73 protein-coding genes (2 of these 73 only partly in view) are annotated in these 54041 nt (G+C 51.3%); 14 read left to right on the forward strand and 59 right to left on the reverse strand.

Going from position 1 to position 54041, the window contains the following annotated elements:
* The 26 genes from rpsD to rpsJ all read right to left on the reverse strand — a co-directional run.
* Positions 1-386, reverse strand: partial view of a 30S ribosomal protein S4 gene (rpsD, locus tag FEM44_RS07520; RefSeq protein ID WP_000135224.1) — the 5' portion only. Its footprint begins 235 nt before the window's first position; only the first 386 of its 621 coding nucleotides appear in the window; it begins with the start codon at positions 384-386; its stop codon lies beyond the left edge, outside the window.
* Between the two features lie 33 nt (positions 387-419).
* A complete protein-coding gene (rpsK, locus tag FEM44_RS07525) occupies positions 420-809 on the reverse strand; it encodes a 30S ribosomal protein S11 (RefSeq protein ID WP_001029684.1) in 390 nt (129 codons plus the stop codon).
* A gap of 16 nt (positions 810-825) precedes the next feature.
* Positions 826-1182 (reverse strand): 30S ribosomal protein S13, encoded by a 357-nt coding sequence (rpsM, locus tag FEM44_RS07530; protein WP_000090775.1) that lies wholly within the window; start codon positions 1180-1182, stop codon positions 826-828.
* Between the two features lie 146 nt (positions 1183-1328).
* Positions 1329-1445, reverse strand: a complete 117-nt coding sequence (gene rpmJ, locus FEM44_RS07535) for a 50S ribosomal protein L36 (protein ID WP_000868187.1) — start codon at positions 1443-1445, stop codon at positions 1329-1331.
* 31 nt (positions 1446-1476) lie between these two features.
* Entirely contained in the window at positions 1477-2808 is a 1332-nt protein-coding gene (gene secY / locus FEM44_RS07540) for a preprotein translocase subunit SecY (protein WP_001118861.1), read from the reverse strand.
* A 7-nt stretch (positions 2809-2815) separates the two neighbouring features.
* Positions 2816-3250, reverse strand: a complete 435-nt coding sequence (rplO, locus tag FEM44_RS07545) for a 50S ribosomal protein L15 (RefSeq protein ID WP_001238917.1) — start codon at positions 3248-3250, stop codon at positions 2816-2818.
* 3 nt (positions 3251-3253) lie between these two features.
* A complete protein-coding gene (rpmD, locus tag FEM44_RS07550) occupies positions 3254-3433 on the reverse strand; it encodes a 50S ribosomal protein L30 (RefSeq protein WP_001140433.1) in 180 nt (59 codons plus the stop codon).
* A 3-nt stretch (positions 3434-3436) separates the two neighbouring features.
* A complete protein-coding gene (gene rpsE / locus FEM44_RS07555) occupies positions 3437-3940 on the reverse strand; it encodes a 30S ribosomal protein S5 (RefSeq protein ID WP_000940121.1) in 504 nt (167 codons plus the stop codon).
* A 14-nt stretch (positions 3941-3954) separates the two neighbouring features.
* Positions 3955-4308 carry a 50S ribosomal protein L18 gene (gene rplR / locus FEM44_RS07560; protein ID WP_000358960.1) on the reverse strand — a complete coding sequence of 118 codons (354 nt, stop codon included), beginning with the start codon at positions 4306-4308 and terminating at the stop codon, positions 3955-3957.
* A gap of 9 nt (positions 4309-4317) precedes the next feature.
* The gene (rplF, locus tag FEM44_RS07565; protein WP_064524927.1) at positions 4318-4851 is read right to left on the reverse strand and encodes a 50S ribosomal protein L6; all 534 of its coding nucleotides are present in this window, start codon (positions 4849-4851) and stop codon (positions 4318-4320) included.
* Positions 4852-4863: 12 nt separating this feature from the next.
* Positions 4864-5256: a 30S ribosomal protein S8 gene (rpsH, locus tag FEM44_RS07570; protein WP_000062611.1), complete on the reverse strand. Its 393-nt coding sequence runs from the start codon at positions 5254-5256 to the stop codon at positions 4864-4866.
* 33 nt (positions 5257-5289) lie between these two features.
* Positions 5290-5595, reverse strand: coding sequence for a 30S ribosomal protein S14 (gene rpsN / locus FEM44_RS07575; RefSeq protein WP_001118930.1), 306 nt, complete (start codon positions 5593-5595; stop codon positions 5290-5292).
* 14 nt (positions 5596-5609) lie between these two features.
* Positions 5610-6149, reverse strand: coding sequence for a 50S ribosomal protein L5 (gene rplE / locus FEM44_RS07580; protein ID WP_001096200.1), 540 nt, complete (start codon positions 6147-6149; stop codon positions 5610-5612).
* Between the two features lie 14 nt (positions 6150-6163).
* On the reverse strand, positions 6164-6478 hold the full coding sequence (rplX, locus tag FEM44_RS07585) for a 50S ribosomal protein L24 (RefSeq protein WP_000729185.1): 315 nt from the start codon (positions 6476-6478) through the stop codon (positions 6164-6166).
* 10 nt (positions 6479-6488) lie between these two features.
* Positions 6489-6860, reverse strand: coding sequence for a 50S ribosomal protein L14 (gene rplN, locus FEM44_RS07590; RefSeq protein ID WP_000613955.1), 372 nt, complete (start codon positions 6858-6860; stop codon positions 6489-6491).
* Positions 6861-7024: 164 nt separating this feature from the next.
* Entirely contained in the window at positions 7025-7279 is a 255-nt protein-coding gene (rpsQ, locus tag FEM44_RS07595; RefSeq protein WP_000130100.1) for a 30S ribosomal protein S17, read from the reverse strand.
* A complete protein-coding gene (rpmC, locus tag FEM44_RS07600) occupies positions 7279-7470 on the reverse strand; it encodes a 50S ribosomal protein L29 (RefSeq protein WP_000644741.1) in 192 nt (63 codons plus the stop codon). Before rpmC ends, rpsQ begins: the two co-directional genes overlap by 1 nt.
* Positions 7470-7880, reverse strand: coding sequence for a 50S ribosomal protein L16 (rplP, locus tag FEM44_RS07605; RefSeq protein ID WP_000941212.1), 411 nt, complete (start codon positions 7878-7880; stop codon positions 7470-7472). Before rplP ends, rpmC begins: the two co-directional genes overlap by 1 nt.
* A 12-nt stretch (positions 7881-7892) precedes the next feature.
* The gene (rpsC, locus tag FEM44_RS07610) at positions 7893-8594 is read right to left on the reverse strand and encodes a 30S ribosomal protein S3 (RefSeq protein WP_000529945.1); all 702 of its coding nucleotides are present in this window, start codon (positions 8592-8594) and stop codon (positions 7893-7895) included.
* A 17-nt stretch (positions 8595-8611) separates the two neighbouring features.
* Entirely contained in the window at positions 8612-8944 is a 333-nt protein-coding gene (gene rplV, locus FEM44_RS07615; protein WP_000447529.1) for a 50S ribosomal protein L22, read from the reverse strand.
* Between the two features lie 14 nt (positions 8945-8958).
* Positions 8959-9237, reverse strand: coding sequence for a 30S ribosomal protein S19 (rpsS, locus tag FEM44_RS07620; protein ID WP_001138117.1), 279 nt, complete (start codon positions 9235-9237; stop codon positions 8959-8961).
* Between the two features lie 16 nt (positions 9238-9253).
* The gene (gene rplB, locus FEM44_RS07625; protein ID WP_000301864.1) at positions 9254-10075 is read right to left on the reverse strand and encodes a 50S ribosomal protein L2; all 822 of its coding nucleotides are present in this window, start codon (positions 10073-10075) and stop codon (positions 9254-9256) included.
* 17 nt (positions 10076-10092) lie between these two features.
* Positions 10093-10395, reverse strand: coding sequence for a 50S ribosomal protein L23 (gene rplW, locus FEM44_RS07630; protein ID WP_000617544.1), 303 nt, complete (start codon positions 10393-10395; stop codon positions 10093-10095).
* On the reverse strand, positions 10392-10997 hold the full coding sequence (gene rplD / locus FEM44_RS07635; RefSeq protein ID WP_000424395.1) for a 50S ribosomal protein L4: 606 nt from the start codon (positions 10995-10997) through the stop codon (positions 10392-10394). The genes rplW and rplD overlap by 4 nt, the downstream gene beginning before the upstream one ends.
* 10 nt (positions 10998-11007) lie before the next feature.
* On the reverse strand, positions 11008-11637 hold the full coding sequence (gene rplC / locus FEM44_RS07640) for a 50S ribosomal protein L3 (RefSeq protein WP_000579833.1): 630 nt from the start codon (positions 11635-11637) through the stop codon (positions 11008-11010).
* A gap of 32 nt (positions 11638-11669) precedes the next feature.
* A complete protein-coding gene (rpsJ, locus tag FEM44_RS07645; protein WP_001181004.1) occupies positions 11670-11981 on the reverse strand; it encodes a 30S ribosomal protein S10 in 312 nt (103 codons plus the stop codon).
* 378 nt (positions 11982-12359) lie between these two features.
* Between rpsJ and FEM44_RS07650 the strand changes: the two genes are divergently transcribed.
* On the forward strand, positions 12360-12827 hold the full coding sequence (locus FEM44_RS07650) for a prepilin peptidase (protein ID WP_130222942.1): 468 nt from the start codon (positions 12360-12362) through the stop codon (positions 12825-12827).
* Here the strand turns inward: FEM44_RS07650 and bfr are convergent.
* The 11 genes from bfr to fkpA all read right to left on the reverse strand — a co-directional run bounded on the left by bfr (position 12824) and on the right by fkpA (position 21023).
* Positions 12824-13300: a bacterioferritin gene (gene bfr / locus FEM44_RS07655; protein WP_000675515.1), complete on the reverse strand. Its 477-nt coding sequence runs from the start codon at positions 13298-13300 to the stop codon at positions 12824-12826. The genes FEM44_RS07650 and bfr overlap by 4 nt on opposite strands.
* A gap of 72 nt (positions 13301-13372) precedes the next feature.
* Positions 13373-13567: a bacterioferritin-associated ferredoxin gene (gene bfd / locus FEM44_RS07660; RefSeq protein ID WP_000289090.1), complete on the reverse strand. Its 195-nt coding sequence runs from the start codon at positions 13565-13567 to the stop codon at positions 13373-13375.
* Positions 13568-13749: 182 nt separating this feature from the next.
* On the reverse strand, positions 13750-14934 hold the full coding sequence (gene tuf, locus FEM44_RS07665) for an elongation factor Tu (RefSeq protein WP_000031784.1): 1185 nt from the start codon (positions 14932-14934) through the stop codon (positions 13750-13752).
* A gap of 70 nt (positions 14935-15004) precedes the next feature.
* Positions 15005-17119: an elongation factor G gene (gene fusA, locus FEM44_RS07670; RefSeq protein WP_130208915.1), complete on the reverse strand. Its 2115-nt coding sequence runs from the start codon at positions 17117-17119 to the stop codon at positions 15005-15007.
* 96 nt (positions 17120-17215) lie between these two features.
* Positions 17216-17686, reverse strand: coding sequence for a 30S ribosomal protein S7 (gene rpsG / locus FEM44_RS07675; protein ID WP_001138043.1), 471 nt, complete (start codon positions 17684-17686; stop codon positions 17216-17218).
* Between the two features lie 95 nt (positions 17687-17781).
* Positions 17782-18156, reverse strand: a complete 375-nt coding sequence (gene rpsL, locus FEM44_RS07680; protein WP_000246815.1) for a 30S ribosomal protein S12 — start codon at positions 18154-18156, stop codon at positions 17782-17784.
* A 125-nt stretch (positions 18157-18281) separates the two neighbouring features.
* Positions 18282-18569 carry a sulfurtransferase complex subunit TusB gene (gene tusB, locus FEM44_RS07685; RefSeq protein WP_135522528.1) on the reverse strand — a complete coding sequence of 96 codons (288 nt, stop codon included), beginning with the start codon at positions 18567-18569 and terminating at the stop codon, positions 18282-18284.
* Positions 18570-18576: 7 nt separating this feature from the next.
* The gene (tusC, locus tag FEM44_RS07690; RefSeq protein WP_135522527.1) at positions 18577-18936 is read right to left on the reverse strand and encodes a sulfurtransferase complex subunit TusC; all 360 of its coding nucleotides are present in this window, start codon (positions 18934-18936) and stop codon (positions 18577-18579) included.
* On the reverse strand, positions 18936-19322 hold the full coding sequence (gene tusD / locus FEM44_RS07695) for a sulfurtransferase complex subunit TusD (RefSeq protein ID WP_001209689.1): 387 nt from the start codon (positions 19320-19322) through the stop codon (positions 18936-18938). The genes tusC and tusD overlap by 1 nt, the downstream gene beginning before the upstream one ends.
* Positions 19322-20044, reverse strand: coding sequence for a helix-turn-helix transcriptional regulator (locus FEM44_RS07700; RefSeq protein ID WP_000091466.1), 723 nt, complete (start codon positions 20042-20044; stop codon positions 19322-19324). Before FEM44_RS07700 ends, tusD begins: the two co-directional genes overlap by 1 nt.
* 166 nt (positions 20045-20210) lie before the next feature.
* Positions 20211-21023, reverse strand: a complete 813-nt coding sequence (gene fkpA, locus FEM44_RS07705; RefSeq protein ID WP_130208921.1) for an FKBP-type peptidyl-prolyl cis-trans isomerase — start codon at positions 21021-21023, stop codon at positions 20211-20213.
* 220 nt (positions 21024-21243) lie between these two features.
* On the opposite strand from fkpA, the gene FEM44_RS07710 reads away from it, so the two are divergent.
* Complete coding sequence (locus FEM44_RS07710; protein ID WP_064527535.1) at positions 21244-21462, forward strand: protein SlyX; 219 nt, start codon at positions 21244-21246, stop codon at positions 21460-21462.
* A gap of 48 nt (positions 21463-21510) precedes the next feature.
* On the opposite strand, the gene slyD is transcribed toward FEM44_RS07710, so the two are convergent.
* The 4 genes from slyD to kefG all read right to left on the reverse strand — a co-directional run bounded on the left by slyD (position 21511) and on the right by kefG (position 24762).
* Complete coding sequence (gene slyD / locus FEM44_RS07715; RefSeq protein ID WP_000861334.1) at positions 21511-22101, reverse strand: peptidylprolyl isomerase; 591 nt, start codon at positions 22099-22101, stop codon at positions 21511-21513.
* A gap of 94 nt (positions 22102-22195) precedes the next feature.
* The gene (locus FEM44_RS07720; protein WP_001007734.1) at positions 22196-22396 is read right to left on the reverse strand and encodes a YheV family putative zinc ribbon protein; all 201 of its coding nucleotides are present in this window, start codon (positions 22394-22396) and stop codon (positions 22196-22198) included.
* 9 nt (positions 22397-22405) lie between these two features.
* Entirely contained in the window at positions 22406-24211 is a 1806-nt protein-coding gene (gene kefB, locus FEM44_RS07725; RefSeq protein WP_135522526.1) for a glutathione-regulated potassium-efflux system protein KefB, read from the reverse strand.
* The gene (gene kefG / locus FEM44_RS07730) at positions 24211-24762 is read right to left on the reverse strand and encodes a glutathione-regulated potassium-efflux system ancillary protein KefG (RefSeq protein ID WP_001297514.1); all 552 of its coding nucleotides are present in this window, start codon (positions 24760-24762) and stop codon (positions 24211-24213) included. The genes kefB and kefG overlap by 1 nt, the downstream gene beginning before the upstream one ends.
* A gap of 130 nt (positions 24763-24892) precedes the next feature.
* On the opposite strand from kefG, the gene FEM44_RS07735 reads away from it, so the two are divergent.
* Genes FEM44_RS07735 through FEM44_RS07750 form a run of 4 tightly spaced genes read left to right on the forward strand, consistent with a single transcriptional unit; the run spans position 24893 to position 28963 of the window.
* On the forward strand, positions 24893-26806 hold the full coding sequence (locus FEM44_RS07735) for an ABC transporter ATP-binding protein (RefSeq protein WP_000634789.1): 1914 nt from the start codon (positions 24893-24895) through the stop codon (positions 26804-26806).
* Complete coding sequence (locus FEM44_RS07740) at positions 26806-27828, forward strand: hydrolase (protein ID WP_135522525.1); 1023 nt, start codon at positions 26806-26808, stop codon at positions 27826-27828. Before FEM44_RS07735 ends, FEM44_RS07740 begins: the two co-directional genes overlap by 1 nt.
* A complete protein-coding gene (locus FEM44_RS07745; protein WP_064527543.1) occupies positions 27822-28040 on the forward strand; it encodes a YheU family protein in 219 nt (72 codons plus the stop codon). The genes FEM44_RS07740 and FEM44_RS07745 overlap by 7 nt, the downstream gene beginning before the upstream one ends.
* Before the next feature lie 53 nt (positions 28041-28093).
* Positions 28094-28963, forward strand: coding sequence for a phosphoribulokinase (locus FEM44_RS07750; protein WP_135522524.1), 870 nt, complete (start codon positions 28094-28096; stop codon positions 28961-28963).
* Between the two features lie 54 nt (positions 28964-29017).
* Here the strand turns inward: FEM44_RS07750 and FEM44_RS07755 are convergent, their stop codons facing one another.
* Positions 29018-29422, reverse strand: coding sequence for an OsmC family protein (locus tag FEM44_RS07755; protein ID WP_001148908.1), 405 nt, complete (start codon positions 29420-29422; stop codon positions 29018-29020).
* Between the two features lie 301 nt (positions 29423-29723).
* Here FEM44_RS07755 and crp point away from each other — a divergent pair, with 301 nt between their 5' ends.
* Together crp and FEM44_RS07765 are read left to right on the forward strand one after the other, a co-directional pair.
* Positions 29724-30356: a cAMP-activated global transcriptional regulator CRP gene (gene crp, locus FEM44_RS07760; protein WP_000242755.1), complete on the forward strand. Its 633-nt coding sequence runs from the start codon at positions 29724-29726 to the stop codon at positions 30354-30356.
* Positions 30357-30406: 50 nt separating this feature from the next.
* The gene (locus FEM44_RS07765; RefSeq protein WP_000269295.1) at positions 30407-32497 is read left to right on the forward strand and encodes a YccS/YhfK family putative transporter; all 2091 of its coding nucleotides are present in this window, start codon (positions 30407-30409) and stop codon (positions 32495-32497) included.
* A gap of 91 nt (positions 32498-32588) precedes the next feature.
* Here the strand turns inward: FEM44_RS07765 and argD are convergent, their stop codons facing one another.
* The 5 genes from argD to ppiA form a co-directional block, all read right to left on the reverse strand.
* A complete protein-coding gene (gene argD / locus FEM44_RS07770; RefSeq protein WP_135522523.1) occupies positions 32589-33809 on the reverse strand; it encodes a bifunctional acetylornithine/succinyldiaminopimelate transaminase in 1221 nt (406 codons plus the stop codon).
* A gap of 85 nt (positions 33810-33894) precedes the next feature.
* The gene (gene pabA, locus FEM44_RS07775; RefSeq protein WP_135405527.1) at positions 33895-34458 is read right to left on the reverse strand and encodes an aminodeoxychorismate synthase component 2; all 564 of its coding nucleotides are present in this window, start codon (positions 34456-34458) and stop codon (positions 33895-33897) included.
* Between the two features lie 31 nt (positions 34459-34489).
* Positions 34490-35092, reverse strand: coding sequence for a putative adenosine monophosphate-protein transferase Fic (locus tag FEM44_RS07780; protein WP_130217624.1), 603 nt, complete (start codon positions 35090-35092; stop codon positions 34490-34492).
* Complete coding sequence (locus FEM44_RS07785; protein WP_130221404.1) at positions 35082-35249, reverse strand: YhfG family protein; 168 nt, start codon at positions 35247-35249, stop codon at positions 35082-35084. The genes FEM44_RS07780 and FEM44_RS07785 overlap by 11 nt, the downstream gene beginning before the upstream one ends.
* A 104-nt stretch (positions 35250-35353) precedes the next feature.
* Positions 35354-35926, reverse strand: coding sequence for a peptidylprolyl isomerase A (gene ppiA, locus FEM44_RS07790; protein ID WP_000477213.1), 573 nt, complete (start codon positions 35924-35926; stop codon positions 35354-35356).
* 264 nt (positions 35927-36190) lie between these two features.
* Here ppiA and tsgA point away from each other — a divergent pair, with 264 nt between their 5' ends.
* The 6 genes from tsgA to FEM44_RS07825 all read left to right on the forward strand — a co-directional run bounded on the left by tsgA (position 36191) and on the right by FEM44_RS07825 (position 43268).
* Positions 36191-37372 carry an MFS transporter TsgA gene (gene tsgA / locus FEM44_RS07795; protein WP_135522522.1) on the forward strand — a complete coding sequence of 394 codons (1182 nt, stop codon included), beginning with the start codon at positions 36191-36193 and terminating at the stop codon, positions 37370-37372.
* A gap of 261 nt (positions 37373-37633) precedes the next feature.
* Positions 37634-40177, forward strand: a complete 2544-nt coding sequence (gene nirB, locus FEM44_RS07805; RefSeq protein ID WP_135522520.1) for an NADPH-nitrite reductase large subunit — start codon at positions 37634-37636, stop codon at positions 40175-40177.
* Entirely contained in the window at positions 40174-40500 is a 327-nt protein-coding gene (gene nirD, locus FEM44_RS07810) for a nitrite reductase small subunit NirD (protein WP_000084764.1), read from the forward strand. The genes nirB and nirD overlap by 4 nt, the downstream gene beginning before the upstream one ends.
* 125 nt (positions 40501-40625) lie before the next feature.
* A complete protein-coding gene (gene nirC / locus FEM44_RS07815) occupies positions 40626-41432 on the forward strand; it encodes a nitrite transporter NirC (RefSeq protein ID WP_135522519.1) in 807 nt (268 codons plus the stop codon).
* Between the two features lie 18 nt (positions 41433-41450).
* Positions 41451-42824: a siroheme synthase CysG gene (gene cysG, locus FEM44_RS07820; protein ID WP_130217628.1), complete on the forward strand. Its 1374-nt coding sequence runs from the start codon at positions 41451-41453 to the stop codon at positions 42822-42824.
* Between the two features lie 276 nt (positions 42825-43100).
* Entirely contained in the window at positions 43101-43268 is a 168-nt protein-coding gene (locus tag FEM44_RS07825) for a YhfL family protein (protein WP_064527562.1), read from the forward strand.
* A 107-nt stretch (positions 43269-43375) separates the two neighbouring features.
* Here the strand turns inward: FEM44_RS07825 and FEM44_RS07830 are convergent, their stop codons facing one another.
* The 12 genes from FEM44_RS07830 to dam form a co-directional block, all read right to left on the reverse strand.
* Positions 43376-44461, reverse strand: coding sequence for an aminotransferase class I/II-fold pyridoxal phosphate-dependent enzyme (locus tag FEM44_RS07830; protein ID WP_135522518.1), 1086 nt, complete (start codon positions 44459-44461; stop codon positions 43376-43378).
* An 11-nt stretch (positions 44462-44472) separates the two neighbouring features.
* Complete coding sequence (locus FEM44_RS07835; RefSeq protein WP_000366844.1) at positions 44473-45777, reverse strand: YhfT family protein; 1305 nt, start codon at positions 45775-45777, stop codon at positions 44473-44475.
* Between the two features lie 11 nt (positions 45778-45788).
* The gene (locus FEM44_RS07840; protein ID WP_135522517.1) at positions 45789-46142 is read right to left on the reverse strand and encodes a DUF2620 domain-containing protein; all 354 of its coding nucleotides are present in this window, start codon (positions 46140-46142) and stop codon (positions 45789-45791) included.
* Positions 46143-46152: 10 nt separating this feature from the next.
* Entirely contained in the window at positions 46153-47031 is an 879-nt protein-coding gene (locus FEM44_RS07845) for a phosphotriesterase-related protein (RefSeq protein WP_135522516.1), read from the reverse strand.
* Entirely contained in the window at positions 47028-48254 is a 1227-nt protein-coding gene (locus FEM44_RS07850) for a phosphopentomutase (RefSeq protein WP_135522515.1), read from the reverse strand. Before FEM44_RS07850 ends, FEM44_RS07845 begins: the two co-directional genes overlap by 4 nt.
* Positions 48254-49417 carry a YhfX family PLP-dependent enzyme gene (locus tag FEM44_RS07855; RefSeq protein WP_135522514.1) on the reverse strand — a complete coding sequence of 388 codons (1164 nt, stop codon included), beginning with the start codon at positions 49415-49417 and terminating at the stop codon, positions 48254-48256. The genes FEM44_RS07850 and FEM44_RS07855 overlap by 1 nt, the downstream gene beginning before the upstream one ends.
* Before the next feature lie 83 nt (positions 49418-49500).
* Entirely contained in the window at positions 49501-49863 is a 363-nt protein-coding gene (locus FEM44_RS07860; protein ID WP_130208951.1) for a PRD domain-containing protein, read from the reverse strand.
* A gap of 16 nt (positions 49864-49879) precedes the next feature.
* Positions 49880-50785, reverse strand: a complete 906-nt coding sequence (gene yhfZ, locus FEM44_RS07865) for a GntR family transcriptional regulator YhfZ (RefSeq protein WP_135522513.1) — start codon at positions 50783-50785, stop codon at positions 49880-49882.
* A 290-nt stretch (positions 50786-51075) separates the two neighbouring features.
* Entirely contained in the window at positions 51076-52080 is a 1005-nt protein-coding gene (gene trpS / locus FEM44_RS07870) for a tryptophan--tRNA ligase (RefSeq protein WP_000165543.1), read from the reverse strand.
* Positions 52073-52831 carry a phosphoglycolate phosphatase gene (gene gph, locus FEM44_RS07875; protein WP_135522512.1) on the reverse strand — a complete coding sequence of 253 codons (759 nt, stop codon included), beginning with the start codon at positions 52829-52831 and terminating at the stop codon, positions 52073-52075. Before gph ends, trpS begins: the two co-directional genes overlap by 8 nt.
* Positions 52824-53501, reverse strand: a complete 678-nt coding sequence (gene rpe / locus FEM44_RS07880) for a ribulose-phosphate 3-epimerase (protein WP_000816280.1) — start codon at positions 53499-53501, stop codon at positions 52824-52826. Before rpe ends, gph begins: the two co-directional genes overlap by 8 nt.
* 17 nt (positions 53502-53518) lie before the next feature.
* A protein-coding gene (gene dam / locus FEM44_RS07885; RefSeq protein WP_130217642.1) for an adenine-specific DNA-methyltransferase crosses the window boundary here: on the reverse strand, positions 53519-54041 show its 3' portion. 314 nt of this gene lie beyond the right edge of the window; the window shows 523 of its 837 coding nt (coding positions 315-837); its start codon lies off the right edge, out of view; its stop codon occupies positions 53519-53521.

Consider the following 54041-nt stretch of genomic DNA (forward strand, 5'->3'; position numbering starts at 1 on the left):
ACACGACCGTTTACCATAATTGCTTTATGGCTAACCAGCTGACGTGCTTCTGCACGAGTGGCACCGAAGCCCATACGGTATACAACGTTGTCCAGACGACCTTCCAGCAGAGCCAACAGGTTTTCACCGGTGTTGCCTTTCAGACGTGCTGCTTCTTTGTAGTAGTTACGGAACTGACGCTCCAGCACACCATAGATACGGCGAACTTTTTGCTTTTCACGCAACTGCACACCATAGTCAGACAGACGCGGTTTACGCGCACCGTGCTGGCCAGGAGCTTGTTCAATTTTACACTTGGTATCGATCGCGCGAACGCCAGACTTAAGGAATAAGTCGGTGCCCTCACGACGGCTCAGCTTGAGCTTAGGACCCAAATATCTTGCCATTTTCTTTCTCCAACAAACCTGGAAAACGAAGCGTTATACGCGACGTTTTTTCGGCGGACGACAACCGTTATGAGGGATCGGAGTCACATCAGTAATGTTAGTGATGCGGAAACCTGCGGCGTTCAGAGCACGAATAGTAGATTCGCGGCCTGGACCCGGACCTTTAACCATAACTTCCAGATTCTTGATGCCGTATTCTTTCACGGCGTCAGCGCAACGCTCTGCTGCAACCTGAGCTGCAAACGGAGTGGATTTGCGAGAACCACGGAAACCGGAACCACCGGCTGTTGCCCAACCCAACGCGTTACCCTGACGATCAGTGATAGTCACGATGGTGTTGTTGAAAGAAGCATGGATATGAGCCACGCCGTCAGAGACTTGTTTTCTTACACGTTTACGTGCACGAATTGGTGCCTTTGCCATTATTCAATCACCCCGATTATTTCTTGATCGGTTTGCGCGGACCCTTACGGGTACGTGCGTTGGTCTTGGTACGCTGACCGCGAACCGGTAGACCACGACGATGACGCAAACCGCGATAGCAACCAAGATCCATCAGGCGCTTGATGCTCATGCTGATTTCACGGCGCAGATCACCTTCAACGACAAATTTGGCAACTTCGTCACGCAGCGTGTCGATTTGTCCTTCAGACAGCTCACTGATCTTAACATCTTCAGCGATACCCGCTGCAGCCAGGATGGCTTTAGAACGGGTCTTGCCGACGCCATAAATCGAAGTTAATGCGATTACGGCATGCTTATGATCAGGAATGTTAATGCCTGCTATACGGGCCACTATGCACTCCTACTATTTAATATGTACGTTCCATGCTGAAAAGCCCGTTTTCAGGATACTCAAATGGAAACGCACAGACATACAAAAGATTGGCTGGCTAATCTAGCCAGCTCAACCCAACTTTGCAAGAAAAATATGCGAATAAATCAGCCTTGGCGCTGTTTATGCTTCGGCTCGGCACTGCAAATCACACGGATGACACCATCACGCTTAACGATTTTGCAGTTACGGCATAATTTCTTGACGGAAGCACGAACTTTCATTTTTACTCTCCGTAACTTCTCGGGCGACCAATTATCGGCCGTAGCCTTTCAGGTTCGCCTTCTTCAATGCAGACTCATACTGACTGGACATCATCAGAGTTTGCACTTGAGCCATAAAGTCCATAATCACGACAACAACGATAAGCAGTGAGGTCCCACCGAAGTAGAACGGTACTTTCATTGCATCACGCATGAACTCCGGGATCAGGCAGATAAAGGTAATGTACAGCGCACCAACCAAGGTCAGGCGGGTCATTACTTTATCAATATACTTCGCCGTTTGCTCTCCCGGACGAATTCCTGGTACAAATGCACCGGACTTCTTCAGGTTATCTGCTGTTTCACGCGGGTTGAAAACCAACGCCGTGTAGAAGAAACAGAAGAAGATGATTGCAGACGCATAGAGTAACACATAAAGCGGTTGCCCAGGCTGCAAATACAGCGAAATTGTTGTCAGCCAGTTCCAACCAGTACCGCCCCCGAACCATGACGCGATGGTAGCCGGGAACAGAATAATACTGGAAGCGAAGATTGCCGGGATTACCCCCGCCATATTCACTTTCAGCGGTAAATGTGTGCTCTGTGCAGCATAGACACGACGACCTTGCTGACGTTTTGCGTAGTTTACCACAATGCGGCGTTGACCACGCTCAACAAATACAACAAAGAACGTCACTGCAAATACTAATACTGCAACCAACAGCAACACGAGGAAGTGCAGGTCGCCTTGACGCGCTTGCTCGATAGTATGGGCAATGGCTGGCGGGAGTCCCGCGACAATACCGGCGAAGATAATGATTGAAATACCGTTACCGATACCTCGTTCAGTGATCTGTTCGCCCAACCACATCAGGAACATCGTTCCTGTGACCAGACTTACAACAGCGGTGAAGTAGAATGCAAAGCCCGGGTTAATAACCAGGCCTTGCATACCAGGCATATTCGGCAGACCGGTAGCAATACCGATCGACTGGAATATTGCCAGCACCAGAGTACCGTAACGGGTGTACTGGCTGATCTTACGACGACCAGACTCCCCTTCTTTCTTAATTTCTGCCAACGTTGGGTGAACCACCGTCAGCAGCTGGATAATGATCGACGCCGAAATATACGGCATGATCCCCAGAGCAAAGATAGAAGCACGGCTGAGAGCACCACCAGAGAACATGTTAAACATCTCAATGATGGTGCCTCGCTGTTGCTCAAGCAGTTTGGCAAGTACAGCGGCATCAATACCAGGGATCGGAATAAAAGAGCCAATACGGAACACAATCAGCGCACCGATAACAAACAGCAGTCTGCGTTTCAGCTCGCCTAAGCCACCTTTGGCACTTTGAAAATCTAATCCCGGTTGTTTAGCCATCTGCTACTTATTCCTCGATTTTACCGCCAGCAGCTTCGATAGCAGCACGAGCGCCTTTAGTAACACGCAGGCCACGAACAGTTACCGGAGTAGTTACTTCGCCAGCCAGGATCACTTTCGCGAACTCGATCTGGATACCGATAATGTTAGCCGCTTTCAGCGTGTTCAGGTCTACAACACCGCCTTCTACTTTAGCCAGGTCAGACAGACGAACTTCGGCTGTAATCGCTGCTTTACGAGAAGTGAAGCCGAATTTCGGCAGACGACGGTACAGAGGCATCTGACCACCCTCGAAACCGCGACGTACGCCACCGCCAGAACGAGATTTCTGACCTTTGTGACCACGACCACCGGTTTTACCGAGGCCAGAACCGATACCACGACCCAGGCGTTTACCCGCCTTTTTGGAGCCTTCGGCCGGAGACAGAGTATTTAAACGCATCTCTTACTCCTCAACTTTAACCATGAAGGAAACCGCGTTGATCATACCGCGAATAGCAGGAGTATCCTCGCGCTCTACGGTGTGACCAATACGACGCAGACCCAGGCCAAGCAGCGTTGCCTTGTGTTTCGGCAGACGACCGATTGCACTGCGGGTTTGAGTAATTTTAATAGTCTTTGCCATGGTTTATTTCCCCAGAATTTCTTCAACGGATTTACCACGCTTGGCAGCGACCATTTCTGGAGAATTCATATTTTCCAGGCCATCGATAGTTGCACGAACCACGTTAATCGGGTTGGTGGAACCATACGCTTTAGCCAGAACGTTATGAACCCCAGCGACTTCCAGAACGGCGCGCATTGCACCACCGGCGATGATACCGGTACCTTCGGAAGCCGGCTGCATGAATACGCGAGAACCCGTATGAACACCTTTAACAGGGTGTTGCAGAGTGCCGTTATTCAGCGCGACGTTAATCATATTGCGACGGGCTTTTTCCATCGCTTTCTGGATCGCTGCTGGAACTTCACGCGCTTTACCGTAACCAAAACCAACGCGACCGTTACCATCGCCAACTACAGTCAGAGCTGTGAAGGAGAAAATACGACCACCTTTAACGGTTTTAGATACGCGGTTTACCGCGATCAGCTTTTCCTGCAGTTCGCCAGCTTGTTTTTCGATGTGAGCCATCTTACACCTCTACCTTAGAACTGAAGGCCAGCTTCACGGGCAGCATCTGCCAGTGCCTGGACACGACCATGATATTGGAACCCGGAACGGTCAAAGGATACATCTTTGATGCCTTTTTCCAGAGCGCGTTCAGCGACAGCTTTACCCACAGCTGCAGCCGCGTCTTTGTTACCGGTGTACTTCAGTTGTTCAGCGATAGCTTTTTCTACAGTAGAAGCAGCTACCAGAACTTCAGAACCGTTCGGTGCAATTACCTGTGCGTAAATGTGACGCGGGGTACGATGTACCACCAGGCGAGTTGCGCCCAGCTCCTGGAGCTTGCGGCGTGCGCGGGTCGCACGACGGATACGAGCAGATTTCTTATCCATAGTGTTACCTTACTTCTTCTTAGCCTCTTTGGTACGCACGACTTCGTCGGCGTAACGAACACCCTTGCCTTTGTAAGGCTCAGGACGACGGTAGGCGCGCAGATCCGCTGCAACCTGGCCGATCATCTGCTTATCAGCGCCTTTCAGCACGATTTCAGTCTGAGTCGGACATTCAGCAGTGATACCCGCAGGCAGCTGATGGTCAACAGGATGAGAGAAACCCAGAGACAGGTTAATCACATTGCCTTTAACCGCTGCACGGTAACCTACACCAACCAGCTGCAGCTTCTTAGTGAAGCCTTCGGTAACACCGATAACCATTGAGTTCAGCAGGGCACGCGCGGTACCAGCCTGAGCCCAACCGTCTGCGTAACCATCACGCGGACCGAAGGTCAGGGTATTATCTGCATGTTTAACTTCAACAGCATCGTTGAGAGTACGAGTCAGCTCGCCGTTTTTACCTTTGATCGTAATAACCTGACCGTTGATTTTTACATCAACGCCGGCAGGAACAACGACCGGTGCTTTAGCAACACGAGACATTTTTTCCTCCGATTAGGCTACGTAGCAGATAATTTCGCCACCAAGACCAGCCTGGCGCGCTGCACGATCAGTCATAACACCTTTAGAGGTAGAAACAACTGCGATACCCAGACCCGCCATAACTTTCGGCAGCTCATCTTTACGTTTATAGATGCGCAGACCTGGGCGGCTGACACGCTGAATGCTTTCTACAACAGCTTTGCCCTGGAAATACTTAAGAGTCAGTTCCAGTTCAGGCTTGGTGTCGCCTTCAACTTTAAAATCTTCAATAAAACCTTCTTCCTTCAGCACGTTGGCGATTGCCACTTTCAGCTTGGAGGAAGGCATGGTGACCGCAGCTTTGTTCGCGGCCTGACCGTTACGGATACGGGTCAGCATATCCGCGATCGGATCTTGCATGCTCATCTGTCTTTACTCCCGTGATTCAATTGGTGACAATTACCAGCTAGCCTTTTTCAGACCCGGGATTTCACCGCGCATAGCGGCTTCACGGACCTTAATACGGCTCAACCCGAACTTCCGCAGGAAACCATGCGGACGACCTGTTTGACGGCAGCGGTTACGCTGACGAGACGGGCTGGAATCACGCGGCAGAGTCTGCAGCTTGAGAACAGCGTTCCAACGATCTTCGTCGGAAGCGTTCACATCAGAGATGATCGCTTTCAGTTCAGCGCGTTTCGCGAAGTATTTATCAGCTAAAGCTACGCGTTTTACTTCGCGTGCTTTCATTGATTGCTTAGCCATTTAGTAACCCTACCTTACTTGCGGAACGGGAAGTCAAAGGCAGCCAGCAGAGCACGGCCTTCTTCGTCAGATTTCGCAGTAGTGGTAATGGTAATATCCAAACCACGAACGCGGTCGACTTTATCGTAGTCGATTTCTGGGAAGATGATCTGCTCACGGACACCCATGCTGTAGTTACCACGACCGTCGAAAGACTTAGCGGACAAGCCACGGAAGTCACGGATACGCGGTACAGCAATAGTGATCAGGCGCTCAAAGAACTCCCACATGCGTTCGCCACGCAGAGTTACTTTACAGCCGATCGGATAGCCCTGACGGATTTTGAAGCCTGCAACAGATTTGCGTGCTTTGGTGATCAGCGGTTTTTGACCGGAGATTGCTGCCAGGTCTGCTGCTGCGTTATCCAGCAGTTTTTTGTCAGCGATCGCTTCACCAACACCCATGTTCAGGGTGATCTTCTCGACCCGAGGGACTTGCATGACAGAATTGTAGTTAAACTCAGTCATGAGTTTTTTAACTACTTCGTCTTTGTAGTAATCATGCAGTTTCGCCATCGTACTACTCCAAATTACTTGATAGTTTCGCTGTTAGACTTGAAGAAACGGACTTTTTTGCCGTCTTCGAATCTAAAGCCTACACGGTCAGCCTTGCCGGTTGCCGCATTGAAGATTGCTACGTTGGAAACCTGAATAGCGGCTTCTTTTTCAACGATGCCACCCGGTTGGTTCAGGGCCGGAACCGGCTTCTGATGTTTCTTAACCAGGTTGATACCTTCAACAATGACCTTGCCGGAAGACAGGACATTCTTAACTTTACCGCGTTTACCTTTATCTTTACCGGTTAACACGATAACTTCGTCATCACGACGGATTTTCGCTGCCATGATTCGCTCCTTAGAGTACTTCTGGTGCCAGAGAGATAATTTTCATGAACTTCTCACTACGAAGCTCACGAGTTACCGGCCCAAAAATACGCGTACCGATAGGCTGCTCGCTGTTGTTGTTCAGAAGAACACAAGCATTACCATCGAAGCGAATGACAGAACCGTCCGGGCGACGAACACCCTTCTTGGTGCGCACCACTACCGCCTTCAGCACATCACCTTTTTTGACCTTACCACGCGGAATTGCTTCTTTGATGGTGATCTTGATGATGTCGCCTACGCCTGCGTAGCGACGGTGCGAGCCACCCAGAACCTTGATACACATTACGCGACGTGCACCGGAGTTGTCGGCGACGTTCAGCATAGTCTGTTCTTGGATCATTTTAGTGCTCCGCTAATGTCAACTACTACTGAGACCCGAAAATCAGGTCGTTAAAAATCCCCATATCGAGGGCGCGGCATTATAACACCGCTTCAAGGATATGGGTAGAAAAAATAAACGGCTCATTTCTGAGCCGTTTATTCGTATCGAGAGAGTGTACTGTATTACAGAACCGCTTTCTCTACAACGCGAACCAGCGTCCAGGATTTAGTCTTGGACAGCGGACGGCATTCGCGGATTTCAACCACGTCACCGATACCGCATTCGTTGTTCTCGTCATGTACGTGCAGTTTGGTCGTACGCTTGATGAATTTACCGTAGATCGGGTGTTTCACAAAACGTTCGATAGCAACAACAATGGATTTCTCCATTTTGTCGCTAACAACGCGACCTTGCAGAGTACGGATTTTATCGGTCATTACGCACCCGCCTTCTCGTTCAGTAAAGTCTTAACGCGTGCGACATCGCGACGCACTTGCTTCAACAGGTGAGACTGTTGCAGCTGGCCACTTGCAGCCTGCATACGCAGGTTGAACTGCTCACGCAGCAGGTTCAGCAGCTCGGTGTTCAGCTCTTCAACGCTCTTCTCACGCAGCTCTTTTGCTTTCATTACATCACCGTCTTAGTTACAAAGGTGGTTTTAATCGGCAGTTTCGCTGCTGCCAGCTTGAATGCTTCACGGGCCAGCTCTTCCGGAACACCGTCCATTTCATACAGGACTTTACCCGGCTGAATCAAGGCAACCCAATACTCCACGTTACCTTTACCTTTACCCATACGCACTGCCAGCGGCTTTTCAGTGATCGGTTTGTCCGGGAACACACGGATCCAGATCTTACCTTGACGCTTAACTGCACGGGTCATAGCACGACGTGCTGCTTCGATCTGACGTGCAGTCAGACGACCACGGCCAACAGCTTTCAGACCGAAGCTGCCGAAGCTAACATCCGTACCCTGCGCCAGACCGCGGTTACGGCCTTTGTGCATTTTACGGAATTTTGTACGCTTTGGTTGTAACATCAGCGACGCTCCTTATTTACGGCCTTTACGCTGCTGCTTTTTAGGCTGAGCAGCCGGTTTTTCCGGTTGTTCAACAGCAGCCATACCACCCAGGATCTCGCCTTTGAAGATCCACACTTTAACGCCGATTACACCGTAAGTGGTGTGCGCTTCAGAGGTGTTGTAGTCGATGTCAGCACGCAGAGTGTGCAGCGGTACGCGACCTTCGCGGTACCATTCGGTACGTGCGATTTCCGCGCCGCCCAGACGGCCGCTAACTTCAACTTTAATACCTTTAGCGCCCAGACGCATTGCGTTCTGTACAGCACGCTTCATAGCACGACGGAACATAACACGACGTTCCAGCTGAGAAGTGATGCTGTCAGCAACCAGTTTTGCGTCCAGTTCAGGCTTACGAACTTCGGCGATGTTGATCTGTGCAGGAACGCCAGCGATGTCCGCTACGACCTTACGCAGTTTTTCTACGTCTTCACCTTTTTTACCGATAACGATACCCGGGCGAGCAGTGTGAATGGTTACACGAATGCTCTTAGCCGGACGCTCGATAACGATACGAGATACGGACGCTTTAGCCAGTTCCTTTGTCAGGTACTGACGTACTTTAAAATCGCTGTCCAGGTTGTCAGCGAATTCTTTGGTGTTCGCAAACCAGGTAGAGTTCCATGGTTTTACAATACCCAGGCGAATACCATTAGGATGTACTTTCTGACCCATTGCTAGTCTCCAGAGTCTCAGCGATCGGACACAACCACAGTGATGTGGCTGGTGCGCTTCAGGATGCGATCTGCACGACCTTTTGCACGCGGCATAATGCGCTTCATGCTCGGGCCTTCGTCTACGAAAATTTTCGTAACTTTCAGATCGTCAATGTCAGCGCCATCGTTGTGTTCAGCGTTAGCAATGGCAGATTCCAGAACTTTCTTGACCAGTACAGCCGCTTTCTTGTTGGTGTAGGTCAAAATATCCAGAGCCTGCGACACTTTCTTACCGCGAATCAGGTCAGCAACAAGGCGAACCTTCTGAGCAGAAGAACGAGCATGGCGATGTTTAGCGATAGTTTCCATCTCTTCCTCCTACCTTATTTCTTTTTCGCTTTTTTATCAGCAGCGTGGCCGCGATAAGTACGAGTCGGTGCGAATTCACCCAGTTTGTGGCCGACCATTTCGTCGGTTACAAATACCGGAACGTGCTGACGACCATTATGGACAGCGATGGTCAAACCGATCATGTTAGGAAAGATCGTTGAACGACGGGACCAAGTGCGCAGGGGCTTCTTGTCTCCGCTTTCCACCGCTTTCTCTACCTTCTTCAGCAAGTGCAGGTCAATAAAAGGACCTTTCTTGAGAGAACGTGGCATGGCTTATCCTCTAAAATTATTTGCTACGGCGACGTACGATGAATTTATCAGTACGCTTGTTGCTGCGGGTCTTCTTACCTTTGGTCTGAACGCCCCACGGAGTTACCGGGTGCTTACCAAAGTTACGACCTTCACCACCACCATGTGGGTGGTCTACCGGGTTCATCGCGGTACCGCGAACGGTCGGACGAACACCACGCCAGCGTGCAGCACCTGCTTTACCCAGAACGCGCAGCATATGCTCAGCATTGCCAACTTCGCCCAGAGTTGCACGGCAGTCTGCTTCTACTTTACGCATTTCACCAGAACGCAGACGCAGGGTGACATAAGCACCATCACGAGCAACGATCTGAACGTAAGTACCAGCGGAACGTGCCAGCTGACCGCCTTTACCTGGTTTCATTTCTACGTTGTGAACAGTAGAACCAACCGGGATGTTGCGCATCGGCAGGGTGTTACCTGGTTTGATTGCAGCATCAACGCCAGACTGAATCTGGTCGCCAGCTTTCAGGCCTTTAGGGGCCAGGATGTAACGGCGTTCACCGTCTTTGTACAGAACCAGCGCGATGTTCGCGGAACGGTTCGGATCGTACTCAAGACGTTCAACAACTGCCGGGATACCGTCTTTGTTGCGTTTGAAGTCAACAATACGGTAAGCCTGCTTGTGGCCACCACCGATATGACGAGTGGTGATACGGCCATTGTTGTTACGACCACCGGATTTGCTGTTTTTTTCCAGCAACGGAGCAAAAGGTTTGCCCTTGTGCAGCTCAGGGTTAACCACTTTAACAACGTGGCGACGACCCGGAGATGTCGGTTTACATTTAACAACTGCCATTGTATTACTCCTCCGACTTACTCAGCGCCGCCAACGAAGTCCAGATTCTGGCCTTCTTTCAGGGTGACGTAAGCTTTTTTCCAGTCGCTACGACGACCGATACGCTGTCCGTGACGTTTAACTTTCCCTTTAACTACCAGGGTGTTAACGACTTCGACTTCGACTTCAAACAGTTTCTGCACAGCAGCTTTGATTTCTGCTTTGGTCGCGTCTTTAGCAACTTTGAGTACGATGGTGTTGGATTTTTCCATCGCAGTAGACGCTTTTTCAGAAACGTGCGGTGCACGCAGCACCTTCAGCAGACGTTCTTCACGAATCATGCCAGCATCTCCTCAACTTGCTTAACAGCATCAGCAGTCATTACGACTTTGTCGAAGGCGATCAGGCTAACCGGGTCGATACCAGTTGCATCGCGTACGTCAACCTTGTGCAGGTTGCGCGCAGCCAGGAACAGGTTCTCGTCCAGCTCACCGGTGATGATCAGCACATCTTCCAGAGCCATGTCTTTCAGTTTCTGTGCCAGCAGCTTGGTTTTCGGTGCTTCTACAGAGAACTTCTCGACAACGATCAGACGATCCTGACGTACCAGTTCGGACAGGATGCTTTTCAGCGCGCCGCGGTACATCTTCTTGTTAACTTTTTGACTGTGGTCCTGCGGACGAGCAGCGAAGGTCACGCCACCAGAACGCCAAATCGGGCTCTTGATAGAACCAGAACGCGCACGGCCGGTGCCTTTCTGGCGCCACGGTTTTTTACCGGAACCAGTTACTTCAGCACGAGTCTTCTGAGCACGAGTACCCTGACGAGCACCGGCTGCATAAGCAACAACAACCTGGTGAACCAGCGCTTCGTTGAAATCACGACCGAAGGTAGTTTCGGAAACAGTCAGCGCGCTCTGCGCGTCTTTCAATACTAATTCCATTGCTATCTCCTTACGCCTTCACAGCTGGTTTAACGATCAGGTCGCTACCGGTTGCACCCGGGACAGCACCTTTAACCAGCAGCAGGTTGCGCTCAGCGTCAACGCGTACTACGTCAAGGCTCTGAACGGTTACACGTTCGTTACCCATCTGACCTGCCATTTTCTTGCCTTTGAACACTTTGCCCGGAGTCTGGTTCTGACCGATAGAACCCGGAACGCGGTGAGACAAGGAGTTACCGTGGGTTGCGTCCTGGGTACGGAAGTTCCAGCGCTTAACGGTACCTGCGAAACCTTTACCTTTAGAGGTGCCAGTTACGTCAACTTTTTTAACGTCAGCAAACAGTTCAACGCTAATGCTCTGACCTACAGTGAACTCTTCGCCTTCAGCCAGGCGGAATTCCCACAGACCACGGCCAGCTTCTACGCCAGCTTTAGCGAAGTGGCCAGCTTCAGGCTTGGTCACACGGTTAGCTTTTTTAGCACCGGTGGTTACCTGAATAGCACGGTAGCCATCGTTAGCCAGGTCTTTAACCTGAGTAACGCGGTTTGCTTCAACTTCGATTACGGTTACTGGGATAGAAACGCCGTCTTCTGTGAAGATACGGGTCATACCCACTTTTTTACCGACTAAACCAATCATTGTTTCAACCTCTCAATCGCTCAATGACCTGATTAACCCAGGCTGATCTGCACGTCTACACCGGCAGCCAGATCCAGACGCATCAGAGCATCAACGGTTTTCTCGGTTGGCTCAACGATGTCAACCAGACGCAAGTGAGTACGGATTTCGTACTGATCGCGCGCGTCTTTGTTGACGTGCGGAGAGATCAGAACAGTGAAGCGCTCTTTGCGTGTCGGCAGCGGGATCGGACCACGGACCTGCGCACCAGTGCGCTTGGCAGTCTCGACGATTTCCGCGGTTGCTTGATCGATCAGACGATGATCAAACGCTTTCAGGCGGATACGGATTCTTTGGTTCTGCATGAGACCAGAGCTCCAATTATTTTATAAACGAAAATGATTACTCCTCAGACCCATTACGATTGATGGGAGAGTGTAACCGTTCTTACGTAGCTCCCCGATTGGGAGCATTGTTAGGTAGCCAAATTCGGCTAACTGAGGTTCAGATTGAACCTGCTGTCAACTACGACAAGCCCGCGCATTATACGCAAATCTGAGATTGACGCAAGCATCGGGTAGAAATTAATCGCAACGCACAGATTGCGAGCTGCATTCCACGAAATTTGTAAGGTCGTGAAGATAGCGTTTTTCACCGGAACCTGGTTAACAAATCAGCGATTTCTCTGTTGCTGAGTATCCGGAGTTATTCGATGGTAATACTCCAATTACAGAGGATGTTTTATGGTCGCTACCCTTCCCTTTCTGATTTTGTACGTTTGCTTATCAGTCCTACTTTTTTTCTGGGATGCAAAGCATGGTTTGTTACCTGACAGGTTTACCTGCCCGTTACTCTGGTCAGGTCTTTTGTTCTATCAGGTTTGTCATCCTGACGGTTTAGCCGATGCGTTATGGGGGGCAATTATTGGTTACGGCACATTCGCTGTCATTTACTGGGGATATCGCATACTGCGTCATAAAGAAGGATTAGGCTATGGTGATGTGAAGTTTCTCGCCGCACTTGGCGCCTGGCATACATGGGCCTTCTTGCCACGGCTGGTTTTCCTTGCCGCCTCATTCGCTTGCGGAGCCGTAGTTATTGGTCTGCTCATGAGAGGAAAAGAATCATTAAAAAACCCGCTGCCTTTTGGGCCATTTCTGGCAGCTGCGGGTTTCATTGTAGGCTGGGATAGTCTGCTGTCAGGCTATTAATCTTTAACTTTAATTTGTGATTGCAGATAATTTTGCAGGCCGATTTTACCGATGAGATCCAGTTCAGTTTCGAGCCAGTCGATATGACCTTCTTCATCAGCAAGGATTTCGATCATCATATCGCGGCTAACATAGTCATGAACGCTGTCGGCATAAGCGATAGCCTCACGAAGATCCTTCGCACCTTCCAGCTCTAATCGCAGGTCGGATTGCAGCATCTCTTCGACATCTTCACCGATCCCTAGCTTGCCTAAATCCTGTAAGTTAGGGATCCCTTCTAAGAACAAAATACGCTCGATATATTTATCGGCGTGCTTCATCTCATCGATAGATTCATGGTATTCGACATCATTAAGGCGCATCAGGCCCCAGTTTTTAAACATACGGGCATGAAGAAAATACTGATTGATCGCGACAAGCTCATTTCCCAATAGTTTATTGAGATAATTTATGATTTTAACATCACCTTTCATTTTATAGTCCCTCCGCTTCCACTATTAGAGCGTAGATGGGGCTAGCGGGATGTCAAAAAATAAGCGTGAGCTTCAGGCAATCTCTTTAAATTCGGGCATCTGCATCAACTCGTCCTGCATCACTTCGCGTGCGGCGCGAATACACTTACCACATTGATTTCCCACAGGAATAAACTTGCGTAATTGTTGGAAAGACTGAGGATGAAACTGACGGACTGCCTGGCGAATTTTTTTGTCACTTACACCATTACACAAACAAACGTACATGATTACTCCCGTTCAAATTCCGCGCAAAGTGTAAATGAGAATAGTTATGATTACAATAGCACAGTTTTATTTGCGCCACAGTTCAGCCAGCGAAATTACGACGAAATATTTCGAGCTCAAATTACGGGCAGCAAAAAGGGCGCCTAAGCGCCCTTTTTAATTCAAAACTAATTAACGCGTAATTAGCTCAGAACTTTAGCAACAACGCCCGCACCAACGGTACGGCCGCCTTCACGGATTGCGAAACGCAGACCGTCGTCCATCGCGATCGGGTGGATCAGGGTAACAACCATTTTGATGTTGTCGCCCGGCATTACCATCTCTACGCCTTCCGGCAGTTCGATGGTACCAGTCACGTCAGTAGTACGGAAGTAGAACTGCGGACGGTAGCCTTTGAAGAACGGAGTATGACGGCCGCCTTCATCTTTGGACAGAATGTACACTTCAGATTCGAACTTGGTGTGCGGCTTGATGGTGCCCGGCTTAGCCAGTACCTGACCACGTTCGATTTCTTCACGTTTGATACCACGCAGCAGAACACCTACGTTCTCACCAGCACGGCCTTCGTCCAGCAGTTTGCGGAACATTTCAACGCCAGTACAGGTAGACTTCTGAGTCTCTTTGATACCAACGATTTCAACTTCTTCACCAACTTTGATGATACCGCGTTCTACACGACCGGTAACAACGGTACCACGACCGGAGATGGAGAATACGTCTTCGATCGGCAGCAGGAACGGCTTGTCAATCGCACGCTCTGGTTCCGGAATGTAAGAATCCAGGAAGCCAGCCAGTTCCAGGATTTTCGCTTCCCACTCTGCGTCGCCTTCCAGCGCTTTCAGAGCAGAACCACGAACGATCGGAGTGTCGTCGCCCGGGAAGTCGTACTGAGACAGAAGTTCACGAACTTCCATTTCAACCAGTTCCAGCAGCTCTTCGTCATCAACCATGTCGCATTTGTTCAGGAACACGATGATGTACGGAACGCCTACCTGACGACCCAGCAGGATGTGCTCACGAGTCTGCGGCATCGGGCCGTCAGTCGCAGCAACTACCAGGATCGCGCCGTCCATCTGAGCAGCACCAGTGATCATGTTTTTAACATAGTCGGCGTGCCCCGGGCAGTCTACGTGTGCGTAGTGACGGGTCGGGGTGTCATATTCAACGTGAGAAGTGTTGATGGTGATACCACGAGCTTTTTCTTCCGGCGCGTTATCGATCTGGTCGAATGCACGAGCAGCACCGCCGTAGGTTTTAGCCAGTACGGTGGTGATTGCTGCGGTCAGAGTAGTTTTACCGTGGTCAACGTGGCCGATAGTACCAACGTTAACGTGCGGTTTTGTACGTTCAAATTTTTCTTTAGACACGGCTATATTCCTTACTATAGTGCTCTCCCCTTCAGGAGAGAGCACGGGACTTTGGTATTAACCCTTAGGCTTATTTACCACGGGCTTCAATTACGGCCTGAGCAACGTTACTCGGCGCTTCATCATACTTCAGGAATTCCATGGTGTATGATGCACGACCTTTGGTCAGAGAACGCAGCTGAGTTGCGTATCCGAACATTTCAGACAGCGGTACTTCAGCGTGGATCTTAACGCCAGTAACTTCAGATTCCTGACCTTTGAGCATACCACGACGACGGCTCAAGTCACCGATAACGTCACCGGTGTTCTCTTCTGGAGTTTCTACTTCAACCTTCATGATCGGCTCAAGCAGAACTGGTTTCGCTTTCTTAAAGCCTTCTTTAAAGGCGATAGAAGCAGCCAGTTTAAACGCCAGTTCAGAGGAGTCAACGTCATGGTAAGAACCGAAGTGCAGACGAACACCCATGTCTACTACCGGGTAGCCTGCCAGCGGACCTGCTTTCAGCTGTTCCTGGATACCTTTATCAACGGCCGGGATGTATTCGCCAGGGATTACACCACCTTTAATGTCGTTGATGAACTCGTAGCCTTTCGGGTTTGAACCCGGCTCCAGCGGGTACATGTCGATAACAACATGACCATACTGACCACGACCACCAGACTGTTTCGCGTGTTTACCTTCAACATCGGTAACTTTCTGGCGGATAGTTTCACGGTAAGCAACCTGCGGTTTACCTACGTTCGCTTCAACGTTGAATTCACGCTTCATACGGTCAACGATGATGTCGAGGTGCAGTTCGCCCATACCCGCGATGATGGTCTGGTTAGATTCTTCGTCAGTCCATACACGGAAAGACGGGTCTTCTTTAGCCAGACGGCCCAGAGCCAGACCCATTTTTTCCTGGTCAGCTTTGGTTTTCGGTTCAACTGCGATGGAGATTACCGGCTCAGGGAATTCCATACGTTCCAGAATGATCGGCGCATCCGGGTCACACAGGGTGTCACCAGTGGTTACGTCTTTCAGACCGATTGCAGCAGCGATGTCGCCCGCGCGAACTTCTTTGATCTCTTCACGTTTGTTAGCGTGCATCTGAACGATACGACCGAAACGCTCACGTGCAGCTTTCACGGAGTTCAGTACGGTATCACCAGAGTTAACCACACCGGAGTAAACACGGAAGAAGGTCAGGTTACCAACAAACGGGTCGGTAGCGATTTTGAACGCCAGTGCAGAGAACGGCTCGTCATCACTTGCGTGACGTTCAGCCGGAGTGTCTTTACCGTCGTCCAGGATACCGTTGATCGCAGGTACATCAACCGGGGATGGCAGGTAATCAATTACCGCATCCAGCATCGCCTGAACACCTTTGTTCTTGAACGCAGAACCACAGGTTACCAGGATGATTTCGTTGTTCAGAACGCGCTGACGCAGAGCACCTTTGATTTCTGCTTCAGTCAGTTCTTCACCACCCAGGTATTTTTCCATCAGCTCTTCAGAAGCTTCAGCTGCGGATTCAATCAGGTACTGGTGCCATTCGTTAGCCAGCTCAACCATGTCTGCCGGGATATCTTCGTATTCGAAGGTCACGCCCTGGTCAGCGTCGTTCCAGTTGATAGCTTTCATTTTCACCAGGTCAACAACACCGGTGAAATGTTCTTCAGCACCAATCGCCAGCTGCAGCGGAACCGGGTTCGCGCCCAGACGGGTTTTGATCTGGTTAACAACTTTCAGGAAGTTCGCACCCATGCGGTCCATTTTGTTAACGAACGCAATGCGCGGAACTTTATATTTGTTTGCCTGACGCCATACGGTTTCAGACTGCGGCTGAACACCACCAACTGCGCAGTAAACCATTACCGCACCATCGAGAACACGCATGGAACGTTCTACTTCGATTGTGAAGTCAACGTGCCCCGGGGTGTCGATGATGTTGATGCGATGCGGCTCATACTGCTTAGCCATACCAGACCAGAATGCAGTAGTTGCAGCGGAAGTGATGGTAATACCACGTTCCTGCTCCTGCTCCATCCAGTCCATGGTTGCAGCGCCGTCATGAACTTCACCGATTTTATGGTTTACACCGGTGTAGAACAGAATACGTTCGGTAGTAGTGGTTTTACCGGCGTCGATGTGCGCACTGATACCGATGTTACGGTAGCGTGCGATGGGTGTTGTACGAGCCATTTGTTTCCTCGTTTATCTTTTAGGCGTTCAATTTAAGTAGCCCAAAGCGGGCTGCTTACTGGAAGCGCCCGCCTGGTGACTAAAACTCCGAAGGGATTACCAACGGTAGTGTGCGAACGCCTTGTTGGCTTCGGCCATACGGTGAACGTCTTCACGTTTCTTAACTGCAGTACCTTTGTTTTCTGCAGCATCGGAAAGTTCGTTCGCCAGGCGCAGAGCCATGGATTTATCACCGCGTTTACGAGCAGCTTCAACGATCCAACGCATTGCCAGAGCATTACGACGAACCGGACGGACTTCAACTGGTACCTGATAAGTAGAACCACCAACGCGGCGAGACTTAACTTCTACAGTCGGGCGCACGTTTTCGAGAGCTACTTCGAATGCTTCCAGTTCAGATTTACCAGAGCGCTGAGCCAGGGTCTCCAGCGCGCTGTATACGATAGATTCGGCAGTAGATTTTTTACCATCTACCATCAGGATATTTACAAATTTAGCCAGCAGTTCTGATCCGAACTTCGGATCTGGCAGAATTTTACGCTGACCAATGACGCGACGACGTGGCATGGAAATACTCCGTTGTTAATTCAGGATTGTCCAAAACTCTACGAGTTTAGTTTGACATTAATATAAAACGTTTGGCCTTACTTAACGGAGAACCATTAAGCCTTAGGACGCTTCACGCCATACTTGGAACGAGCCTGCTTACGGTCTTTAACGCCGGAGCAGTCAAGCGCACCACGTACGGTGTGGTAACGAACACCCGGGAGGTCTTTAACACGACCGCCACGGATCAGGATCACGGAGTGCTCCTGCAGGTTGTGACCTTCACCACCGATGTAGGAAGTCACTTCGAAACCGTTAGTCAGACGAACACGGCATACTTTACGCAGCGCGGAGTTCGGTTTTTTAGGGGTGGTAGTATATACACGGGTACATACGCCACGTTTTTGCGGGCATGCTTCCAGCGCAGGCACGTTGCTTTTCGCAACTTTGCGAGCACGTGGTTTGCGTACCAGCTGGTTAACTGTTGCCATTAAATAGCTCCTGGTTTTAGCTTTTGCTTCGTAAACACGTAATAAAACGTCCTCACACAATATGAGGACGCCGAATTTTAGGGCGGTGTCGAAAAGGTGTCAAGAAATATACAACGATCCCGCCGTCACCAGGCCATCTGGCTGGTGTGCTTAACCGTAAGTCTGACGAAATCAGTATAGTCAATCGGGATGACATCGTTCGAAATTTGAGCAGTCAAACCGCGGGCAATGAGGTCTTCGTTCAGGGCATAAACCTTAATGGGGGCATTACGCAGACTTTCAAGGTAGCGGTTGCCGTCAACTGCGGCAGTTACGCCATCCTGTAATAACAGCAGTTCGTCGCCCTCACTGAGCAGACGCAGCAGCGCAGGAAAATCTGTCAGCCAGGGAGAGCGATGTAATGTGTGCAACATGTACGCCTCAAAATTTCAAAATAACATCGTAGTTGGCGAGTTCGCGGCGTAAGGCATCTGCTTCGAGCGGCGTGGCTTCGACAACAAAGGGTGTCTGCGGATCTAACCCTCGTTCGCGCAGAGAAGCCGCACAAACCCAGCACTGTTCAATGTCATACAGATCCAGCAATTTAAAAGTGGCAATGTAATCACGCGCCAGCACCGCATCGGGCTTTTGTCCTGGCAGAAGCTGAAAAACGCCATCGGCGATAAAGAAGACGGCGAGATCGTCAGTTAAAGCGGAAGTTGCCAGTAAAGCATCTAATCCCTCGCGACCAGCCGCGGTGCCATGAGGCGCAGTAGAAAAGACAAACGCTATTCGTTTCATCAGAACTGTACCACCCTGTCACAGGTTAGTGAGGCTTCTGCCAGAGCGCCAAGTCCGCTTAAGGTAAATCCCGGCTGAAGGTTTGACGAGGCCAGCCCCAGTCTTCCAGCTTCAGTTTCATCGACGATACCGCGGCGTAACGCTGCCGCTACGCAGATATTCAGCGCCACACCATGTTGAGCGTTCAACTGTTGCCAGCCGCGCACAAGGTCAAATTCGTCACTCGCCGGAGAAGTTAACTGGTTAGCGTTATAGACCCCTTCCCGGTAGAAAAAGACGCTACTCAACTCATGGCCTTCTGCTATCAGCGCCTGTGCAAACTGAAAAGCACTACTCGCCTGTTGCGTTCCGTATGCTGGCCCGGTCACCACGATGGCAAAACGCATTACTTATCTTGCCCCTGGAAATCACCGCTCTTGAACTGACGGATATAGAGATAAACAGTATGTTTGGAGATGTTGAGACGATCGGCAACCTGGTTAATCGCATCTTTGATATCGAAAATGCCTTTCTCGTAAAGATTCAACACGATTTGACGATTTTTGGCGTTATTAGAAACATTACGATCGGCGTTCACTTCTTCAATGGTGAACTCCAGTGTTTGGGTAACCAGATCTTCAACCGAAGACGCAAAGTTGACACTTGAACCGACGTCCGGGGTTTCTGGCGGCACAAAGGTGCTCATAATCTGCGAGAAGGGAACATCAAGATTCATATTGATGCACAGTAGACCAATTACACGCTGTTCGCGGTTACGAATCGCGATGGTCAGGGACTTCATTAATACGCCGCTTTTGGCGCGAGTAAAGTAGCATTTAGAAACGCTGCTATCCGCTCCCGTCATGTCGTGCAGCATACGCAGTGCCAGATCGGTAATTGGCGAGCCAATCTTCCGGCCTGTATGTTCGCCGTTGGCAATACGAATGGCTGAACATTTTAAATCCTGCAAAGAGTGCAAAACGATTTCACAGTGGGAACCAATGAGCATCGCTAACCCGTCCACCACCGCTTCGTAGGATTTCAGAATATCAAAATCGGTCTGGTCGAAAGGACGTTGATCCAGTAAATCCAACTCACTGGTTTCGTTGGTTAAAAGCGACCTGGACATGAAAAAAAACACTCCTTTTCAGGAGCCTGTCGTTAACTTTTCAGGGCAGGCTCATTAATGATGCGGGTAATTAAATTAATACAGCGGAGGTTCCGCTTTCCAGCACTAATTATATCCGGCCTGCAATAAAAAAACCGCCGCCTGGTCAGGCGGCGGTTTTTAATGCTTATTTTTTAGCAGAATCTGCTGCTTTAGCATCTGCTTCTGGCTTCGTATCAGCCTTCGGTGCTGGTTTCACATCCAGCAGTTCTACGTCAAATACCAGAGTAGAGTTCGGTGGGATCCCCGGAACGCCCGCTTTGCCGTAAGCCAGCTCTGGTGGAATAACCAGTTTGATCTTACCGCCTTTCTTGATGTTCTTCAGACCTTCAGTCCAGCCAGGGATCACGCCGTCCAGACGGAACGAAAGCGGTTCACCACGGGTGTATGAGTTATCGAACTCTTTACCGTCGATCAGCGTACCTTTGTAGTTCACTACTACAGTATCGCTGTCTTTCGGTGCTTCGCCTTTACCGGCCTCCACTACCTGATAAACCAAGCCAGTTGAAGAGGTTTTTACACCTTTCTCTTTGGCAAATTTCTCGCGGTACTCTTTACCTTTCGCTTCGTTATCAGCAGCATCTTTTTCCATCTTCGCCTGAGCGGAGGACTTCACGCGTGCTTCAAACGCTTGCAGAGTCTGTTCGATCTCTTGATCGGAGAGTTTGCTTTTATCAGCAAATGCATCCTGAACACCCGCGATTAGCTGATCTTTATCCAGTTTGATGCCCAGCTTTTCTTGTTCTTTCAGAGAATTGTCCATGTAACGACCGAGCGAAGCACCCAGCGCGTAAGCTGATTTCTGATCGTCATTTTTGAACGCTGCTTTGCTGTCAGCAGTTGCAGTTGGTTTCGCTGCTTCGGCAGCAAAAGTGATTGGTGCATGCAGGGCAACGGCCATTGTGGTCGCCAGCAGCGTTACTTTAAACAGTGATTTCATCCATATCTCCAGGATCGGGGCATCTCACCCCTGGGTTAACTATTATCAGAGAGGTACTATAAAACGTTGTCGAACAAATCTACATACAGATACGCCCTATTATCATCTATTTTCAGACTCTTTTTGTTTAAATTAGTTTCGATGACTGCGAAATGAGTGCTGTCTCGGGCAGCAAAGTTAAGTAGAATCCGCGGCGACCATTCGACAAAAGAGGTGAATCATGCAGGATTTAACATTGGAAGCACGCCTGGCAGAACTGGAGAGCCGGCTGGCTTTTCAGGAAATCACCATTGAAGAACTGAACGTCACGGTGACCGCTCATGAAATGGAGATGGCGAAACTGCGCGATCATCTGCGTCTGCTGACCGAGAAGTTAAAAGCCAGCCAGCCGTCGAACATCGCGTCGCAGGCTGAGGAAACGCCACCGCCACATTATTGAGGCGTAAAAAAAGCGGGGATTCCCCGCTTTTTTGTCACTTTTTCGGTATTAGTGGCAACCGCAACCGCCGTTACCTTTACCGCCACAGCAGCCTTCGCCACCGTGTTCATGACCGTGATCGTGGCCATGACCGCCGCAGCAACCGTCGTGGTCGTGATCGTGGTGATGATCGTGCGCACCGTGAACGTGACCATGAGCCAGTTCTTCTTCAGTCGCTTCGCGAATCGCCACAACTTCAACGTTGAATTTCAGATTCTGACCAGCCAGCATGTGGTTACCGTCAACCACAACGTGATCGTCTTCAACCGCAGTGATTTCAACCGGTACTGGACCCTGGTCGGTTTCAGCCAGGAAACGCATACCTACCTGCAGTTCATCAACGCCCATAAATACGTCTTTAGGAACGCGCTGCACCAGGTTTTCGTCGTACTGACCGTAAGCGTCGTTCGCGCCAACAGCGACATCAAATTTGTCGCCAACTTCATGACCTTCCAGCGCTGTTTCCAGGCCAGAGATCAGGGAACCGTGACCATGCAGATAGTCCAGCGGCGCACTCACCGGAGACTCATCAACCAACACACCGTCTTCTGTACGTACCTGATAGGCCAGGCTGACCACCAGGTCTTTTGCTACTTTCATGATATCTCCTGAGCATGGGAAGAATAGTGGCGCAGATTGTAGCGGAATTCTGCAGCCGTGTACTCACTAGCTTAAAAAAACTCGGCGCATATCGCTAGTCCGGATGAAAAATCCCGATCACTTGCTCATCTTTGCGAACGTGATCGCGGGCTTCTTTATCGACTTCACGCATTTGGTGTCCGCACTTAACACATTCAACAATATCAATATTATTTTCGCGCCACATCGCCATGGAATCTTGCGCCTGACAGGCCGGGCATTTTGCGCCCGCGATAAAACGTTTTCGGATTGCCATCTTTACCCTCTACTCAAATTCATCCCAGCCGTCCAGCTGGCGTCGTTCTTGTTGCATCTCACGCTGGAAAATCTCTTCCAGTTCGCGTCGGGCTTCCCTGGCGCGAGAAATTTGTACGGTATCAGCATGCATCGGGATTAACTCCCGCAGCATTCGCATATCCAGGCGACGAAAATGCAGCTGCGCCCGCTGCGCCTGATGCGGATGCATGCCAAGCGTGACCAGCGTCTTGCGCCCCAACTCTAACGCACTGGAGAATGTCTCACGAGAAAACTGCGTCACCCCTGCCTGTAATAACTCATGTGCTTCGACACGTCCGCGCGCTCGCGCAAGAATATGCAAATGCGGGAAGTGCTGCTGGCATATTTCCACCAGCTTCATGGTGTCTTCCGGCTCGTTACAGGTGATGACGATAGACTCTGCGGCCTCTGCACCCGCAGAACGTAAAAGATCTACCTGCGTGGCGTCGCCGTAATAAACTTTGTAGCCATATTTGCGCATCAGGTTAACGGCGCTGATATCCCGCTCCAGCACGGTAATGCGCATTTTATTTGCCATCAGCAAACGACCAATCACCTGACCAAAGCGCCCGAAGCCCACGACTATAACCTGCGGTTTATCATCGTTGACCCACGGTTTTTCATCCTCTTCTTCCGGTCCGTTAAACTGGCGGGATAGCCATTTATCCACCAGCTTCATCAGCAACGGCGTGGTCATCATGGAAAGCGTCACCGTCACCAGCAACAGCGCCATCTGGTCGCCCTGGAATAAGCGTTGTGAAGAAGCGGTAGAAAAGAGGACAAAGGCAAACTCACCGCCCTGACTCAACACGCCAGCAAACTGCATCCGCTCTGAGCTACGCACGCCATACAATCGCGCCAGCAGATACAGCACGAGAATTTTCACCGCCACCAGCACAACCACGCTTATTACTACCCACAACAGATGGGTATAAAGCACCCCTAGGTTGAGCGACATGCCGACAGAGATAAAGAACAAACCGAGCAGCAAGCCTTTGAAGGGATCGATAGCCGTTTCCAGTTCATGGCGATATTCACTTTCCGCCAGCAGCACGCCCGCAATAAACGTACCGAGCGCCATCGACAGCCCCAGCGCATCCATAAACAATGCGGAACCCAACACCAGCAGCAGCGTCGCGGCGGTGAACACTTCCCGCACGCCAGAAGCTGCAATAAAACGGAATACCGGACGCAGTAAATAGCGCCCGCCAATCAGCATGCCGACAAACGCCAGCACCTTCATGCCGATCTTCATCCAGTCGAAATGTTCGTCTGCCGACCCCGCCAACAACGGCACTAACGCCAGTGCCGGGATCACCGCCAGATCCTGAAACAGCAGTACCGAGAAACCTAACTGGCCGGATTCGCTGCGATTCATCCCTTTCTCACGCATCAGTTGCAACGCCATTGCGGTCGAAGACATCGCAAGGCCAATGCCACCGACCACCGCCGCCTGCCAGGCGAAATCCGCCAGCATCAATAATCCCGCCAGCAACGCCGCGCTTAACAGCACCTGTGCCGCGCCTACGCCAAAAATCGAGCGTCGCAATTGCCAAAGTTTGGAAGGATTCAACTCCAGGCCGATGATAAACATCAGGAACACCACGCCGAGTTCCGAAAAGTGGAGGATCTCATCGACGTCGCTAATAAACCCCAGCCCCCACGGACCAATCGCTATTCCTGCCAGCAAATATCCCAGCACAGCACCAATACCCAGCCGCGATGCCAACGGCACCGCAGCCACCGCCGCGAAGAGAAACAGCACTCCTGCGAGTAAAAAATCGGAACCTTCCATCAGCGGCCTCCTGGAGACAGCGGATTTGCCAGCCAGTCACCGTAGGCTCTGGCGTGGCTCGCCAGCTCCTGTGCGCTTTGCCGTCTCGCCCAGTAAATAATGATGGGACTTAACCAATGCATCCGGCACATGCCCGCCGCCAGTTCAAAGGGGCGCAGAACATCGCTCATCGGGTAGCGATTCAACGCGTCATAACGGTAAGCACTTTCCGGCTCGCCGGTGGTAATCACGCTACGCCAGTACTTTCCCGCCAGTTGGTTTCCCCCCGGCCCGCTGGCAAAACCACGACTTAATACCCGGTCCAGCCACTCTTTCAGTAACGCCGGGCAGCTATAGGTATAAAGAGGATGCTGAAAGACAATCACCTCGTGCTCGCGCAGTAATGCCTGCTCACGGGGGATATCAATAAAAAAATCGGGATAGTGCGCGTAAAGGTCGTGCACGGTAACATTGCTGAGCTGCGTGGCCGGTTTAAGCAGGACCCGGTTTGCCACCGAGTCCTGAGATTCCGGATGGGCATACAGCAGCAAAACTTTCGCTGGCTGAGACATCATCCCCCTCCCGGTATGGTTTTTGTGTATAGTCGCTGTTTTGGGCTACCATTGCGCCCGGAGCGGCAGCTCGCCCATACATTACATTATCATAATGATAAGTTAACATAGTCTGAACATACGGCGCCTTATGATTGTTTTCTCCTCGTTACAAATTCGTCGCGGCGTGCGCGTCCTGCTGGATAATGCCACCGCCACCATCAACCCCGGGCAGAAAGTCGGCCTGGTGGGTAAAAACGGCTGTGGTAAATCTACCCTGCTGGCATTGCTGAAAAATGAAATCAGCGCCGACGGCGGCAGCTACACCTTTCCGGGAAGCTGGCAATTGGCGTGGGTGAATCAGGAAACGCCGGCGCTACCGCAAGCGGCGCTGGAATACGTCATTGACGGCGACCGTGAATATCGCCAACTGGAAGCGCAACTCCACGACGCCAACGAACGTAACGATGGGCACGCCATTGCGACCATTCATGGCAAGCTGGATGCTATCGACGCATGGAGTATTCGCTCCCGCGCCGCCAGCCTGCTGCACGGCCTCGGTTTCAGCAATGAACAACTGGAGCGCCCGGTGAGTGATTTCTCCGGTGGCTGGCGTATGCGTCTTAACCTCGCCCAGGCGCTGATTTGCCGTTCAGACTTGCTGCTGCTCGACGAACCGACTAACCACCTCGATCTCGATGCCGTTATCTGGCTGGAAAAATGGCTGAAGAGCTATCAGGGCACGCTGATCCTGATCTCTCATGACCGCGACTTCCTCGATCCGATAGTGGATAAAATTATTCATATCGAACAACAAAGCATGTTCGAGTACACCGGCAACTACAGTTCGTTTGAAGTACAGCGCGCCACCCGTCTGGCGCAGCAACAAGCGATGTATGAAAGCCAGCAGGAACGCGTAGCGCATCTGCAAAGTTATATCGACCGTTTCCGTGCCAAAGCCACCAAAGCGAAGCAGGCCCAGAGCCGCATTAAGATGCTCGAGCGTATGGAGCTGATTGCCCCCGCGCACGTCGACAACCCGTTCCGCTTTAGTTTCCGCGCGCCGGAAAGCCTGCCAAATCCGTTACTGAAGATGGAAAAAGTCAGTGCGGGCTATGGCGATCGCATTATTCTCGACTCGATTAAACTGAATCTGGTCCCCGGCTCGCGCATTGGTCTGCTAGGCCGCAACGGCGCGGGTAAATCGACATTAATCAAACTGTTGGCCGGTGAACTTGCGCCAGTCAGCGGTGAAATTGGTCTGGCGAAAGGGATCAAGCTCGGCTACTTCGCCCAGCATCAACTGGAATACCTGCGCGCCGACGAATCGCCTATTCAACATCTGGCACGTTTAGCGCCGCAGGAACTGGAGCAAAAACTGCGTGACTATCTCGGCGGCTTTGGTTTCCAGGGCGATAAAGTGACGGAAGAAACGCGCCGCTTCTCCGGTGGAGAAAAAGCCCGCCTGGTGCTGGCATTAATTGTCTGGCAGCGTCCGAATCTGCTGCTGCTCGACGAACCGACTAACCACCTTGATCTCGACATGCGTCAGGCACTGACTGAAGCGTTGATCGAGTTTGAAGGCGCGCTGGTTGTCGTTTCGCACGACCGTCATTTGCTGCGTTCCACCACTGACGATCTCTATCTGGTTCACGATCGTAAAGTCGAACCGTTCGACGGCGATCTGGAAGATTATCAACAGTGGTTGAGCGACGTACAAAAGCAGGAAAACCAGGCCGACGAAGCGCCAAAAGAGAACGCGAACAGCGCCCAGGCACGTAAAGATCAGAAGCGTCGGGAAGCGGAGCTGCGTGCGCAAACCCAGCCGCTACGTAAAGAGATCGCCCGTCTGGAAAAAGAGATGGAGAAGCTGAATGCGCAACTGGCGCAGGCGGAAGAGAAACTCGGCGACAGCGAACTGTACGATCAGAGCCGTAAAGCGGAACTGACCGCCTGCCTGCAACAACAAGCGAGCGCTAAATCCGGGCTGGAAGAGTGCGAAATGGCATGGCTGGAAGCCCAGGAGCAGCTTGAGCAGATGCTGCTGGAAGGCCAAAGCAACTGATGGCGCAGATAACGACGACCGATGCCAATGAATTCAGCAGCAGTGCTGAATTCATCCCTATGCGCGGTTTCAGCAATTGCCATCTACAAACCATGCTGCCGCGTCTGTTTCGTCGTCAGGTGAAATTCACTCCGCACTGGCAGCGGCTGGAGTTGCCCGACGGCGATTTTGTCGATCTCGCGTGGAGTGAAGATCCTGCACAGGCGAAACATAAACCGCGTTTAGTGGTGTTTCACGGGCTCGAAGGCAGCCTCAATAGCCCTTACGCCCATGGACTGGTTGATGCGGCGAAAAAGCGCGGCTGGCTGGGTGTGGTGATGCATTTTCGCGGATGCAGCGGTGAACCTAACCGCATGCACCGCATTTACCATTCGGGCGAAACCGAAGACGCCAGTTGGTTTTTACGCTGGCTGCAACGCGAGTTTGGTCATGCGTCAACGGCTGCCGTCGGCTATTCGCTCGGCGGTAATATGCTGGCCTGTTTGCTGGCAAAAGAAGGTAATAATCTCCCGATTGATGCGGCGGTGGTTGTCTCCGCGCCGTTTGTGCTGGAAGCCTGTAGTTACCATATGGAAAAGGGCTTTTCCCGCGTTTATCAGCGTTATTTGCTGAACCTGCTAAAAGCCAATGCTGCACGCAAGCTGGCGGCCTACCCCGGTACGCTACCGATTAATCTCGCGCAGTTAAAATCGGTACGTCGCATCCGTGAATTTGACGATCTGATCACCGCCAGAATTCACGGCTACGCCGACGCTATCGACTATTATCGTCAGTGTAGCGCCATGCCTATGCTGAACCGGATCGCTAAACCGACGCTGATTATTCACGCCAAAGACGATCCGTTTATGGATCATCAGGTGATCCCGAAACCGGAAAATCTTCCTCCGCAAGTAGAGTATCAACTGACCGAACATGGGGGTCATGTTGGTTTTATTGGCGGTACATTACTTCACCCGCAAATGTGGCTGGAGTCACGCATTCCTGACTGGTTAACAACGTATCTGGAGGCGAAATCATGTTGATTCCCTGGCAAGACATCTCCCCTGAAACGCTGGAAAATTTAATTGAAAGCTTTGTGTTACGTGAAGGCACCGATTATGGTGAACAAGAGCGTACGCTTGAACAGAAAGTCGCCGACGTCAAACGCCAGCTACAGTGCGGAGAAGCGGTACTGGTCTGGTCGGAACTGCACGAGACGGTCAATATCATGCCGCGCAGTCAGTTTCGCGAATAACCTGCAACCGTCGGCGGACGAAATAATAATGATTGCCAAGTCATGGAGTTACTATGTCTGCCAAACATCCGGTCATTGCGGTAACAGGATCCAGCGGCGCGGGGACTACCACCACCAGCCTCGCGTTTCGTAAAATATTCGCCCAGTTAAATCTGCAAGCCGCCGAGGTGGAAGGCGACAGTTTTCACCGCTACACCCGCCCGGAAATGGACATGGCGATCCGCAAAGCGCGCGACGCCGGGCGGCATATCAGCTACTTCGGTCCCGAAGCTAACGACTTCGGCCTGCTGGAACAGACCTTTATTGAATATGGCCAGAGCGGCAAAGGGAAATCTCGCAAATATCTACATACCTACGACGAAGCCGTACCGTGGAATCAGGTACCGGGGACATTCACCCCATGGCAACCTTTACCGGAACCGACCGATGTACTGTTTTATGAAGGTTTACACGGCGGCGTAGTCACCCCGCAACATAACGTTGCGCAGCATGTAGACTTACTGGTTGGCGTAGTGCCTATCGTTAACCTTGAGTGGATTCAAAAACTCATTCGCGATACCGGCGAGCGCGGGCACTCGCGAGAAGCGGTGATGGACTCGGTAGTTCGCTCAATGGAAGATTATATCAACTACATCACACCGCAATTTTCCCGCACCCATCTTAACTTCCAGCGCGTTCCCACCGTCGACACTTCAAACCCGTTCGCGGCAAAAGGCATTCCATCGCTAGATGAAAGCTTTGTGGTGATCCATTTTCGTAATCTGGAAGAGATCGATTTCCCCTGGCTACTGGCGATGTTGCAGGGCTCATTCATTTCCCACATCAATACATTAGTGGTGCCGGGCGGCAAAATGGGTCTGGCAATGGAGTTAATTATGCTGCCGCTGGTGCAGCGATTGATGGAAGGAAAGAAAATCGAGTAACTCTGCTATTACGCCGGATAAAATACTATCCGGCTTCACAACGGGATAGTTAAATCACGCAGCAACCACTTCATACGAGTGGGTAATATTCACCGCTTTTTCCAGCATCAACGCGACTGAGCAATACTTCTCGGCTGATAGATCGACCGCACGCGCAACCGCTGCGTCCTTCAGGTCGCGACCGGTGACGATAAAATGCAAATTGATATGGGTAAACAGGCGGGGAGCCTCTTCGCGGCGTTCAGAGGTTAATTTTACTTCACAATCGACCACATCCTGACGCCCTTTTTGCAGGATAGAAACCACATCAATGGCGCTACAGCCACCCGCCGCCATCAGCACCATTTCCATCGGGCTGGGCGCTTTATCGCCAGAGTTGCCATCCATTAAAATCTGGTGACCAGAGGCAGATTCGCCCAAAAAAGTTAACCCTTCAACCCACTTCACACGCGCTTGCATAATCGGAACTCCATTGCGTCAATTTTCCTGACAGAGTACGCGTACTGACCAAATCGCGCAACGGAAGGCGACCTGGGTCATGCTGAAGCGAGACACCAGGAGACACAACGCGAAAGCTATGCTAAAACAGTCAGGATGCTACAGTAATACATTGATGTACTGCATGTATGTAAAGGACGCCACATTACCGTGCAGTTCAGTTGATAGCCCCTTCCCAGGTAGCGGGAAGCACATTTCGGCAATCCAGAGACAGCGGCGTTTTCTGGCTCTGGAGAAAGCTTATAACAGAGGATAACCGCGCATGGTGCTTGGCAAACCGCAAACAGACCCGACTCTCGAATGGTTCTTGTCTCATTGCCACATTCATAAGTACCCATCCAAGAGCACGCTTATTCACCAGGGTGAAAAAGCGGAAACGCTGTACTACATCGTTAAAGGCTCTGTGGCAGTGCTGATCAAAGACGAGGAGGGTAAAGAAATGATCCTCTCTTATCTGAATCAGGGTGATTTTATTGGCGAATTGGGCCTGTTTGAAGAAGGCCAGGAACGTAGCGCATGGGTACGTGCGAAAACTGCCTGTGAAGTGGCTGAAATTTCCTACAAAAAATTCCGCCAATTAATTCAGGTAAACCCGGATATTCTGATGCGTCTCTCCGCACAGATGGCACGTCGTCTGCAAGTCACTTCAGAGAAAGTGGGCAACCTCGCTTTCCTCGATGTAACGGGTCGCATTGCACAGACTCTGCTGAATCTGGCGAAACAACCGGATGCTATGACTCACCCGGACGGTATGCAAATTAAAATTACCCGTCAGGAAATTGGTCAAATTGTCGGCTGTTCTCGTGAAACCGTGGGACGCATTCTGAAGATGCTGGAAGATCAGAACCTGATCTCCGCACACGGAAAAACCATCGTCGTTTACGGCACCCGTTGATCCCATCGGAGTGGCGCGTTACCTGGTAGCGCGCCATTTTGTTTAAACCGATGTGGCGCAGACTGATTTATCATCCCGATATTAACTACGCACTACGACAAACGCTGGTGCTATGTTTGCCCGTGGCCGTTGGTCTGTTGCTTGGCGAATTAAGACTCGGGCTGCTCTTTTCCCTCGTCCCCGCCTGTTGCAATATTGCAGGGCTTGATACCCCCCATAAACGTTTTTTCAAACGTTTAATTATTGGTGCGTCGCTGTTTGCCACCTGCAGCTTGCTAACACAACTGCTGCTGGAAAAAGATATCCCCCTGCCATTTCTGCTGACGGGGTTAACGTTGATACTTGGCGTTACTGCCGAGTTAGGCCCATTACACGCAAAATTGCTTCCTGCATCGCTGCTGGCTGCCATTTTTACCCTCAGTCTGGCGGGATATATGCCGGTATGGGAGCCATTGCTCATTTATGCGTTAGGCACACTCTGGTATGGGCTGTTTAACTGGTTTTGGTTCTGGCTCTGGCGCGAACAACCGCTACGCGAGTCACTTAGCCTGCTGTACCGTGAACTGGCAGATTATTGCGAAGCCAAATACAGCCTGCTTACCCAGCACACCGATCCTGAGAAAGCGTTGCCACCGCTGCTGGAACGCCAGCAAAAAGCGGTCGATTTAATTACCCAGTGCTATCAGCAAATGCACATGCTTTCCGCGCAAAATAATACTGACTACAAGCGGATGTTGCGCATTTTCCAGGAGGCACTGGATTTACAGGAACACATCTCGGTCAGTTTGCATCAGCCGGAAGAGGTGCAAAAGCTGGTTGAGCGTAGCCATGCGGAAGAAGTTATCCGCTGGAATGCGCAAACCGTCGCCGCTCGCCTGCGCGTGCTGGCTGATGATATTCTTTACCATCGCCTGCCGACGCGTTTTACGATGGAAAAGCAAATTGGCGCACTGGAGAAAATCGCCCGCCAGCATCCAGATAACCCTGTAGGGCAATTCTGCTACTGGCACTTCAGCCGCATCGCTCGTGTGCTGCGTACCCAGAAACCGCTCTATGCCCGCGATCTGCTGGCGGATAAACAGCGGCGGATGCCATTACTTCCGGCGCTGAAAAGCTATCTTTCCCTGAAATCGCCAGCACTGCGTAATGCCGGACGACTGAGTGTGATGTTAAGCATTGCCAGTCTGATGGGCACCGCGCTGCATCTGCCGAAATCCTATTGGATACTAATGACGGTATTGCTGGTGACGCAAAATGGTTATGGCGCTACTCGCCTGCGGATTGTGAATCGTTCTGTGGGAACCGTGGTTGGATTAATTATTGCAGGCGTTGCGCTGCACTTTAAAATCCCTGAAGGTTACACCCTGACGCTGATGCTTTTCACCACGCTCGCCAGTTACCTGATATTGCGCAAAAACTACGGCTGGGCGACGGTCGGTTTTACCATTACCGCTGTATATACCCTGCAACTGTTATGGCTGAATGGCGAGCAATACATCATTCCGCGTCTTATCGATACTATCATCGGCTGTCTGATTGCCTTCGGCGGCACAGTTTGGCTATGGCCGCAGTGGCAGAGCGGGTTATTGCGTAAGAACGCCCATGATGCTTTAGAAACCTACCAGGAAGCGATTCGTCTGATCCTGAGTAAAGATCCGCAACCAACACCACTGGCCTGGCAGCGAATGCGGGTTAATCAGGCACATAACACTCTGTATAACTCATTAAATCAGGCGATGCAGGAACCGGCATTTAACAGCCATTATCTGGCTGACATGAAACTGTGGGTAACACATAGTCAGTTTATTGTTGAACATATTAATGCCATGACCACGCTGGCGCGAGAACACCGGACATTACCACCGGAGCTGGCGCAGGAATATTTGCAGTCTTGTGAAATCGCTATTCAACGCTGTCAGCAGCGCCTGGAATATGATGAACCGGGTAGTTCTGGTGACGCCAATATCATAGACTCGCCAGAGATGCTGCCACACGAAGGCGCGTCTGGCACGCTGGAGCAGCATTTACAACGCGTTATTGGCCATCTGAATACAATGCACACCATTTCAGCGATGGCCTGGCGGCAGCGACCACATCACGGGATTTGGTTGAGCCGGAAGTTACGGGATTCGAAGGCGTAATATCATCATTGCCAGAAACAAACCGCAGGTCGGATAAGGCGTTTATGCCGCATCCGACATGCTTTGCCTGATGCGACGATGACACGTCTTATTACGCCCCAACCACCTTCGCCACCGCGCGGGCAAAACGCTGCATCCCTTCATCGATATCCGCATCTTCCACCACCAGCGATGGTGCAAAACGCATCACATCTGCCCCGGCGTTCAGCACCATTACGCCAGCCTCGGCGCCCGCATAAAGGAAATCACGCGCCCGACCTTTGTACTGTGGCTTAAGCTCGGCACCAATCAACAACCCCATACCGCGAATATCGCTAAACACATCAAACTGCTGATCTATCTTCTGCAAATGATCAACAAAACGCTGACGTTTCGCGTGAATGCCTTCCAGCACTTCAGGGGTATTGATGATATCAAAGGCCGCGCCCGCCACCGCACAGGCCAGCGGATTACCGCCGTAGGTGGAACCGTGAGAACCAGGATGAAACGCTGAAGCAATCTCCGCCGTGGTCAGCACGGCGCTAATCGGGAAGCCGCCGCCTAACGCTTTCGCTGAGGTCAGAATATCCGGTGTCACGCCATAGTGCATATAAGCAAACAGATCGCCGGTACGCCCCATCCCACACTGCACTTCATCAAACACCAATAATGCCTGATGCTGATCGCACAGCTCACGCAGCCCCTGCAAAAACTCTGGCGTCGCTGCCGTCACGCCGCCCTCGCCCTGAATCGGCTCAACAACTACCGCGCAGGTGTGATCATCCATCACCGCTTTCACCGCGTGAAGATCATTAAAAGGCACGTGGATAATATCTGCCGGTTTTGGCCCAAAGCCGTCGGAATATTTCGGCTGCCCGCCCACAGAAACGGTAAACAACGAGCGACCATGAAAGGCGTTATGGAAGGCAATAATTTTGGTTTTGAACGGGCTATGACGTACGCATGCGTAGTGACGCGCCAGTTTAAAGGCGGTTTCGTTGGCTTCCGTACCGGAGTTCATAAACACCACGCGTTCGGCAAACGTCGCCTCAATCAGTTTACGCCCAAGACGCAGCGCCGGTTCATTGGTGAAAACGTTGCTGATATGCCACAGGGTTTCCCCCTGGGTTTTTAACGCTTCCACCTGCGCCGGATGGCAATGGCCTAACGCCGTTACCGCAATCCCACCCGCGAAATCGACATACTCTTTGCCTTGCTGATCCCAGACTCGGCTGCCCTGACCTTTTACCGGAATAAACTCTGCCGGTGCATAAATCGGCAGGATCACTTCATCGAAAGTCGCGCGTGTAATTGCTGCTTGTTCAGTTGCCATCTCATGATCACCCTGTTACGCATAAACCAATGTGAAATTATAATCACAAAATATGCATAAAAAATCACTAGATAGCAACCAGAAATCAGCGATGCAGGAAATTCGCCAGCAGTTGATGCCCCTGCTCGCTGAGAATGCTTTCCGGATGGAACTGCACACCTTCAAGATCCCACTGGCGATGACGAATCCCCATAATCTCTCCGGTTTCGCTCCATGCCGTCACGTCAAAGCACGCTGGCAATGAGTCAGGTTCCACCACCAGCGAATGGTAACGCGTCACGGTGAGTGGATTCGCCAGCCCCTGGAATACGCCCTGACCGTTATGCGTAATCGGTGAGGTTTTACCGTGCATGACCTTTGCGGCGCGCACAACTTTGCCACCAAAAGCCTGCGCCATCGCCTGATGACCGAGGCAGACGCCAAGAATCGGCAAGCGCCCGGCATAGTGGCGAATAACTTCAAGGGAGATCCCGGCTTCATCTGGCGTACAGGGTCCAGGCGAGATGACAATTTTTTGTGGTTTAAGGGCGTCGATATCCACCAGTGTCAACGCATCGTTGCGCTTAACCAGCACATCGGCCCCCAGTTCACAAAAGTACTGGTAGAGGTTCCAGGTGAAAGAATCGTAGTTATCAATAAGCAGGATCATGGCGGCTCCGGTACGAAAGAACCGCGCTATTTTACTCAGATTCCCCGGCTTCGCTTACCACTTTGCTAAATATCGTCTGCAGAGCCGTAAGGTCACCCATTGCCCCATTCTGATTCGCCTGATTCCAGGCCTCTTCACCAATACCTTGCCAGTTCAGTTGATAGCCGGCATGAATCGCCAGTTGCTCGAAGAAGATCCGCTGTGCCAGGCCACTTCCCGCACGGAATGGATGCAGGACGTTGATTTCACAATAGTAGTGCGCCAGCCGCTCGACGAACTTCGCTTTCTCAAGACCAACCAGATAACCTTCTTCCTCCAGATCCTGCATCAGGGCATTGCCCTCTTTTTCAATATAGGCAAAATGGCAGAACGGCGTATCGCCCTGATAAATATCGACTTCACGCAGTTGCCCCGCCCAGTCGAAAATATCCTGATACAGCTGGCGATGAATAGCACGCAAATGCGGTAAACCACGCACCAGTGGACCAAGCTCAATGGTCGCGGCACGCAGTGCCGTCATTTCGTAAGCGGCCTGTTCCAGCCGCTGCTGCTGGTGAATGTTCAGTCGATTACGCATGATATCAAGGCCAGGATAAAGATACGGGTCGCGCCCTTCGCCAAATTTATCGCTCATAATGCCTCCTCAGCTCTTCAATGCGTGCTAAAGCCTCTGCGGCAGTAAGAGTGACTAATGGCATCTCGACGCCTTCAAGGCGGCGGCTGGCCTGGAAATTACGATTACGCTGAAGCTCCCAGAGGCGGGACTTTTGCTTATCGGTGAGTTTCTTCACTTGATGCCTCCCTGAACGTGTCCGTTTGCCACAAGTATAAGCGGCAAATCCGGGTTACGCCGGAAGAGCAGAAGCGCGGGCAAGATTGCCCGCGCGAGAAATCCTTACGGCAGGACTTTAGCGGAAAGGATAACTACCGGTTTTGACGGCACATTCTGGTACGGGCCAACATCATGGGTTGGGACCTGAGAAATCTTATCGGCAACGTCCATGCCTTTCACGACTTTACCAAAGACGGCGTAGCCGAAATCACGCTGACCGTGGTCGAGGAAGGCATTGTCGGCAACGTTGATAAAGAACTGACTGGTTGCGCTGTCTTTGTCGGCGGTACGCGCCATAGCAATAGTGCCGCGCGTATTGCGCAGACCGTTATCAGCTTCATTTTTGATTGGCGGATTGGGTTTTTTCTGCTGCATTTGCTCGGTAAATCCACCGCCCTGAATCATAAAGCCCGGGATGACGCGGTGAAAAGTGGTGTTGTTATAAAAGCCGCTGTTCACATAATCGACGAAATTTTGCACTGATACCGGCGCTTTCTGGCTATCCAGCTCCAGTTCGATATTACCAGCAGAGGTTGTTAACAATACGTGCGGGTCCCCTTTCGCTGCCATTGCTACAGGTGAGAGAGCAGAAAGAGCGAAAACAGCTACGAAAGCTGCCAGGGTCGATTTGAACATGAGATTTCCTTAACAGTGCAGAAAAAAAGCAAGTGGAGAGATTCTAAATAGCCTTCAATGACAAGGCCATTCCTTTACCTAATTTTACGTACTTGAAATATATGTAACCTGATGATCACGTATATTTTGTGATCAGAATCACTTTAAATATTGCAAATTAGCAACCGTTTGCAATTAGACGTTTAATCAGATCACAAAATCACCTAAAATCGCCCGCTCGCAGCATATCCACTATGCCATTTTATCTTTTAACGCAGGCCAATCATGACTAACAGCAATCGCATCAAGCTCACATGGATTAGCTTTCTCTCCTACGCACTGACCGGTGCGTTGGTTATTGTCACCGGGATGGTGATGGGAAACATCGCCGATTATTTCAATCTGCCTGTTTCCAGTATGAGTAATACCTTCACCTTCCTCAATGCCGGCATTTTAATCTCTATCTTCCTCAACGCCTGGCTGATGGAAATCGTCCCGCTGAAAACGCAGCTACGTTTTGGCTTTCTCCTGATGGTGCTGGCGGTTGCCGGTTTGATGTTCAGCCACAGCCTAGCGCTGTTCTCGGCGGCGATGTTCATCCTCGGGGTGGTCAGCGGCATCACCATGTCGATTGGTACATTCCTGGTAACGCAAATGTATGAAGGGCGCCAGCGCGGTTCCCGTCTGCTGTTTACCGACTCCTTCTTCAGTATGGCCGGGATGATTTTCCCGATGATTGCCGCGTATCTGCTGGCACGCAGCATTGAGTGGTACTGGGTTTATGCCTGCATCGGGCTGGTGTACGTCGCTATCTTTATTCTGACCTTCGGCTGTGAGTTCCCGGCACTGGGTAAACATGCGCCAAAAACTGACGCTCCGGTAGCGAAAGAAAAATGGGGGATCGGCGTGCTGTTTCTCTCTGTTGCTGCGCTATGCTACATCCTCGGTCAATTAGGTTTTATCTCCTGGGTGCCAGAGTACGCCAAAGGTCTGGGCATGAGCCTGAACGACGCGGGTACGCTGGTAAGCAACTTCTGGATGTCGTACATGGTAGGAATGTGGGCGTTCAGCTTTATTCTGCGTTTCTTTGACCTGCAACGTATTCTGACCGTGCTGGCAGGACTGGCTGCGATTCTGATGTATGTCTTTAACACCGGAACACCAGCGCATATGGCGTGGTCTATTCTTGCTCTGGGCTTCTTCTCCAGCGCAATCTATACCACCATCATCACCCTGGGTTCCCAGCAGACAAAAGTTCCGTCGCCAAAACTGGTTAACTTCGTCCTCACCTGCGGAACTATCGGCACCATGCTGACCTTTGTGGTTACCGGTCCGATCGTGGAGCATAGCGGTCCCCAGGCGGCACTGCTCACTGCAAACGGTCTGTATGCTGTCGTATTCGTGATGTGCTTCCTGTTAGGTTTTGTCAGTCGTCACCGTCAGCACAACACCCTGACCTCTCATTAATTGCCAATGCCGGGCGGCACTTTCGTCGTCCGGCTTTTTCCTCTCATCTCCCGCAACGTGCCTTCATCTCTATAAATGCTTTTATTTTGTCTATTTTTTGAACAAACATGAAATGTCAGACAATTCCGTGACTTAAGAATATTTATACAAATCAGCAATATACTCCTTAAGGAGTATATAAAGGTGAATTTGATTTGCATCAATAAGTGGGGTTGCTGAATCGTTAAGGTAGGCGGTAATAGAAAAGAAATCGAGGCAAAAATGAGCAAAGTCAGACTCGCAATTATCGGTAACGGTATGGTCGGCCATCGCTTTATCGAAGATCTTCTTGATAAATCTGATGCGGCCAACTTTGATATTACCGTTTTCTGTGAAGAACCGCGCATCGCTTATGACCGCGTACACCTCTCGTCTTACTTCTCTCACCACACCGCCGAAGAGCTGTCGCTGGTGCGCGAAGGCTTTTACGAGAAACACGGCATCAAAGTTCTGGTCGGCGAACGCGCTATCACCATTAACCGTCAGGAGAAGGTGATCCACTCCAGCGCCGGGCGTACCGTTTTTTATGACAAGCTGATCATGGCGACCGGTTCCTATCCGTGGATACCGCCAATCAAAGGTTCTGATACCCAGGACTGCTTTGTCTATCGCACCATTGAAGACCTCAACGCTATTGAATCCTGCGCCCGTCGCAGCAAGCGCGGTGCCGTTGTTGGTGGCGGCCTGTTAGGTCTGGAAGCCGCTGGCGCGCTGAAAAACTTAGGTATTGAAACCCACGTTATCGAATTTGCCCCTATGCTGATGGCGGAACAGCTTGATCAGATGGGTGGCGAGCAGCTGCGTCGCAAAATCGAAAGTATGGGTGTACGCGTTCACACCAGCAAAAACACCCTTGAGATTGTGCAGGAAGGTGTTGAAGCGCGTAAAACCATGCGTTTTGCCGACGGCAGCGAGCTGGAAGTTGACTTTATCGTCTTCTCTACCGGTATCCGTCCGCGCGATAAGCTGGCAACCCAGTGTGGTCTGGACGTAGCTCCGCGTGGGGGTATCGTCATTAATGATTCCTGCCAGACTTCCGATCCGGATATCTACGCCATCGGTGAATGCGCAAGCTGGAACAACCGTGTATTTGGTCTGGTCGCACCGGGCTACAAAATGGCGCAGGTCGCCGTTGACCACATTCTCGGTAGCGAAAACGCCTTTGAAGGTGCTGACCTTAGCGCCAAGCTGAAACTGCTGGGCGTAGACGTAGGCGGTATTGGTGATGCGCACGGTCGTACGCCTGGCGCACGTAGCTACGTTTACCTCGACGAAAGCAAAGAGATCTACAAACGCCTGATTGTCAGCGAAGACAACAAAACCCTGCTCGGTGCGGTACTGGTGGGCGATACCAGCGACTACGGTAACCTGCTGCAACTGGTGCTGAACGCTATCGAACTGCCAGAAAACCCGGATTCCCTGATCCTGCCAGCGCACTCTGGTAGCGGTAAGCCGTCTATCGGTGTTGATAAACTGCCGGACAGCGCGCAAATCTGCTCCTGCTTCGACGTCACCAAAGGCGACCTGATTGCGGCCATCAACAAAGGCTGCCACACCGTTGCGGCGCTGAAAGCCGAAACCAAAGCCGGTACTGGCTGCGGCGGCTGTATCCCACTGGTCACTCAGGTGCTGAATGCGGAACTGGCGAAACAGGGTATCGAAGTTAACAACAACCTGTGCGAACACTTTGCTTATTCGCGTCAGGAACTGTTCCATTTGATCCGCGTTGAAGGCATTAAAACCTTCGAAGAACTGCTGGCGAAACACGGCAAAGGCTACGGTTGTGAAGTTTGTAAACCAACCGTTGGTTCGCTGCTGGCCTCCTGCTGGAACGAATACATTCTGAAGCCGGAACATACTCCACTGCAGGATTCTAACGACAACTTCCTCGCTAACATCCAGAAAGACGGCACCTACTCGGTGATCCCGCGTTCTCCGGGCGGTGAAATCACCCCGGAAGGGCTGATGGCAGTAGGTCGTATCGCGCGTGAATTTAATCTCTACACCAAAATCACCGGCTCCCAACGTATTGCGATGTTTGGCGCACAGAAAGACGATCTGCCGGAGATCTGGCGTCAGCTGATTGAAGCAGGCTTCGAAACCGGTCATGCCTATGCGAAAGCACTGCGTATGGCGAAAACCTGTGTGGGTAGCACCTGGTGCCGCTACGGCGTTGGCGATAGCGTCGGCCTCGGCGTGGAACTGGAAAACCGCTACAAAGGCATCCGCGCACCGCACAAAATCAAGTTCGGTGTCTCTGGCTGTACCCGCGAATGTTCAGAAGCGCAGGGTAAAGACGTGGGCATCATCGCCACCGAAAAAGGCTGGAACCTGTACGTTTGTGGTAACGGCGGCATGAAACCGCGTCATGCGGATCTGCTGGCGGCGGATATCGATCGCGAAACGCTGCTCAAATATCTCGACCGCTTCATGATGTTCTACATCCGTACCGCTGACAAACTGACCCGTACCGCACCGTGGTTAGAAAACCTCGAAGGTGGCATCGACTACCTGAAAGCGGTGATCATTGACGACAAACTGGGGCTGAACGCACATCTGGAAGAAGAGATGGCGCGCCTGCGTGAAGCGGTAGTGTGTGAGTGGACTGAAACGGTCAATACGCCGTCTGCGCAGACTCGCTTCAAACACTTCATCAACAGTGACAAGCGTGACCCGAACGTGCAGATGGTGCCAGAGCGCGAACAGCACCGTCCGGCAACGCCGTATGAACGAATCCCGGTAACTCTGGTGGAGGACAACGCATGAGCCAGTGGAAAGACATCTGCAAAATCGATGACATCCTGCCTGAAACCGGCGTCTGCGCGCTGTTAGGTGACGAGCAGGTTGCAATTTTCCGCCCGTATCACAGCGACCAGGTGTTTGCGATCAGCAACATCGATCCGTTCTTCGAATCCAGCGTGCTGTCACGCGGGCTGATTGCGGAGCATCAGGGTGAGCTGTGGGTTGCCAGCCCGCTGAAAAAACAGCGTTTTCGCTTAAGCGACGGCTTGTGCATGGAAGACGAACAGTTTTCCGTCAAGCATTACGAAGCACGTGTGAAAGACGGCGTGGTGCAGTTACGCGGTTAATTGTTTTAACGGGAGGCGCAATGCCTCCCCTTTTTGCATTGTCCTGTAATGACCTTCGATATATTGCAGGACATTTTTTAAACTTTTTGCTTTATTTTTTGTTTTTATTTTTAAAGGATAATCAAATGTTTACAGACACTATTAATAAGTGTGCGGCTAACGCTGCGCGCATCGCACGCCTATCGGCAAATAACCCGCTCGGCTTTTGGGTCAGCTCCGCAATGGCGGGAGCGTATGTGGGTCTTGGGATCATTCTGATTTTCACGCTCGGCAATTTGCTCGATCCGTCCGTTCGTCCACTGGTGATGGGCGCAACTTTTGGTATCGCCTTAACGCTGGTGATTATCGCAGGTTCTGAACTGTTCACCGGACACACCATGTTCCTCACCTTTGGAGTGAAGGCGGGCACCATCAGCCACGGGCAAATGTGGGCAATCCTGCCACAGACCTGGCTGGGTAACCTGGTCGGTTCCGTCTTTGTTGCCATGCTTTATAACTGGGGCGGCGGTAGCCTGCTGCCGGTAGATACCAGCATCGTTCACTCCGTCGCACTGGCCAAAACCACCGCACCAGCAATGGTGTTGTTCTTCAAAGGCGCATTGTGTAACTGGCTGGTTTGTCTGGCAATCTGGATGGCACTGCGCACCGAAGGTGCGGCGAAATTTATCGCTATCTGGTGGTGTCTGCTGGCGTTTATCGCGTCCGGCTATGAGCACTCTGTTGCCAACATGACGCTGTTCGCGCTCTCCTGGTTCGGCAACCACAGCGAAGCCTACACGCTGGCAGGCATTGGTCATAACCTGCTGTGGGTGACGCTGGGTAATACTTTATCGGGCGCCGTATTCATGGGATTGGGTTATTGGTATGCTACGCCGAAAGCGAATCGTCCGATTGCGGACAAATTTAATCAAACTGAAACGGCTGCCGGTTAATTACTAAGGGGTTTTTACGTGGATCATTTGCCTATATTTTGCCAATTACGCGATCGCGACTGTCTGATTGTCGGCGGTGGTGATGTCGCGGAACGCAAAGCAAGGTTGCTGTTAGACGCAGGTGCTCGCTTAACGGTGAATGCATTAGCGTTTATTCCACAGTTCACCGCATGGGCAGATGCAGGCATGTTAACCCTCGTCGAAGGGCCATTTGATGAAAGCCTTCTCGACACCTGCTGGCTGGCGATTGCAGCAACGGATGATGACGCGCTTAACCAGCGTGTCAGCGAAGCCGCTGAAGCTCGTCGTATCTTCTGTAACGTGGTCGATGCGCCGAAAGCCGCCAGCTTTATTATGCCGTCGATTATTGACCGCTCACCGCTGATGGTGGCGGTCTCCTCTGGCGGTACTTCTCCGGTTCTGGCGCGACTGTTGCGCGAAAAACTCGAATCACTGCTGCCGTTACATCTGGGCCAGGTAGCGAAATACGCCGGGCAATTACGTGGTCGGGTAAAACAACAGTTCGCCACGATGGGTGAACGTCGCCGTTTCTGGGAAAAATTGTTCGTTAACGACCGCCTGGCGCAGTCGCTGGCGAACAACGATCAGAAAGCCATTACTGAAACCACCGAACAGTTAATCAACGAACCGCTCGATCATCGTGGTGAAGTGGTGCTGGTTGGTGCAGGTCCGGGCGATGCCGGGCTGCTGACGCTGAAAGGTCTGCAACAAATTCAGCAGGCAGATGTGGTGGTCTACGACCGTCTGGTTTCTGACGATATTATGAATCTGGTACGCCGTGATGCGGATCGTGTCTTCGTCGGTAAACGCGCGGGATATCACTGCGTACCGCAGGAAGAGATTAACCAGATCCTGCTGCGGGAAGCGCAAAAAGGCAAACGCGTGGTGCGTCTGAAAGGCGGTGATCCGTTTATTTTCGGTCGTGGTGGCGAAGAGCTGGAAACACTGTGCAATGCAGGCATTCCGTTCTCGGTGGTTCCGGGTATTACCGCAGCTTCTGGTTGCTCTGCCTATTCGGGTATTCCCCTCACGCATCGCGATTATGCTCAAAGCGTACGCTTAATTACCGGACACTTAAAAACCGGTGGCGAGCTGGACTGGGAAAATCTGGCGGCAGAAAAACAGACGCTGGTGTTCTATATGGGGCTGAATCAGGCCGCGACCATTCAGCAAAAACTGATTGAACACGGAATGCCTGGTGAAATGCCAGTGGCGATTGTTGAAAACGGCACGGCGGTCACGCAACGCGTGATTGACGGTACGCTCGCGCAGCTAGGTGAACTGGCTCAACAAATGAACAGCCCATCATTAATTATTATTGGTCGGGTCGTTGGCCTGCGCAATAAATTAAATTGGTTCTCTAACCATTAATTTAAAAAAAATTAACTAAGGCCGGATATTTCTGGCCTTTTTTTATTTACAAACATACTTATATTAATGTTTATTTTCAGCATACATAAAACAAACTTTTAACTAATTTATTTTAATGACGCCCTGCAGTTACAGCGGCTTACAAATATAAGCATAATATTCATAGTCCGTTCACTGACGCATAATAGATATTCCTGTATCGTCTTTAGCGAGCTGTTTGCTTATATTCACATAATCAATGAATATTACTCGATATATTTTACATAGGGAATGAAAATGAACAAGTTTATTAAAGTGGCACTGGTTGGTGCAGTCCTGGCAACATTAACTGCATGTACTGGTCATATTGAAAACCGTGAAAAGAACTGCTCTTACGACTACCTGCTGCACCCGGCAATTTCTATTTCTAAAATCATTGGCGGCTGCGGTCCTACTGCACAGTAAGTCTCTGACTGAAATTAGCTAACGCTGATTTAATTACCTGACGCCCTCGGGATTACCTGAGGGCGTATTTGTTTTTGTATTAACTCCGTAAACGTCATTCACAACGATTAAATACTGCCAATACTCTCACGCAAAATCCGCAGTACCGTCTCCTCACCGCTACGATTTGGATTAATGCGAATCGCGCAATGTTCGAGTTGTGGATTCGCCTGGCGAAACGTTCCGGAAAGACGGTAAAAGAGCGGTGGAATCTCATATTTCGACTCCGCACCCACCGGGTAAGGCAACGCGCCGCGCTTTTGCGCCTCTTCCAGCACCCTGGCGGCAATCGGCTGATGAAACTCCACAATCAACACCTTCGACTGCGCATTGGCAATGACGGCGCTTTTCACTTCCGCCACCGCGCCACCGTTAAGTAAAGCCAGCAACCGTTCAGATACCCCCGCCTGCACCGCGTGCATCACTGGCGCGAACACCAGCCCACGCAACACCTCCAGCGCCTGAGCGCCCTGAATCTGGCTGCCGCCGGAGTAAAGCGTGACGCGAATCCGACTAATAACATCGGCATCGCCTACCACCGCGCCAACACCCTCTGGCCCAAACAGCTTGAAGCAGGAGAATGTCGAAACATTCGCCCCGCATTCGCAGCCGATTCGCGCTACCTTCATCACCGCATAGTTGTCATCGGTTAACGCTGGAACGCCAGACGAGCACAACGTTGCCAGCACATCTGCCAGCACGTAGCTGTCCTGTGGCTGCTGGCGCGTATGCTGTACCAGCGCCGCATCCGGTTGTTGCTCTTCGACGACCTGCTTAAGTACCGCCAGGTCATTGAAATCAGCAGTGATAAGCGTCAGCCCCATCTGCTCAACAATGACCTGAGTCGTCGGATAAACAGGCGCGTCATGCACCAGAAGACGCTGCCCCGGTTTGAGCAAAGCCGCCAGCCCGGCGCGAATCGCTCCAGTCCCCGCGCCCTGCACCAGCGCCGCGGCCTGTGCGTGAAACGCATCAGCCAGCACCTGCTCCACCCGTTGGGTAATACGCGGTTGATTCAAACCTGGAGTTAACCCTAAATCACCACCAGTAAGAAACTCGCTGCCGGGGAAATGGCGACAAATGCTATCCACCAGCGCAAACTGCTTTTGCTGCGCCTCAATAATCGTCAGGCTTTGCAGAGGAAACGTCTTCATAGGTGCCTTCCTTAAGCCGGAACGAACAGGCCAAGCCAGTAAAGAACATTCAGCAGGATGCCGGTGATCATTACTGCCACGACCGGTGCCGCCATTTTCTGTACCGGACGGCCCAGAGATTCGTTGAGGAAGTAAATGGCAACCGCGATAGAGAATCCGGTATAACCTGCCATCTTAATTGCTGCGAAAATCGAACCGACCAGCAGCGCCACTTCCATCAGCATATTCATGGCGTTACGGATGTTATCCGACGCATTACGCACCGACGGGTAGCGCCCCAGCCATTTGCCGATCGAACGAAGCAGCAAGACTTCTGCCGAAATAACCACTGCACCTAATACCGCTGCAACCATCGGATTCGGCGAGAGATAGCCCACCGCATAAACAAAGGTAAAGCCCGCAACTGCATATACGCCGGTGGCTAACGCGGTGGTGGCAATCAACGGCACAAATCCCAGTCCGCGCATGAATTCTGCCAGAGCCGCCTGATTAATCAGCGTTTGCGATTGTTCCGGCGTTACGCCTGCGGAGTACGCTTTCTCCAGTGTGAAGATCGAAACTTCGCTACCAGCAAAAATCTTCATGCTGGCAACGGCAGCAATCAATGCCCCCACAATAGCGATATAGGGTAAGTTTTTGATAATCCGCGACGTACGTTCTTCAAACACCGAAAGTCCGCTGGCATCGATGTCATTTTCATCACGATGACGCAGGTCATGAGTTATCGCGATCCCCAGCAGCATCACCATGCCAATAAAGATTTCGATGGATTCCGGATTGAGATGCGGGAAATAGCGCACTACTACTACACGGGTCATCAGCACAACCACGGCAGCGATCAGACTTTGCTTCCAGCCAAACTGGTAAAAAATCGCCACCAGTGGGAACAGTGCAAAAGCTGAAACCACCGGCGAGCTTAATTCCCCCAGACTACCTAATACATCCACCGGTAGCGCGGTCAGCAGCTGGTTTACCGGCAACAGGCATGTGAGGATCAATATCCCCCAGATAGCGCCAAGGCCAAACGCCATCAGGCTGTTTATCGCCAGTACGCCGAGGATATCAGTAGGAAGAAAGAGTAACCATGCGTTGAGTAGCCCGGTTTTCAGGGTAAAAGAGATCCCCACCGAGGCCACAAAACCAATGCTCAGACCAAAAGCGATACTCCCCGCCTCGCGACGGTTCATATAGCCTTCAATCAGTTGCGGCAGGATTGGGCGGATGCCGTCATGAAAAACAGCCGCCGAGCGATGCGCCAGAAGCGATGTCATACCCGTCAGGCACGCCACCACGATAATCTGAATATACAGATCCATAGTCGTGCCTTTTATTTCAGATGGTTAATCAACATCGGAATCGCGTGTTCGACGTGCTCAACGGAAAGCCCAAACGCCACTTTCCCTTCGGCGATCATTTTGGCGATATGTTCGTCTTTCGCTTTAATGCCAGGCTTGGCAATGGTGCAACTTTTGTTATAGCCAATCACCGCGATGGCAATCGACAATGCCGCGCCCGCACCGGTATTACACGCGCCGATGTAGTAATCCAGTTGCCCGGATTTCACCTTCATCGCTGCTTCCATGTCGTTATGAATGAAAACTTCAAAACAGCCTGGAGCCGTCGCTTCAATGGTTTTTTTAATCTGCTCACGCTGTAAGCCTGCAACGCCAACCTTTTTCATTAGTCTGTCCTTATTGGAAAAATTGAGAGGGATTTTCACGTAACATCACATCCACATCGGCCTGACTGAATCCTGACTGGCGCAATTGCGGAATAAAGGTGGTCAATAAATAGTCATAGCCATAACCACCGTTGGCTTTTAAATGAGAGCGGCGCGTAATATCCATCGACAGCATGACGCGGTTCAGCAACCCACGGTCGCGTAGCGCATCAAGCATCGCAATACGCTTTTCGTCCGGGTAGTAACTGTTCTTACCAATGGTGTCGAACTGCACGTACGCGCCGAGATCGATCATCTTCAAAATGTTGTCGAGGTTGTCTTTCAGATCGCAGTGACCAACGGTGACGCGCGAAAGATCAACTCCGTAGGCTTGCAACAGAGCCAGTTGCTCCAGCCCCATCGTGCTGAACGACGTATGCGTGGAGAGCGGGCGTCCGGTCTGGTTATGTGCCAGCGCGGCGGCAATAAACACTTTCTCTTCCAGCGGCGTAATCTTTCCTTCACTGGAACCAATCTCCGCGATGATCCCAGCTTTCAGTTCCGTGCCATCGATACCCAGTTCAATTTCATCGACCATCTCTTGCGCCAGTTCCTGCACGCTGCGGGTCGCCACATGTTCCGGGAAAAACGCGTCCTGGTAATAACCGGTACAGGCCACCACGTTGATGCCGGTTTCGCGCATTACATCAAGCATAAATTGCGCATTGCGCCCCATGTAACGGTTGGTCATCTCAATCACATTACGAACGCCCTGGGCCATCAGGTCGTTCATCTCCTGGCAAATGAACGCATACTGATCAAGGCGGCAGTCCACGTTGTTTTTAAAGCCGGAGAGATCAATATGCAGATGCTCATGGGCGAGGGTGTAACCCGTCGGATCAAAACTCATAGGGTGTCTCCTGCAAACCGGAGGGAGGAAAGAAAAGAGCGACCATTTTGTGGCGGTGGCGCACGGAAAAATTCACACACGGTAGCCCCCACATCAGAAAGCGTGGTGCGAACACCAAGCTGAGTAGCAGCCAGGCCTTGCTGATAAACCAGCACCGGCACGACTTCGCGGGTATGGTGGCTGTGACCGATTGTCGGGTCGTTGCCGTGATCCGCCATGATAATCAGGCAATCATCTGGCTGCATCGCCTCAACAAGCCGGGCAAGATTACGGTCAACGACCTGCAAACGTTCGGCATAACGTGCGACGTCTTCTGCGTGACCAGCGAGGTCGGTTTCCTGAATGTTGGTGCAAATAAACGCTGTCTGATGGGTGATAAATTCGTCGAGGGTGATATCCATAATCCGCTGACTATCCACCAGGTTTTGCCAGCTCACGCCATAAGGATTGCTGACAATATCCGCCACTTTCCCCACTAGCACAGTTGGCACGCCAGCTTCATACAGTTTTTGCGGCACTTGTACTTTCTCATCGACGCCATAGCCCATATGCACGACCTGGAAGCCGTTGTCATAAGCGCCAGAACGCGGTGCATTAATACCAATAAAGTGCCCTTCTTTGCTTTCTGCGGCATCGAGAATACGCTGACTGTTGGTTAACAGGCCGCCAAATGTAATGACCCGACCGACCTGTACCTGGTCACGCACGATACGACCAATTTTGATTGCGTCGTCAAAAGAGATCACAGAGAGATTGGCGGTAATGTTATAGACCTGGCCTAAATCCGCCTCGAGATTATCACCAACCGCAACCGCCTGATTGACCCACAGAAATTGCAGATCATCGCCGCGGCGCTCCACCTGCCAGCCAGCGTTAAGTAATGCTTGCTCAACACGGTCAATCACATCGCGAAAGGGCATCCGTAGCGGCGGTAACGGGCGCGTGCCTAAAATTTCCTGATGCCCCATAAAGGTATCGCCCCCTTCATGTTGCAGCTCTGCCACGCCCCAGGTTGCAGAATCTGACGGCTGCATATCTCCAGGCGAATAACCTAATGCGTTGATTAGCCCCATTTTCTCCAGCGTTTGCAGCTGCAAATGCGGCAGCTGGCTCAAAATGTGACCACAGGTATTCGCTCCCGCATCTTGCGGGCGCACCAGCGTGACATCTTTCATTGCGCCTACGCCAAAGCTATCAATCACTAACACCACGAATCGCGCCATTACGCCCCCAGAGAGTTTCCAAGACTGTCATAACGACCGACGATTTCCGGTTCGCCACGCTGAATACCCGATACCAGCACCACATCACTGCGGGTAACAAAAATTTGTGTACGAAAACAGAACACTACGGCACTACTCACCGGAAACTCGCCTGCTAACGGAAGGTAATAGTCGATACTGCTGTCATCTACAGTTTTGAGATTGGTTTCAGTAATCTTTTGATTTTCTTTAGTAAAAACCAGAGCGTGGTGAGCATGACCACGACGGTAGTAACCGCCGCCGTAGCAGTAGCTGTCGCCACGGAAATGATGGGAGATTTCACTTAACCAGAGCATGGCGATACGTTCAGGCTGATCGCCCTGCTGGTTTGCCGGAATCGTCCCCGTCAGTGCATGGCCGGGTTCGGCATGAGTCACACCGTATTCCGCCAGCAATGGCAGCGAAGCGCAGCTGGTCGCTGAAGGCGCGTTCAGTTGCTCAATCGCAATACCAGATTTCGCCAGTTGATCCCGTGCTTGTACCAGCGTGTGAAGATTCGGTGTCGGCAAAACTTTCCCGGCAGCCTCATCCCAAAGCAAGCAAGGGAAATGGGTAAGTCCCGCTAAATGTAGTCCTGGTAGTTTCTGGATTTCAGCGACAATGTCATGCAGCGTGTTTTGGGGAAAACCGCTCTCCTGACCCGGATAAAGAAAATCATCATCGCTATAAACTTTGAGCAGCACAGACTGCACACGTCCGGCCTTCAGCGCTGCTGCAGAGACTTCCCGCGCTTTATCGAGAGTAAACACGGTGATGACGTCAGTTCCCTGTGCAACGGCGTCAGAAACCTGGTGACAAGGGATTTGCACCAGATGTCCCTGATGCGCCACCGGCAGACCGGCGCGGCGCATGACCCGCGCCTCTTTGTAATCCACCGCCACAATGCCGCTGTAGCCCAGTGCCAGAAGTTTTTCCGCCAGCCACGGATTACGGCCAAACTGCTTGGTCATCAGATACAGCTCAATGCCGTAAAGCCGCGCCGTCTCAATCAGCCTCTTACCGTTTTCCAGTATCTGATCCACGTCGATCACCCAACTGTCCGGGGCGATCTTGCCCTGTTGCCACAAACTTAGTGCGGCGGAAATCAGCGCTGGGTTCTGGCGTTTCAATGCTTCTACAAACATCTTGTTGCCTCGTTTCTATTCCTTGAATTAAACATTCATTTTTTTGAATATTTAAGTTATGTGACGCGGATTTGCCGTATAACTCAGACACCTTCGTTGGCGGCCATCCATAATCCATAGAGATTGGCCAGCAAATACCCTTCTTCACACGGGTTAATTTCCAGCGCGAATTCCTTCAATAGCACCTGATGCAATTGCACAATCGCTGGCCAGTATGTGGATTGCGCCAGTTCCGCCAGTAATTCGTCATCCAGCGGCAGTATGTGTTCGCCCCGACGACTGCGCATCAGCGCACTCGCCATATGCGTCATCGCCATCGTTCCCTGCTCGCTGCGTATGGGAAGATGGCATTCTGTTTCCAGTACTTTGACGACCTGCATCATGCCTTTGCAGATGTCCTTATCAATGACTCCTGCCTCGCAAAGCAGGTTGAGTCTGTTTTCCATTTAAGACGCCTTTCGCTTAATAACTGGGTTCAAGTTCCCCACTGACGACTCGCTGTTGATGAGCAAGCAGGGCATGTTTATCAACAACCGCACGTAGCAATTGTTGCATCGGGTAATCATCGGCTCGCGTTAGCACCACGGCTTCAGTGGCCTGTAAAAATCGCGGATCGTTCGTCAGCGGCGTCGCTTCTAATCCCAGCATGGCCAGTTCGCTTTCCGCCACCGCGTTCCAGATAACCGCATCGACATCGCCTTTTACAATGCGTTGTAAACTCTCGTGATATGAGAGGTCGATGCGCTCCACATCGCTATTGCCAAAAAAGACATCGGTCATGATTTTCTGATCCGCCGAGCGGTTATCCAGCCCCACGCGTTTCACGTTGCCGGACGCCCCTTTACGGCAAATCAGCTGGTGCTCGCCAACGTAGGTATGCGGCCCCAACTCCAGCGCGAGGCATAACCCTTTTTGCGTGAGATAACTTTCTGCCGCCAGGCGGGACACTACCGCCATGTCATACACGCCGTTAAGCAAACACTCCACGCGAATATCCGCGCCACGCATGTGCGCATAGTAAAAAGGAATGCCATCAAACTGGGCTTTCAATCCGCTCGCCAGTCCTTCGTACAAACGGGTATAGGGCAAGGGCATCGCACATACCACGTTGTTGATATCCACATGAGTCAGCAGGGCTTTATTATCCATCTCAACCAGATAACTGCCATTGCGCCCACGGCGTTCAATTCGTATCGCGCCGCTTGATTCCAGCGTTTTCAGCGCGGCCTGTGTCAGACCAACCGATGAATGGCACTCAGTTGCCAGTTCATCTATTGTTTTCAATCGATTACCGCACTTTTCACCTAACAGATAACGAGCCAGAGTCGTGATGACGACGCCTTCTTTTTTGATAAACGTTCGACGCATAGTATATTTTCAATAAAGTGAATATTTATATCTTCATTAAAATGAAGATAAGTGGCAACTAAGAAATGTGGAAACGGCGAGGCACTTCACATTTTTTCGGGTTGTTGCGAAAAGAGGATAAAAAAACCGGGTTTCCCCGGTTTCAGAGTGATGATAAAAGCAAAATTGCCTGATGTGCTACGCTTATCAGGCCTACATTTCCTTGCAATATGTGCATTACTTTGTAGGCCGGATAAGGCGTTCACGCCGCATCCGGCATGAACAAAGCGCAATTTGCCAGCAATAGTGAATTACGGCTTCGCCACAAAACCAATCGCTTCATACACCGCTTTCAGCGTACGGGAAGCGTGCGCGCTGGCTTTTTCTGCGCCGTCTTTCATCACCTGTTGCAGGAAGGCTTCGTCATTACGGAAACGGTGATAGCGTTCCTGCAATTCAGTCAGCATACCGGAAACGGCATCAGCCACTTCGCCTTTCAGATGACCATACATCTTGCCTTCGAACTGTTTTTCCAGTTCCGGGATGCTTTGACCCGTTACCGCAGAAAGGATATCCAGCAGGTTGGAAACGCCCGCTTTGTTCTGCACATCGTAGCGAACTACCGGCGGTTCGTCGGAGTCAGTGACCGCGCGTTTGATTTTCTTCACTACCGATTTCGGATCTTCCAGCAGACCGATAACGTTATTGCGGTTATCGTCAGACTTGGACATCTTCTTGGTCGGCTCCAGCAGCGACATTACGCGCGCGCCAGATTTCGGAATAAACGGCTCCGGTACTTTAAAAATATCGCCATACAGCGCGTTGAAACGCTGGGCGATATCGCGGCTCAGTTCCAGATGCTGTTTCTGGTCTTCACCCACCGGCACCAGATTGGTTTGATACAGCAGGATGTCCGCTGCCATCAGCACCGGATAATCAAACAGACCAGCGTTGATGTTCTCGGCATAACGCGCAGATTTATCTTTAAACTGCGTCATGCGGCTCAGTTCGCCGAAGTAGGTATAGCAGTTCAGTGCCCAGCCTAACTGCGCATGTTCCGGCACGTGGGACTGAACAAAAATAGTGCTTTTCTCAGGATCGATACCGCAAGCCAGGTACAACGCCAGCGTATCCAGCGTCGCTTTACGCAGCTTCTGCGCATCCTGGCGCACGGTGATGGCGTGTTGGTCAACGATACAGTAAATGCAATGGTAATCATCCTGCATGTTTACCCACTGACGCAGCGCACCCATGTAGTTACCAATGGTCAATTCACCTGAGGGCTGTGCGCCACTAAAAACGATGGGCTTAGTCATTTTTCGATTCCTGATTTTCGCTTTGCGGAAGCCCTAATGCGGGCAGAAGGTCATTTATAGAGTGATAAATTACATCAGGCTGGCTGAGATCGATAGCCTCGCCGTAGTTATATCCGTAGGTTAAGCCAACTGATGGGCAACCTGCCGCTTTTGCCGCCTGAATATCATTGCGTGAGTCGCCAACAAACAGCATCTGTTGTGGGGCAATTCCCATCCGCTCAGCCACCAGTAACAGCGGGTCCGGATGCGGTTTTTTGTTTTGCACATCATCGCCGCCGATAACCACGCTGAAGTATTTGGCGATGTCTAAGGCTTCGAGCAGCGGCGCGACGAACGGCGTCGGTTTGTTGGTGACCAGGCCTAACGGCAGACCTTTAGCCTGCAACGCGCCCAGAGTATCAGCAACGTGCGGGAACAAAAACGTCCCCTCTTCGGCAACTTCGCCATAGTAGCGATCGAACAGTTTACGCAGAATACGTACCTGTTCTTCTGCCGGAATGTCGTCATCAACGGGCGGTTTACCCATTGTTTTACGCAGAGTCGCACGTTCCTGACGCGCCCAGGTCAATGCGCGCTCCATCAGAACATCTGCGCCGTTACCAATCCAGGTAATAACGCGTTCTTCACCTGCAACAGGCAACTCCAGCGCATACAGCGCCATATCTACCGCAGCAGCAAGACCAGGAGCACTGTCCACCAGCGTACCGTCGAGATCAAAAGCGACGCCGCGAATATCTTCAAACTTATTCATGACTTACCTTTGCCAGTTCACTGCGCATTTCATCAATGACTTTTTTGTAGTCTGGCTGGTCGAAGATTGCCGAACCGGCGACGAACATATCCGCTCCCGCCGCAGCGATTTCGCCAATGTTGTTCACCTTCACGCCACCGTCCACTTCCAGACGGATATCAAAGCCCGACTCATCGATGCGGCGGCGCACTTCGCGCAGTTTATCTAATGTTTGCGGAATGAAAGACTGACCGCCGAAACCAGGGTTGACGGACATCAGCAGGATCACATCCAGCTTATCCATCACGTAATCCAGATAGCTCAGAGGTGTCGCCGGGTTAAATACCAGACCCGCTTTACAGCCATTTTCTTTAATCAGTTGCAGCGTGCGGTCAACATGCTCGGAGGCTTCTGGATGAAAGGTAATGATGCTGGCGCCAGCAGCAGCGAAATCCGGCACAATGCGATCGACGGGTTTCACCATCAGATGCACATCGATAGGGGCGGTAATGCCGTAGTTACGCAAGGATTTCAGCACCATTGGCCCAATTGTCAGGTTGGGAACATAGTGGTTATCCATGACGTCAAAATGCACGACATCAGCGCCAGCTGCCAGGGCCTTTGCGGTATCTTCACCCAGGCGGGCAAAATCAGCCGACAGAATTGAGGGGGCAATCAAATACTGTTTCATCCGCTTCTCCTTGAGAATTATTTTTTCGCGGGTGAAACGACTCCTGGTTTGTACAAAGCCAGCAGTTCGTCCACCTTTTTACGTGTGCCGCCGTTGCTGCTTATACTGCGTCGAACTTTGACGACATGCAATTTTGCGCGCTGATACCACTCACGCGTTAACATCGTATCGTGATTGGAGATCAGCACAGGAATATGGCGATCAACCAGACCTTCTGCGATCTCCGCCAGATGGGCTTGTTGTTCAAGCGTAAAACTGTTTGTGTGATACGCCGTGAAGTTAGCGGTCGCAGAAAGCGGCGCATAAGGCGGATCGCAATAGACGACGGATGCATCATCTGCGCGCGCCATGCTATCGGCGTAAGACTCACAATAGAAAAAGGCATTCTGCGCTTTTTCGGCAAAATGATACAACTCAGCTTCCGGGAAATAGGGCTTTTTATAACGGCCAAACGGCACATTAAATTCACCACGCAGATTGTAACGGCACAAACCGTTGTAACCGTAGCGGTTCAAATATAAAAACAGTACTGCCCGACGC

The organism is Escherichia sp. E4742 (assembly GCF_005843885.1).
Taxonomy (GTDB): Bacteria; Pseudomonadota; Gammaproteobacteria; order Enterobacterales; family Enterobacteriaceae; genus Escherichia.

Coding starts and splice junctions, on each gene's coding strand:
- tusB (WP_135522528.1), bottom strand. CDS start 18,569: ATGTTGCACACATTACATCGCTCTCCCTGGCTGACAGATTTTCCTGCG.
- gph (WP_135522512.1), bottom strand. CDS start 52,831: ATGAATAAGTTTGAAGATATTCGCGGCGTCGCTTTTGATCTCGACGGT.
- FEM44_RS07700 (WP_000091466.1), bottom strand. CDS start 20,044: ATGTCCAGGTCGCTTTTAACCAACGAAACCAGTGAGTTGGATTTACTG.
- rpmD (WP_001140433.1), bottom strand. CDS start 3,433: ATGGCAAAGACTATTAAAATTACTCAAACCCGCAGTGCAATCGGTCGT.
- FEM44_RS07740 (WP_135522525.1), top strand. CDS start 26,806: ATGGCGCAGATAACGACGACCGATGCCAATGAATTCAGCAGCAGTGCT.
- FEM44_RS07830 (WP_135522518.1), bottom strand. CDS start 44,461: ATGAAGACGTTTCCTCTGCAAAGCCTGACGATTATTGAGGCGCAGCAA.
- tusC (WP_135522527.1), bottom strand. CDS start 18,936: ATGAAACGAATAGCGTTTGTCTTTTCTACTGCGCCTCATGGCACCGCG.
- rpsC (WP_000529945.1), bottom strand. CDS start 8,594: ATGGGTCAGAAAGTACATCCTAATGGTATTCGCCTGGGTATTGTAAAA.
- kefG (WP_001297514.1), bottom strand. CDS start 24,762: ATGTCTCAGCCAGCGAAAGTTTTGCTGCTGTATGCCCATCCGGAATCT.
- slyD (WP_000861334.1), bottom strand. CDS start 22,101: ATGAAAGTAGCAAAAGACCTGGTGGTCAGCCTGGCCTATCAGGTACGT.
- FEM44_RS07835 (WP_000366844.1), bottom strand. CDS start 45,777: ATGGATCTGTATATTCAGATTATCGTGGTGGCGTGCCTGACGGGTATG.
- rplN (WP_000613955.1), bottom strand. CDS start 6,860: ATGATCCAAGAACAGACTATGCTGAACGTCGCCGACAACTCCGGTGCA.
- FEM44_RS07745 (WP_064527543.1), top strand. CDS start 27,822: ATGTTGATTCCCTGGCAAGACATCTCCCCTGAAACGCTGGAAAATTTA.
- rplR (WP_000358960.1), bottom strand. CDS start 4,308: ATGGATAAGAAATCTGCTCGTATCCGTCGTGCGACCCGCGCACGCCGC.
- FEM44_RS07860 (WP_130208951.1), bottom strand. CDS start 49,863: ATGGAAAACAGACTCAACCTGCTTTGCGAGGCAGGAGTCATTGATAAG.
- rpmJ (WP_000868187.1), bottom strand. CDS start 1,445: ATGAAAGTTCGTGCTTCCGTCAAGAAATTATGCCGTAACTGCAAAATC.
- FEM44_RS07750 (WP_135522524.1), top strand. CDS start 28,094: ATGTCTGCCAAACATCCGGTCATTGCGGTAACAGGATCCAGCGGCGCG.
- rplP (WP_000941212.1), bottom strand. CDS start 7,880: ATGTTACAACCAAAGCGTACAAAATTCCGTAAAATGCACAAAGGCCGT.
- rpsN (WP_001118930.1), bottom strand. CDS start 5,595: ATGGCTAAGCAATCAATGAAAGCACGCGAAGTAAAACGCGTAGCTTTA.
- rplF (WP_064524927.1), bottom strand. CDS start 4,851: ATGTCTCGTGTTGCTAAAGCACCGGTCGTTGTTCCTGCCGGCGTTGAT.
- rpe (WP_000816280.1), bottom strand. CDS start 53,501: ATGAAACAGTATTTGATTGCCCCCTCAATTCTGTCGGCTGATTTTGCC.
- FEM44_RS07765 (WP_000269295.1), top strand. CDS start 30,407: ATGTGGCGCAGACTGATTTATCATCCCGATATTAACTACGCACTACGA.
- rplE (WP_001096200.1), bottom strand. CDS start 6,149: ATGGCGAAACTGCATGATTACTACAAAGACGAAGTAGTTAAAAAACTC.
- nirB (WP_135522520.1), top strand. CDS start 37,634: ATGAGCAAAGTCAGACTCGCAATTATCGGTAACGGTATGGTCGGCCAT.
- rpsH (WP_000062611.1), bottom strand. CDS start 5,256: ATGAGCATGCAAGATCCGATCGCGGATATGCTGACCCGTATCCGTAAC.
- yhfZ (WP_135522513.1), bottom strand. CDS start 50,785: ATGCGTCGAACGTTTATCAAAAAAGAAGGCGTCGTCATCACGACTCTG.
- nirC (WP_135522519.1), top strand. CDS start 40,626: ATGTTTACAGACACTATTAATAAGTGTGCGGCTAACGCTGCGCGCATC.
- bfr (WP_000675515.1), bottom strand. CDS start 13,300: ATGAAAGGTGATGTTAAAATCATAAATTATCTCAATAAACTATTGGGA.
- fusA (WP_130208915.1), bottom strand. CDS start 17,119: ATGGCTCGTACAACACCCATCGCACGCTACCGTAACATCGGTATCAGT.
- FEM44_RS07650 (WP_130222942.1), top strand. CDS start 12,360: ATGGTCGCTACCCTTCCCTTTCTGATTTTGTACGTTTGCTTATCAGTC.
- crp (WP_000242755.1), top strand. CDS start 29,724: ATGGTGCTTGGCAAACCGCAAACAGACCCGACTCTCGAATGGTTCTTG.
- rpsQ (WP_000130100.1), bottom strand. CDS start 7,279: ATGACCGATAAAATCCGTACTCTGCAAGGTCGCGTTGTTAGCGACAAA.
- tsgA (WP_135522522.1), top strand. CDS start 36,191: ATGACTAACAGCAATCGCATCAAGCTCACATGGATTAGCTTTCTCTCC.
- rpsE (WP_000940121.1), bottom strand. CDS start 3,940: ATGGCTCACATCGAAAAACAAGCTGGCGAACTGCAGGAAAAGCTGATC.
- rpsJ (WP_001181004.1), bottom strand. CDS start 11,981: ATGCAGAACCAAAGAATCCGTATCCGCCTGAAAGCGTTTGATCATCGT.
- FEM44_RS07850 (WP_135522515.1), bottom strand. CDS start 48,254: ATGGCGCGATTCGTGGTGTTAGTGATTGATAGCTTTGGCGTAGGCGCA.
- tusD (WP_001209689.1), bottom strand. CDS start 19,322: ATGCGTTTTGCCATCGTGGTGACCGGGCCAGCATACGGAACGCAACAG.
- rplB (WP_000301864.1), bottom strand. CDS start 10,075: ATGGCAGTTGTTAAATGTAAACCGACATCTCCGGGTCGTCGCCACGTT.
- ppiA (WP_000477213.1), bottom strand. CDS start 35,926: ATGTTCAAATCGACCCTGGCAGCTTTCGTAGCTGTTTTCGCTCTTTCT.
- rplV (WP_000447529.1), bottom strand. CDS start 8,944: ATGGAAACTATCGCTAAACATCGCCATGCTCGTTCTTCTGCTCAGAAG.
- FEM44_RS07845 (WP_135522516.1), bottom strand. CDS start 47,031: ATGAGTTTTGATCCGACGGGTTACACCCTCGCCCATGAGCATCTGCAT.
- rplW (WP_000617544.1), bottom strand. CDS start 10,395: ATGATTCGTGAAGAACGTCTGCTGAAGGTGCTGCGTGCACCGCACGTT.
- FEM44_RS07780 (WP_130217624.1), bottom strand. CDS start 35,092: ATGAGCGATAAATTTGGCGAAGGGCGCGACCCGTATCTTTATCCTGGC.
- rpsG (WP_001138043.1), bottom strand. CDS start 17,686: ATGCCACGTCGTCGCGTCATTGGTCAGCGTAAAATTCTGCCAGATCCG.
- rplX (WP_000729185.1), bottom strand. CDS start 6,478: ATGGCAGCGAAAATCCGTCGTGATGACGAAGTTATCGTGTTAACCGGT.
- fkpA (WP_130208921.1), bottom strand. CDS start 21,023: ATGAAATCACTGTTTAAAGTAACGCTGCTGGCGACCACAATGGCCGTT.
- rpsK (WP_001029684.1), bottom strand. CDS start 809: ATGGCAAAGGCACCAATTCGTGCACGTAAACGTGTAAGAAAACAAGTC.
- FEM44_RS07735 (WP_000634789.1), top strand. CDS start 24,893: ATGATTGTTTTCTCCTCGTTACAAATTCGTCGCGGCGTGCGCGTCCTG.
- rpsL (WP_000246815.1), bottom strand. CDS start 18,156: ATGGCAACAGTTAACCAGCTGGTACGCAAACCACGTGCTCGCAAAGTT.
- FEM44_RS07825 (WP_064527562.1), top strand. CDS start 43,101: ATGAACAAGTTTATTAAAGTGGCACTGGTTGGTGCAGTCCTGGCAACA.
- argD (WP_135522523.1), bottom strand. CDS start 33,809: ATGGCAACTGAACAAGCAGCAATTACACGCGCGACTTTCGATGAAGTG.
- rpsS (WP_001138117.1), bottom strand. CDS start 9,237: ATGCCACGTTCTCTCAAGAAAGGTCCTTTTATTGACCTGCACTTGCTG.
- FEM44_RS07840 (WP_135522517.1), bottom strand. CDS start 46,142: ATGAAAAAGGTTGGCGTTGCAGGCTTACAGCGTGAGCAGATTAAAAAA.
- FEM44_RS07755 (WP_001148908.1), bottom strand. CDS start 29,422: ATGCAAGCGCGTGTGAAGTGGGTTGAAGGGTTAACTTTTTTGGGCGAA.
- rplC (WP_000579833.1), bottom strand. CDS start 11,637: ATGATTGGTTTAGTCGGTAAAAAAGTGGGTATGACCCGTATCTTCACA.
- rpmC (WP_000644741.1), bottom strand. CDS start 7,470: ATGAAAGCAAAAGAGCTGCGTGAGAAGAGCGTTGAAGAGCTGAACACC.
- FEM44_RS07720 (WP_001007734.1), bottom strand. CDS start 22,396: ATGGCAATCCGAAAACGTTTTATCGCGGGCGCAAAATGCCCGGCCTGT.
- nirD (WP_000084764.1), top strand. CDS start 40,174: ATGAGCCAGTGGAAAGACATCTGCAAAATCGATGACATCCTGCCTGAA.
- secY (WP_001118861.1), bottom strand. CDS start 2,808: ATGGCTAAACAACCGGGATTAGATTTTCAAAGTGCCAAAGGTGGCTTA.
- FEM44_RS07710 (WP_064527535.1), top strand. CDS start 21,244: ATGCAGGATTTAACATTGGAAGCACGCCTGGCAGAACTGGAGAGCCGG.
- bfd (WP_000289090.1), bottom strand. CDS start 13,567: ATGTACGTTTGTTTGTGTAATGGTGTAAGTGACAAAAAAATTCGCCAG.
- rplO (WP_001238917.1), bottom strand. CDS start 3,250: ATGCGTTTAAATACTCTGTCTCCGGCCGAAGGCTCCAAAAAGGCGGGT.
- rplD (WP_000424395.1), bottom strand. CDS start 10,997: ATGGAATTAGTATTGAAAGACGCGCAGAGCGCGCTGACTGTTTCCGAA.
- pabA (WP_135405527.1), bottom strand. CDS start 34,458: ATGATCCTGCTTATTGATAACTACGATTCTTTCACCTGGAACCTCTAC.
- FEM44_RS07855 (WP_135522514.1), bottom strand. CDS start 49,417: ATGTTTGTAGAAGCATTGAAACGCCAGAACCCAGCGCTGATTTCCGCC.
- kefB (WP_135522526.1), bottom strand. CDS start 24,211: ATGGAAGGTTCCGATTTTTTACTCGCAGGAGTGCTGTTTCTCTTCGCG.
- trpS (WP_000165543.1), bottom strand. CDS start 52,080: ATGACTAAGCCCATCGTTTTTAGTGGCGCACAGCCCTCAGGTGAATTG.